Source organism: Acidovorax sp. 106, from assembly GCF_003663825.1.
In the GTDB taxonomy this organism is placed as follows: domain Bacteria; phylum Pseudomonadota; class Gammaproteobacteria; order Burkholderiales; family Burkholderiaceae_C; genus Acidovorax.
This window is the reverse complement of sequence record NZ_RCCC01000001.1, coordinates 398553-440000: the sequence shown is the minus strand read 5'-3', so window position 1 is coordinate 440000 and position 41448 is coordinate 398553. Positions and strand designations below refer to the sequence as shown.

The 41448-nt window shown below is 62.3% G+C and carries 36 protein-coding genes and 2 rRNA genes (1 of these 38 cut by a window edge); 29 read left to right on the top strand and 9 right to left on the bottom strand.

Features of this window, described 5'->3' with window-relative positions; genetic code table 11:
- The 12 genes from C8C98_RS01940 to ntrC form a co-directional block, all read left to right on the top strand.
- Positions 1–2684, top strand: a 23S ribosomal RNA gene (locus C8C98_RS01940) (it extends 195 nt beyond the left edge of the window).
- Positions 2685–2836: 152 nt separating this feature from the next.
- Positions 2837–2949, top strand: a 5S ribosomal RNA gene (gene rrf, locus C8C98_RS01935).
- Between the two features lie 92 nt (positions 2950–3041).
- Positions 3042–3791, top strand: coding sequence for a 16S rRNA pseudouridine(516) synthase (locus C8C98_RS01930; protein WP_121452912.1), 750 nt, complete (start codon positions 3042–3044; stop codon positions 3789–3791).
- Between the two features lie 111 nt (positions 3792–3902).
- The gene (locus tag C8C98_RS01925) at positions 3903–4850 is read left to right on the top strand and encodes a YncE family protein (RefSeq protein ID WP_121452911.1); all 948 of its coding nucleotides are present in this window, start codon (positions 3903–3905) and stop codon (positions 4848–4850) included.
- A gap of 58 nt (positions 4851–4908) precedes the next feature.
- Entirely contained in the window at positions 4909–5655 is a 747-nt protein-coding gene (locus tag C8C98_RS01920; RefSeq protein WP_233574638.1) for a polysaccharide deacetylase family protein, read from the top strand.
- A gap of 45 nt (positions 5656–5700) precedes the next feature.
- Positions 5701–6714, top strand: coding sequence for a sterol desaturase family protein (locus C8C98_RS01915; protein ID WP_121452909.1), 1014 nt, complete (start codon positions 5701–5703; stop codon positions 6712–6714).
- A gap of 41 nt (positions 6715–6755) precedes the next feature.
- Positions 6756–7655: an EI24 domain-containing protein gene (locus C8C98_RS01910; RefSeq protein ID WP_121452908.1), complete on the top strand. Its 900-nt coding sequence runs from the start codon at positions 6756–6758 to the stop codon at positions 7653–7655.
- Positions 7656–7664: 9 nt separating this feature from the next.
- On the top strand, positions 7665–8486 hold the full coding sequence (locus C8C98_RS01905) for a molybdopterin-binding protein (RefSeq protein WP_121452907.1): 822 nt from the start codon (positions 7665–7667) through the stop codon (positions 8484–8486).
- A gap of 170 nt (positions 8487–8656) precedes the next feature.
- A complete protein-coding gene (glnA, locus tag C8C98_RS01900) occupies positions 8657–10072 on the top strand; it encodes a type I glutamate--ammonia ligase (protein ID WP_099656249.1) in 1416 nt (471 codons plus the stop codon).
- Positions 10073–10292: 220 nt separating this feature from the next.
- Entirely contained in the window at positions 10293–10805 is a 513-nt protein-coding gene (locus tag C8C98_RS01895; RefSeq protein WP_099656248.1) for a hypothetical protein, read from the top strand.
- A gap of 73 nt (positions 10806–10878) precedes the next feature.
- Positions 10879–11901 (top strand): nitrogen regulation protein NR(II), encoded by a 1023-nt coding sequence (gene glnL, locus C8C98_RS01890; RefSeq protein ID WP_121455957.1) that lies wholly within the window; start codon positions 10879–10881, stop codon positions 11899–11901.
- Between the two features lie 37 nt (positions 11902–11938).
- Complete coding sequence (ntrC, locus tag C8C98_RS01885; RefSeq protein WP_121452906.1) at positions 11939–13618, top strand: nitrogen regulation protein NR(I); 1680 nt, start codon at positions 11939–11941, stop codon at positions 13616–13618.
- Between the two features lie 127 nt (positions 13619–13745).
- Here ntrC and xth read toward each other — a convergent pair whose 3' ends face one another.
- A complete protein-coding gene (xth, locus tag C8C98_RS01880; RefSeq protein ID WP_121455956.1) occupies positions 13746–14537 on the bottom strand; it encodes an exodeoxyribonuclease III in 792 nt (263 codons plus the stop codon).
- Positions 14538–14843: 306 nt separating this feature from the next.
- On the opposite strand from xth, the gene C8C98_RS01875 reads away from it, so the two are divergent.
- Complete coding sequence (locus C8C98_RS01875; RefSeq protein WP_121452905.1) at positions 14844–16175, top strand: diguanylate cyclase domain-containing protein; 1332 nt, start codon at positions 14844–14846, stop codon at positions 16173–16175.
- 52 nt (positions 16176–16227) lie between these two features.
- Here the strand turns inward: C8C98_RS01875 and C8C98_RS01870 are convergent, their stop codons facing one another.
- The 4 genes from C8C98_RS01870 to C8C98_RS01855 all read right to left on the bottom strand — a co-directional run bounded on the left by C8C98_RS01870 (position 16228) and on the right by C8C98_RS01855 (position 19997).
- Positions 16228–17712, bottom strand: a complete 1485-nt coding sequence (locus C8C98_RS01870; protein WP_121452904.1) for an FAD-binding oxidoreductase — start codon at positions 17710–17712, stop codon at positions 16228–16230.
- Between the two features lie 176 nt (positions 17713–17888).
- Positions 17889–18392 (bottom strand): dihydrofolate reductase, encoded by a 504-nt coding sequence (locus tag C8C98_RS01865; RefSeq protein WP_121452903.1) that lies wholly within the window; start codon positions 18390–18392, stop codon positions 17889–17891.
- A 29-nt stretch (positions 18393–18421) separates the two neighbouring features.
- Complete coding sequence (locus tag C8C98_RS01860; protein ID WP_121452902.1) at positions 18422–19039, bottom strand: DUF4337 domain-containing protein; 618 nt, start codon at positions 19037–19039, stop codon at positions 18422–18424.
- Between the two features lie 103 nt (positions 19040–19142).
- On the bottom strand, positions 19143–19997 hold the full coding sequence (locus C8C98_RS01855) for a thymidylate synthase (protein WP_121452901.1): 855 nt from the start codon (positions 19995–19997) through the stop codon (positions 19143–19145).
- A 320-nt stretch (positions 19998–20317) separates the two neighbouring features.
- On the opposite strand from C8C98_RS01855, the gene C8C98_RS01850 reads away from it, so the two are divergent.
- The 15 genes from C8C98_RS01850 to C8C98_RS01780 all read left to right on the top strand — a co-directional run bounded on the left by C8C98_RS01850 (position 20318) and on the right by C8C98_RS01780 (position 37156).
- Positions 20318–20830 carry a sigma-70 family RNA polymerase sigma factor gene (locus C8C98_RS01850; RefSeq protein WP_121452900.1) on the top strand — a complete coding sequence of 171 codons (513 nt, stop codon included), beginning with the start codon at positions 20318–20320 and terminating at the stop codon, positions 20828–20830.
- On the top strand, positions 20827–21894 hold the full coding sequence (locus tag C8C98_RS01845; RefSeq protein WP_121452899.1) for a FecR domain-containing protein: 1068 nt from the start codon (positions 20827–20829) through the stop codon (positions 21892–21894). Before C8C98_RS01850 ends, C8C98_RS01845 begins: the two co-directional genes overlap by 4 nt.
- A gap of 280 nt (positions 21895–22174) precedes the next feature.
- The gene (locus C8C98_RS01840; RefSeq protein WP_121452898.1) at positions 22175–24661 is read left to right on the top strand and encodes a TonB-dependent siderophore receptor; all 2487 of its coding nucleotides are present in this window, start codon (positions 22175–22177) and stop codon (positions 24659–24661) included.
- A gap of 371 nt (positions 24662–25032) precedes the next feature.
- The gene (locus tag C8C98_RS01835) at positions 25033–26379 is read left to right on the top strand and encodes a sugar ABC transporter substrate-binding protein (protein ID WP_121452897.1); all 1347 of its coding nucleotides are present in this window, start codon (positions 25033–25035) and stop codon (positions 26377–26379) included.
- A 163-nt stretch (positions 26380–26542) separates the two neighbouring features.
- On the top strand, positions 26543–27403 hold the full coding sequence (locus C8C98_RS01830) for a carbohydrate ABC transporter permease (protein ID WP_099656239.1): 861 nt from the start codon (positions 26543–26545) through the stop codon (positions 27401–27403).
- Positions 27404–27413: 10 nt separating this feature from the next.
- Positions 27414–28253 (top strand): carbohydrate ABC transporter permease, encoded by an 840-nt coding sequence (locus C8C98_RS01825; RefSeq protein ID WP_121452896.1) that lies wholly within the window; start codon positions 27414–27416, stop codon positions 28251–28253.
- Between the two features lie 150 nt (positions 28254–28403).
- On the top strand, positions 28404–29459 hold the full coding sequence (locus tag C8C98_RS01820) for an ABC transporter ATP-binding protein (RefSeq protein ID WP_121452895.1): 1056 nt from the start codon (positions 28404–28406) through the stop codon (positions 29457–29459).
- A gap of 55 nt (positions 29460–29514) precedes the next feature.
- On the top strand, positions 29515–30954 hold the full coding sequence (gene dalD / locus C8C98_RS01815) for a D-arabinitol 4-dehydrogenase (protein WP_121452894.1): 1440 nt from the start codon (positions 29515–29517) through the stop codon (positions 30952–30954).
- 42 nt (positions 30955–30996) lie between these two features.
- Positions 30997–31926, top strand: coding sequence for an AraC family transcriptional regulator (locus C8C98_RS01810; RefSeq protein WP_121452893.1), 930 nt, complete (start codon positions 30997–30999; stop codon positions 31924–31926).
- A 157-nt stretch (positions 31927–32083) separates the two neighbouring features.
- The gene (gene xylB, locus C8C98_RS01805) at positions 32084–33601 is read left to right on the top strand and encodes a xylulokinase (RefSeq protein ID WP_121452892.1); all 1518 of its coding nucleotides are present in this window, start codon (positions 32084–32086) and stop codon (positions 33599–33601) included.
- Between the two features lie 263 nt (positions 33602–33864).
- On the top strand, positions 33865–34896 hold the full coding sequence (locus C8C98_RS01800) for a PfkB family carbohydrate kinase (RefSeq protein WP_233574419.1): 1032 nt from the start codon (positions 33865–33867) through the stop codon (positions 34894–34896).
- 102 nt (positions 34897–34998) lie between these two features.
- Entirely contained in the window at positions 34999–35358 is a 360-nt protein-coding gene (locus tag C8C98_RS01795; protein WP_121452891.1) for a hypothetical protein, read from the top strand.
- A gap of 70 nt (positions 35359–35428) precedes the next feature.
- Positions 35429–36130, top strand: a complete 702-nt coding sequence (locus C8C98_RS01790; protein ID WP_121452890.1) for an alpha/beta fold hydrolase — start codon at positions 35429–35431, stop codon at positions 36128–36130.
- Between the two features lie 210 nt (positions 36131–36340).
- A complete protein-coding gene (locus C8C98_RS01785; RefSeq protein ID WP_233574418.1) occupies positions 36341–36544 on the top strand; it encodes a hypothetical protein in 204 nt (67 codons plus the stop codon).
- Positions 36545–36640: 96 nt separating this feature from the next.
- A complete protein-coding gene (locus tag C8C98_RS01780; RefSeq protein WP_121452888.1) occupies positions 36641–37156 on the top strand; it encodes a GNAT family N-acetyltransferase in 516 nt (171 codons plus the stop codon).
- Positions 37157–37221: 65 nt separating this feature from the next.
- On the opposite strand, the gene C8C98_RS01775 is transcribed toward C8C98_RS01780, so the two are convergent.
- Positions 37222–37986: an SDR family oxidoreductase gene (locus C8C98_RS01775; RefSeq protein WP_121452887.1), complete on the bottom strand. Its 765-nt coding sequence runs from the start codon at positions 37984–37986 to the stop codon at positions 37222–37224.
- 181 nt (positions 37987–38167) lie between these two features.
- Here C8C98_RS01775 and C8C98_RS01770 point away from each other — a divergent pair, with 181 nt between their 5' ends.
- Positions 38168–38701, top strand: coding sequence for a GNAT family N-acetyltransferase (locus tag C8C98_RS01770; protein ID WP_233574417.1), 534 nt, complete (start codon positions 38168–38170; stop codon positions 38699–38701).
- A 141-nt stretch (positions 38702–38842) separates the two neighbouring features.
- Here the strand turns inward: C8C98_RS01770 and C8C98_RS01765 are convergent, their stop codons facing one another.
- From C8C98_RS01765 to C8C98_RS01755, 3 genes are read right to left on the bottom strand one after another with little or no spacing between them, the layout of a single operon-like run.
- On the bottom strand, positions 38843–39310 hold the full coding sequence (locus C8C98_RS01765) for a GNAT family N-acetyltransferase (RefSeq protein ID WP_121452885.1): 468 nt from the start codon (positions 39308–39310) through the stop codon (positions 38843–38845).
- 52 nt (positions 39311–39362) lie between these two features.
- On the bottom strand, positions 39363–40781 hold the full coding sequence (locus C8C98_RS01760; RefSeq protein WP_121455954.1) for an FAD-binding oxidoreductase: 1419 nt from the start codon (positions 40779–40781) through the stop codon (positions 39363–39365).
- 17 nt (positions 40782–40798) lie between these two features.
- On the bottom strand, positions 40799–41296 hold the full coding sequence (locus C8C98_RS01755) for a DUF2069 domain-containing protein (protein WP_121452884.1): 498 nt from the start codon (positions 41294–41296) through the stop codon (positions 40799–40801).
- Positions 41297–41448 lie beyond the last annotated feature (152 nt).

The window sequence follows — 41448 nt, the reverse complement described above, 5'->3', positions numbered from 1 at the left end:
TCTCAGTAGCTCGAGGAAAAGACATCAACCGAGATTCCGAAAGTAGTGGCGAGCGAAATCGGAAGAGCCTTCTAGTGATAGCACGACTGTTAGCAAAACGGAATGGAAAGTTCGGCCATAGCAGGTGATAGCCCTGTATGCGAAAACAGACGTGTGGTACTAAGTTAGAGAAAAGTAGGGCGGGACACGAGAAATCCTGTCTGAATATGGGGGGACCATCCTCCAAGGCTAAATACTCGTAATCGACCGATAGTGAACCAGTACCGTGAGGGAAAGGCGAAAAGAACCCCGGGAGGGGAGTGAAATAGATCCTGAAACCGCATGCTTACAAAAAGTAGGAGCCCGCAAGGGTGACTGCGTACCTTTTGTATAATGGGTCAGCGACTTACATTCAGTGGCAAGGTTAACCGAATAGGGAAGCCGTAGAGAAATCGAGTCCGAATAGGGCGAATCAGTCGCTGGGTGTAGACCCGAAACCAAGTGATCTATCCATGGCCAGGATGAAGGTGCCGTAACAGGTACTGGAGGTCCGAACCCACTAGTGTTGCAAAACTAGGGGATGAGCTGTGGATAGGGGTGAAAGGCTAAACAAACTTGGAAATAGCTGGTTCTCTCCGAAAACTATTTAGGTAGTGCCTCAAGTATTACCGTCGGGGGTAGAGCACTGTTTAGGCTAGGGGGTCATGGCGACTTACCAAACCTATGCAAACTCCGAATACCGACGAGTACAGCTTGGGAGACAGAGCACCGGGTGCTAACGTCCGGACTCAAGAGGGAAACAACCCAGACCGCCAGCTAAGGTCCCTAAAATTGGCTAAGTGGGAAACGAAGTGGGAAGGCTAAAACAGTCAGGATGTTGGCTTAGAAGCAGCCATCATTTAAAGAAAGCGTAATAGCTCACTGATCGAGTCGTCCTGCGCGGAAGATGTAACGGGGCTAAGCCAGTTACCGAAGCTGCGGATGTGCAATTTATTGCACGTGGTAGGAGAGCGTTCTGTAGGCCTGTGAAGGTGTCTGGTAACGGATGCTGGAGGTATCAGAAGTGCGAATGCTGACATGAGTAGCGTTAAAGGGGGTGAAAAGCCCCCTCGCCGTAAGCGCAAGGTTTTCTACGCAACGTTCATCGGCGTAGAGTGAGTCGGCCCCTAAGGCGAGGCAGAGATGCGTAGCTGATGGGAAACAGGTCAATATTCCTGTACCGATCAATAGTGCGATGTGGGGACGGAGAAGGTTAGCTCAGCCAACTGTTGGATATGTTGGTTCAAGCCTGTAGTCGTGCCTGGTAGGCAAATCCGCCGGGCTTAGATGAGGGGTGATAACGAGTCTGCTTGCAGACGAAGTGAGTGATACCCTGCTTCCAGGAAAAGCCACTAAGCTTCAGCTATTGACGACCGTACCGCAAACCGACACTGGTGCGCGAGATGAGTATTCTAAGGCGCTTGAGAGAACTCAGGAGAAGGAACTCGGCAAATTGATACCGTAACTTCGGGAGAAGGTATGCCCCAAGTAGGTGAACTCGTACAGAGGGAGCCAAAAGGGGTTGCAAAAAATCGGTGGCTGCGACTGTTTAATAAAAACACAGCACTCTGCAAACACGAAAGTGGACGTATAGGGTGTGACGCCTGCCCGGTGCTGGAAGATTAAATGATGGGGTGCAAGCTCTTGATTGAAGTCCCAGTAAACGGCGGCCGTAACTATAACGGTCCTAAGGTAGCGAAATTCCTTGTCGGGTAAGTTCCGACCTGCACGAATGGCGTAACGATGGCCACACTGTCTCCTCCTGAGACTCAGCGAAGTTGAAATGTTTGTGATGATGCAATCTCCCCGCGGAAAGACGGAAAGACCCCATGAACCTTTACTGTAGCTTTGTATTGGACTTTGAACAGATCTGTGTAGGATAGGTGGGAGGCTTTGAAGTGAGGTCGCTAGATCTCATGGAGCCAACGTTGAAATACCACCCTGGTGTGTTTGAGGTTCTAACCTAGGTCCATTATCTGGATCGGGGACAGTGCATGGTAGGCAGTTTGACTGGGGCGGTCTCCTCCCAAAGCGTAACGGAGGAGTTCGAAGGTACGCTAGTTACGGTCGGACATCGTGACGATAGTGCAATGGCATAAGCGTGCTTAACTGCGAGACTGACAAGTCGAGCAGATGCGAAAGCAGGACATAGTGATCCGGTGGTTCTGTATGGAAGGGCCATCGCTCAACGGATAAAAGGTACTCTGGGGATAACAGGCTGATACCGCCCAAGAGTTCATATCGACGGCGGTGTTTGGCACCTCGATGTCGGCTCATCTCATCCTGGGGCTGTAGCCGGTCCCAAGGGTATGGCTGTTCGCCATTTAAAGAGGTACGTGAGCTGGGTTTAAAACGTCGTGAGACAGTTTGGTCCCTATCTTCCGTGGGCGCTGCAGATTTGAGGAAGCCTGCTCCTAGTACGAGAGGACCGGAGTGGACACACCTCTGGTGTATCGGTTGTCACGCCAGTGGCATTGCCGAGTAGCTAAGTGTGGAAGAGATAACCGCTGAAAGCATCTAAGCGGGAAACTCGTTTCAAGATGAGATCTGCCGGGGCCTTGAGCCCCCTAAAGAGTCGTTCAAGACCAGGACGTTGATAGGTCAGGTGTGGAAGCGCAGTAATGCGTTAAGCTAACTGATACTAATTGCTCGTGAGGCTTGACCCTATAACTTTGATAGCCAGCGCACCCAACTAACGGTTGTGTGCAAAGCTCAAAGATTGTTATGCCAAGTTGACGCAGTCAAAACACATAAAATCTGATTCCAAACTCTATGAATTCGCTAGGCTGTTCCACGAACAGCACAGCACCAAGTTATGCCTGATGACCATAGCAAGTTGGTACCACTCCTTCCCATCCCGAACAGGACAGTGAAACGACTTTGCGCCGATGATAGTGCGGGTTCCCGTGTGAAAGTAGGTCATCGTCAGGCTCTTATAGCCCCAATACCCCCCAGTCCATAAGGATTGGGGGGTTTTGCGTTATGGGTATTGAATTTGCAATAAATGGCAAGTCCGAAGCGCAATGCAGTTACAAGATATTCTTTTTTCTCAGGGATTCGGTACGCGTCGCGTGTGTGCCGGGTTGGTTCAGCAAGGATGGGTGTCGGTTGCCTCTGTTCCTTCCTCTGACAGTTTTGAGTTGATTACCGATTCAACCCGGGATTTCAATCCCAGGGATTTGCGGTTACGTGTACAGGGGGTTGAGTGGCCATGGTGTGAGAAGGCTTACATTCTGTTATACAAGCCCGAGGGTACAGAGTGCTCCCAAAAACCTTCAATGCACCCCAGCGTTTACACGCTCTTGCCTGCCCCGCTAAGGCAGCGACCCAACAAAAATGCGATTCAAGGTGTCCAGGCGGTTGGGCGCCTAGACCAGGACACTACCGGTTTGCTACTGCTCAGTGATGATGGGCAGTTCATCCATCGGATGACCTCGCCTAAAAAGCATGTGCCTAAGGTTTACGAGGTCTCAACAAAGCACCCTCTTGATGAAAATCAGATTGAACGCCTGTTAAGTGGCGTGGTTTTGGATGATGATCCCGTGCCTGTGAGAGCCGCCGCGGCTCAGATGGTAGGTTTGACGCATTTGAAGCTCACTTTGCTCGAAGGCAAGTACCATCAAGTCAAACGAATGCTTGCCGCGGTGGGGAATCGTGTGGAGCGGTTGCACCGGTCGCAGATTGGAGCGCTGATTTTGCCTGAGTCGATGAAGCCCGGCGATTGGATGTGGCTGGATGCAACCCATCTGAAAGAGTTGGGCTTCCACGCGTGATTGGTTTCATGAAGTCTGTGAACATTGCACGTGCTTTGCATGCTCAGAGTGCGTTTATTCAAAAGGTAGCTTGTGGGTTTTTCTGTCTCTTTCCGTTTTGTCCCCGTCTTTTTGGCATCGACACTGCTCTCTGTGTCAGTGTTCGCAGCTCAGTCCCCTCCATTGTTTGTGCTCAACTCGTTGGATGCAAACGTCAGTGTGATCAACCCAGACACCTGGACCGAGACACAGCGGATTGCTACCGGTAAGGAGCCGCATCACCTGTATCTGACGCCCGATGAGCGTTCGCTGATCATTGCGAATGCCCTGAGCGACACCTTGACGTTTATCGATCCTCGTACTGCAGAAGTGCAGCGGACAGTCCGTGACATTGTTGACCCCTACCAGTTGCGTTTTACGCCAGACATGAAGTGGTTGGTTACGGCTGCCAACCGCTTGAATCACGTGGATTTTTATAAATGGGATGGCAAGGATTTGACCTTGGTGAAGCGGGTTGCCACCTCACGCACCCCTAGCCATGTTTGGATTGATAGCAAAAGCACCACGGCTTACGTCACGATGCAGGACAGTGACGAGCTGGTTGCAATGGACATCGCTTCACAGTCCATCAAGTGGCGGATCAAGACCGGACCTATGCCTGCCGATGTATATGGCAGCGCAGATGACAAAAAGCTATTCGTCGGGCTGACTGGCAGTGACAGTGTGGAGGTCTTTGACGTGTCTGCGTTGCAGCCTCAGAGCATCAAGAAGATCAAGACGGGCAGTGGCGCTCATGCTTTTCGCGCGACAGGGGACGGCAAGCACCTGTATGTGAGCAATCGGGTGGCCAATACGATCAGCAAGATTGATATGCAACGCCAGGAGGTGGTTGAGAGCTATTCAGTTCCTGGTGGCCCCGATTGCATGGACGTGTCTGCAGACGGTCGATATATTTATGTGAGTTCCCGCTGGGCGAAGAAGCTGTCGGTCGTAGACACCGTTGAGAAAAAAGTCGTCCGCCAGGTTCCGGTGGGCAAGTCGCCCCATGGCGTCTGGACTTTGCAGCACGCACCGCGTTGACACGCGCAAAGAGTAGTTCAGCATGCGAGCCTTGGTGGTGCCTTTGCTGTCTTGCGGAATGTTGTTTGCTTCTTCAGTCTTTGCAACGTCCGTCGAGCCTTGTCGTCAGCCGCTTTATTTGACATTTGATACGGGCCACATGGGCGTGGCCCCATTGATCGCGGAGGTGTTGGCGAGACACAAGGTGCTGGTCACTTTTTTCGCGGCGAATGAGAAAACCAAGGAAGGCGATGGCAGCCTTGGGGACTATTGGGCTCCTTGGTGGCGTGATCGGGCAAAAGAGGGGCATGCGTTTGCCTCACACACCTTTAACCACGTTTATTGGCAATCGGACGTGAGCGCGTCTGCCTTCAGGGTCAAGCCTTCGGCAGGGCCTCGCCAAGGCGAATCTTTTGTGATGAACACCGCAGCCTATTGCTCTGAACTCACACAAGCTTCACAACGACTTGAAGCTCTCACCGGGCGGGCGACCTTGCCACTGTTCCGGGCGCCTGGTGGAAAGCTCTCCCCGGCATTGGAGCAGGCCGCAAAATCCTGCGGCTACAGCCACGTAGGCTGGGCTAAAGCAGGTTTTTTGGGTGATGAACTGCCCAGCGAAAAGTTTGGTAACGCCAAGTTGCTTGCCCAGGCTCTGCGGGATATACGCAGTGGCGATATTTTGATGGCCCACCTTGGAATCTGGTCACGGCAAGAGCCCTGGGCTCCCGCCGTGTTGGAGCCTTTGATCTTGGGGCTGAAGCAAAAGGGGTTTTGCTTTAAGACATTGAGAGAACACCCCCAGCTTGGTTTTGTTGATCGTCGATGATTCTTTGCGGTCCCTTGCGTTGAAAGAAATTGAGGTCGCTGTTTTATGGAATGGGTTGCCAGTATTTTTGATGCCGCGCAGCAGTGGATTTTTGAAAGCGTCATGCAGCCGCTTTTGTTTGCGATGGGCTTTGGGGGCATCCTTGAGTCAGGTTACGACGCCGCAGGTTGGCTATTGGTTGGCGTGCTTCAAATTGCAGTGATTTGTCTGGTGATTGGGCCCTTGCAGAAATGGCGGCCTGTAGAGCTGGTGGTGGATCGCACTGCGGTGCGTGTGGATGTGCTTTACACCTTGATCCATCGACTAGGGCTGTTCCGCGTCGCGATGTTCTTTCTTTTGGCGCCAGTGATGGACTCGCTGTTTGGCGTGTTGAGACTGGTGGGTTTCAGCCCTTTGCAACTAGATGGCTTGCTGCCAGGTTGGACAGACATTCCTTGGGTCAGCTTGATCATTTACTTGGTGGTATTCGACTTTGTGGACTACTGGATCCACCGAGGTCAACACCATTTTGAATGGTGGTGGAAGCTGCACGCCCTGCATCATTCGCAGCGGCAAATGACCGTGTGGACCGATAACCGCAATCACTTGTTGGATGACGTATTGCGGGATGTCATTTGGGTGGTCGTTGCACAGTGCATTGGCGTTGCGCCTGCCCAGTTCATTGCGATCGTGGCGATTGCCCAGTTGAGCGAGAGCTTTCAGCATGCCAACCTACGGGTGTGGTTTGGAGTGATTGGTGAGCGCCTTTGGGTGAGCCCGCGATTCCACCGCTTGCATCACAGCATCGGTATCGGCCATGAAACTGTGAAGGACGCCCGCCGTGGTGCGGATGGACAGGTTGTATCGGCAAAACATGTCGTGCTGGGTGGCCACAATTTTGGCGTGCTCTTACCCTGGTGGGACATGTTGATGGGGACCGCTAATTTTGAACAGCGCTATGACCCCACTGGAGTCCGCGATCAGATCGAGCCCGACGCCAATGGCAGGGTACGTGACTATGGGCGGGGATTCTGGTCGCAGCAATGGCGTGGTGTGTTGCGTTTGTTGGGACGCGCGTAGGCGTATTCAAGGCTTTTCTGCAGGCGCGTTATGCTCGCGCTATGGGTCTGCTTTTTGATTCCTTTTGGCGTGCTGCCGCATATTGTTTGCGCCCACGCGTCATGCTGCTGTCTGCGGCGCCGCTGGTATTGATGGCGATTTTGGCGTTGGTGTCGCATCACTTTTATTGGGATAGCGCCGTCGCTGCAATGACCCGATTGCTGGATGGCTCCTCCCTCTTGTCCAGTGTTTTGACATGGCTGGAAGCCTGGGGCGTGTCGAGCGTGCTGAACTGGCTGGCGCCGCTGATGCTGGTGCTACTGGTGTCTCCTGTTCTGGTTATGTTGTCACTCCTGGGGGTCGCACTGCTCATGACGCCTGCCTTGGTCAACATGGTGGCTGCCAGGCGATTTCCACAGCTGATGCGTAAGCGAGGGGGGACTTTCCTCTCTGGCCTGCTTTGGTCCATCGCGTCCACGCTGATGGCGCTGGTGGCTTTGGTGGTCTCTATGCCCCTCTGGCTGGTGCCACCTCTTGTGCTGGTGCTGCCGCCATTGATTTGGGGCTGGCTGAGCTACAGGGTCATGGCATTCGATGCCTTGGCAGAGCATGCGACTCAGGAAGAGCGCATGGAGCTGTTTAAACGGCATCGCCCCAGCTTGCTAGGGATCGGCATATTGACGGGATACCTGGGGGCTGCACCGAGCATTGTTTGGGCCTCCGGTGTGGTGTTTGCCGCGGCTTTTGTGGTGCTGCTACCGTTAGCGATCTGGATTTATACCCTGGTCTTTGCGTTTTCCTCCCTCTGGTTTGCCCATTTTTGCCTTCATGCGCTGGAGCGTTTACGAGCGGAGCGTGAACTGCAGGCCCTGCCTGTCGAGGGGAGTCCCTTGGCCCTGGATGTCTTGGCGTCTGATTCCCCCTTGGCGCCTGATGCCAACAACCCTCACAGAGCAACATAGAGCTGCGTCATGACCCCTCACTTTGGTTTGATCATCGTTGGCGATGAAATCCTGTCCGGCAAGCGTGCGGACAAGCACATGCCCAAGGTCATAGAGCTGCTTGCAGCCCGGGGCCTGTCTCTGTCCTACGCTGACTACGTGGGGGACAACCCCGCCCGTCTCACGGCCACGTTGCAGCGAGCCTTTGCTTCAGGTGACATGATCTTCTCCTGCGGTGGGATTGGCGCAACGCCTGACGATCACACCCGGCAATGCGCTGGGGCTGCGTTGGGACGTGAGCTGGCGCTGCACGAAGGTGCCGCGGCGCTGATCCGCGAGCGAATGCAGGATGTGGCGCGGGAGCAAGGCGTTGCGTATGAGCCTGAGCGCGCAGACAATCTGCATCGATTGAACATGGGCGTCTTCCCTCAAGGGGCAGAAATCATTCCTAACCCGTACAACAAAATTCCGGGTTTCAGTTGTCTGGGCGAGGGTGGTGGCAGGGTACATTTCGTACCCGGCTTTCCCGTCATGGCGTGGCCCATGATGGAGTGGGTGTTGGACCGCTACTACCAGGACCACTTTCACTCAGCCCCCCAAGTCGAGCGCTCGGTGATCGTGTTTGGCGCCATGGAATCGTCCTTGACGCCGCTCATGGAGCAGATTGAGCAAAGCCACCATGGGCTGCGTGTTTTCAGCCTGCCCAGTGTGGACCACCCCCAATATGGGCGCCACATTGAGCTCGGGGTGAAGGGGCCCAAAGACCTGGTGCCCGCCGGTTGGAGCAGTTTGCTGCAGGGGTTGCACTCAATTGGTGCAAATTTGGGCCCCGAATTGGTGCGATCTTTATGAGTAGCTTGGTTTTTTGTGACATTTGATTACTTTTGGTGCATTGCTTTGTCCTCGGCACTTCAAATGCGAAGGCTTTGCGCCACGGTAGTGCAGTGGGTGTGGCCAGTTGGCACGCAACCTGCTTAATTTCGTTAAATTTTTTCAACAAGCGCTTTACCCAGGAGAACCTGATGGCCAAGACCGTTGCAGATGTGATGAAGATGGTGAAGGAAAACGAAGTCAAGTTCGTTGACTTCCGTTTCACTGATACCCGTGGCAAGCAGCAGCACACCACGGTGCCTGTCTCTCACTTCGACGAAGACAAGTTCATTTCGGGCCATGCCTTTGACGGCTCTTCGATCGCTGGCTGGAAGGGCATTGAAGCCTCCGACATGCAGCTGATCCCTGATCCCAGCACGGCCAACATCGATCCCTTCTTCGAAGAAACCACGCTGATCCTGACTTGCGACGTGATCGAGCCCAGCGATGGCAAGGCCTATGACCGCGATCCACGCTCCATCGCTAAGCGCGCTGAAGCCTACCTGAAGGCATCCGGCCTGGGCGACACAGCCTACTTCGGTCCTGAGCCAGAATTCTTCATCTTCGACGGCGTTCGCTGGAGCACTGAGCCCAACAACACTTTCTACGAAATCGACGAATACGAAGCCCCCTGGAACACTGGCGCCAAGCTCGAAGGTGGCAACCGCGGCCACCGTCCCACCGTCAAGGGCGGCTACTTCCCCGTGCCTCCAGTTGACAGCACGCAAGACATGCGCGCTGAAATGTCCTTGATCCTCGAGTCCCTGGGCATCCCGGTCGAAGTGTTCCACCACGAAGTGGCGGGCGCTGGCCAGAACGAAATCGGCACCCGTTTCAGCACGCTGGTTGAGCGCGCCGACTGGACCATCCTGCAAAAGTACGTGATCCACAACGTGGCCAACGCCTACGGCAAGACCGCTACGTTCATGCCCAAGCCTTACCACGGTGACAACGGCTCCGGCATGCACGTGCACCAGTCCGTCTGGAAGGATGGCAAGAACCTGTTTGCTGGCGACGGCTATGCAGGCCTGTCGGACTACGCGCTGTACTACATCGGCGGCATCATCAAGCACGCCCGTGCCCTGAACGCCATCACCAACCCTGGTACCAACAGCTACAAGCGCTTGGTGCCTCACTTCGAAGCCCCGGTGAAGCTGGCTTACTCGGCCAAGAACCGTTCTGCCTCGATCCGCATCCCTTACGTTGCTAACCCCAAGGGCCGTCGTGTGGAAGCCCGCTTCCCCGATCCACTGATGAACCCCTACCTGGGCTTCGCTGCCTTGCTGATGGCGGGTCTGGACGGTGTGGAAAACAAGATCCATCCTGGCGAAGCCGCTACGAAGGACCTGTACCATCTGCCCCCAGAAGAAGACAAGCTGGTGCCTACCGTGTGCCACAGCCTGGACCAGGCGCTGGAGCACCTGGACAAGGACCGTGCATTCCTGACCAAGGGTGGCGTGTTCACCGACAGCATGATCGACGCCTATATCGATCTGAAGATGAACGAAGTGACCCGCTTCCGCATGGCCGTGCACCCTGTCGAGTACGACATGTACTACTCGCTCTGATAGCCCGCAACGCGGCTGTCACTTGCCAAAAAGGCGGCTTCGGCCGCCTTTTTTTATGGAACATTGGCGAGCGCGGTTTATCCACCTCGGTGAGGCAGTCGTGTAAAGCGTTGCATCCTTACACAAATCCCTGCCAGCCGTGCCCCTCGCTACATTGGCGATGCGGAGTGATTGGGAGATACTCCACGGCAACCCTGCATGCACTGTGCGAGGAAAATCTATGAACAAAACGCTACTCACCCTGTGGATCTTGGCGGCGCTGCCAGTCGCCGCCCTGGCGCAAGACCGCATCTACCGCTGCGGCAACGAATACACCAACAATGCCACCCAAGCCAAGGAGCGTGGCTGCAAACTCGTTGAGGGGGGCAATGTCACCGTCATCCAGGGTTCGCGGCCTTCGGGTGGCGGTGGGGCCTCGTCTGGTGGCTCATCTGCTTCTTCTTCCGCCTCATCGTCATCGCCTGCAGGGGCGCCGCGTGTCAGCAACAACGACCAGCGTGCGCGCGATTCTGATGCGCGCGCGATCCTGGAGTCCGAGTTGCGCAAGGCCGAGGCCCGGCAGGCGGAACTGGTCAAGGAATACAACGGCGGCGCGCCAGAGCGCAATGCGCTGGATTTGCGCAACCCACAGCGCTACATGGAGCGCACTGCCGAGCTCAAGGCCGCAGTCGCCCGCAGCGAGAGCGATGTCGCAGGCATCAAACGCGAACTGAGCCGTTTACCCGCCAACTGATAACTTCACTGTGACAACAAACCACACGGCTGATGCCACTCAGGGCCTCAGCCGTTTTCATTCGCTGGACCTGCTGTCCACCCTGATCGCCGTGTTGCGCACCGATGGCTCGGTGCAGTTTGCCAATGCGGCACTGGAAAACACGCTGGGGCTGTCGCGCCGCACCCTGGAGGGGGCCGATTTTTCTGCCTTCTTCACCGATCCCGCCTTGCTGCAAACGGCCCTGTCGGGCGCCAAGGTGCAGGACTTTGCCGCGCTGCGCTTTGAAGCCAGCTTGCGACGCCTGACCCAGGACCCGGTGCCTGTGCACGTGAACGTAGCGGCTTCAGAGCGCCTGGGCGAAATGCTGGTGGAGCTGTGGCCGCTGGAGCAGCAAGCCCGGCAGGACCGCGAAGAGCGATTGCGAGAGCAGGCCTTGGCAAACAAGGAGTTGATCCGCAACCTGGCGCACGAGATCAAGAACCCCTTGGGGGGCATTCGCGGCGCGGCCCAGTTGCTGGAGATGGACCTGGAAAGCCGTGAACTCAAGGAGTACACACAGGTCATCATCCACGAAGCCGACCGGCTGCAAAGCCTGGTAGATCGTCTGCTGGCGCCCCACCGCCACCCCCACTTGGTGGGTGATGTGAACATCCACGAGGTGTGTGAGCGTGTGCGCTCGCTGGTGCTGGTGGAATACCCGCAGGGCCTTAAAGTTGCACGCGACTACGACACCTCCATCCCTGAGTTCCGGGGTGACCGGGCCCAGCTGATTCAGGCCCTGCTCAACGTGGTACAGAACGCCGCCCAGGCCTTGACCGAGCGCATTGCGCAAGGCGATGCTGTCATCACCCTGCGCACCCGCGTGGCCCGGCAGGTCACCTTTGGCCGGCAGCGTTATCGCCTGGCATTGGAATTGCATGTCATCGACAACGGACCGGGGGTGCCCGATGCCATCAAAGAGCGGATTTTTTACCCTCTGGTGTCGGGGCGCGATGGCGGGTCGGGCTTGGGTTTGACGCTGGCACAGACGTTTGTGCAGCGCCACCATGGGTTGATCGAGTGCGACAGCGTGGCGGGTCGCACCGACTTCCGAATCCTGATTCCACTCCCCTGAGGTCCGAGGCACACAACCACAGGGAAGGTAGAAACACATGAAGCCGATCTGGTTAGTAGATGATGACCCGTCGATCCGCTTCGTCCTGGAAAAAGCGCTGGCCCGCGAGAACCTGCCCACGCGCAGCTTCACCCACCCCCGCGAAGTGCTGGATGCGCTGGCCGATGTGACAGCGGGCGATCCAGCGCGGCAAGGCCCGCAGGTGCTGGTCAGCGACATCCGCATGCCGGGCGGTTCGGGCCTGCAATTGCTGGAGAAAGTGCGCGAACTGCAGCCTGGGCTACCCGTCATCATCATGACGGCGTACTCCGACCTCGATAGCGCCGTTTCGGCCTTCCAGCGCGGTGCGTTTGAATACCTGCCCAAACCCTTTGACTTGCCTAAGGCGGTCGAGCTGATCCGCCGTGCCGTGGAGGAAAGCCAGCGCGAAGAGGTGACGGAAGAGCGCCAGGCCGAGACGCCTGAGATGCTGGGCCAGGCGCCCGCAATGCAGGACGTGTTCCGCGCCATTGGCCGCCTCTCGCAGAGCCAGGTCACGGTGCTCATCACCGGCGAATCGGGCTCGGGCAAAGAGCTGGTGGCGCGTGCGCTGCACAAGCATTCGCCCGTGGCAGACGGCCCCTTTGTGGCCATCAACACGGCGGCCATTCCGAAGGACTTGTTGGAATCCGAGCTGTTCGGTCACGAGCGGGGTGCCTTCACCGGCGCGCAAACCCAGCGGCGCGGCCGTTTCGAGCAGGCCGAAGGCGGCACGCTGTTTCTCGACGAAATCGGCGACATGCCTTTTGACCTGCAGACCCGCTTGCTGCGCGTGCTGTCGGATGGGCAGTTTTACCGCGTTGGCGGACACGCCGCCGTCAAGTCGCATGTGCGCGTGATCGCTGCAACCCACCAGAACCTGGAGCTGCGCGTCAAAGAGGGCGGGTTTCGCGAAGACTTGTTCCACCGACTGAACGTGATTCGCCTGCGCTTGCCCGCACTGCGCGAGCGCCATGCCGACGTGCCCATGCTCACCCGCCATTTTCTGCAGCAAAGCGCGCGGCAGCTGGGGGTGGAGCCCAAACGCATTGCCGATGCTGCCTTGGCCCGCCTGGAGCAGTTCTCGTTCCCTGGCAACGTACGCCAATTGGAAAACATCTGCCATTGGCTCACGGTGATGGCGCCCGCCCAGGTGATTTCGTTGCAAGACCTGCCCCCTGAGGTGCTTGAAGCCCCGCTGTTGCCGGTGGCCGCAGCCGCGCCAGTCGCAGCACCTGTGGCAACACACGAGCCTGCCCTGGCCGTGCCTGTGGCATTGGCCCCCGTTGCTGCGCCTGCGGCGGCGGTGCCTGCCGATTGGCAACCCGCGGGTGTGAGCCCGGCGGTGCCCCATGCGGCCCCGGCTGCTGCCGTCCCCATGGGCGCTGGCGCGGACCGGTATGACGCGTCGGGTGCGGGCCTGGCCTCCATCGCCCCTTCGGCCCTGGCGTCTCAAGCGCCTGCTGCCGTACTTGGCTGGGAGCATTCGCTGGAGATTGATGCGCAGAAGCTGCTGGCCTCTGGTCAGCCCGATGTGTGGGATGCGCTGACCCGCCGCTTTGAGTCGCGCCTCATTCGCACGGCTTTGGCGGCCACCCATGGCCGCCGCATGGAGGCTGCGCAACGCTTGGGCATTGGCCGCAACACCATCACCCGCAAGATCCAGGAGCTGGGACTGGATGCGCCGGATGAGGGGTAAAAGGCACTCTGGCGCCTGTTGGTAAAGCGCTGGCAGCTACTAAATTTATAGCGATATGTGGGTTTTCAAGGGCAGCGCGCACCATGCTCGCTGCCCTTGGCGCTTCTGCGCGTTGGCCTTGCGGCGGTTATTCGCTGGGTGACTCGCCCAGCGTCACCACCACGGGGGTGTGGTCGCTGGGCTGCGGGTTTTTGCGTGGCGCGCGGTCCACCACGCAGGCTGTCACGGTGGGGCGCAAGGCCTCACTGACCAGGATGTGGTCAATGCGCAGTCCCCGGTTTTTCTGGAACCCCAGCATGCGGTAGTCCCACCAAGAAAAGCTCTTTTCAGGCTGCTCAAACAGGCGAAACGCATCGGTCAGGCCCAGTGCCAGCAGCGCCTTGAAGTGGTTGCGCTCTTCGGTGGTGTGGTGAATCGTCTCGCGCAGGCCCTCAGGGTCGTAAGAGTCGCGGTCTTCCGGGGCCACGTTGAAGTCGCCCACCAGCACCAGGCGTGGGTGGGTGGCCATTTCTGCGGCAATCCAGTCGTGCAGGGCCTGCAGCCAGCGCATTTTGTAGGCAAACTTTTCCGAACCTGGTTCCTGCCCATTCACGAAATAGCCATTGAGCAATCGCAAGGGGCCGTCGGGCGTGTCCAGCGTGGCGGCAATGACGCGAGACTGCTCGTCGGCAAAGCCCGGGATGTTGCGCACCACATCGCGCAGCGGCTGGCGGCTGAGGATGGCCACGCCGTTGTACGTTTTTTGCCCAAAGGCGACAGCGTGGTAGCCCGCCTCTTGCAACGCGGCGTGGGGGAATTTGTCGTCGGTCAGCTTCAGCTCTTGCAGGCACAGTGCATCGACCGGGTTGGCGGCCAGCCAGGCCAGCACTTGGGGCAGGCGAACCGAGAGGGAGTTGACGTTCCAGGTGGCAAGCTTCATGGGGGTTTTGCGTGATGAGGGGCCAAAGATGGGGCGCATTAGAACCCGTTTGGGTGCCCTGGTGGCGCATTCGGGCACTGAGCGAAGCCGCATTGTGGTCGCCACTCCACTTTGGGGGTGACAGATGACAGATTGCCCTGCAATTCGGGGTGTTGTTTTGGGTGGCCTGGGTTATCCTAGTGTTGCTACGTGGTGGCTTCAGCCCTTGGTGGTTTTCAGTGGCTTAGCGCATGGCGTTGGGATGAGGGTCCCAGATAGGCTTGGACCCCGTTCACATCGGAGCCAATTGGTGTCGACCTGCTTTCTATGAACGATCGTTTGTCCTGCTCTACAGCCCTTGGTGAGTCATTGCCGGCACCCCATTTGCTGGAGATCGTCACGCGCCATACGGGTGCGACGATCTGCGTGGTCGACAATGACCTGAGCATTCTGTATGCCAATGAGGCCTATGCCAACTGGTTCAACGCCCGGCCTAAAGAACTGCTGGGCCGCACCCTGACCTCGCTGTACAGCGATGCCGCCCGCGCGCAGTTTCGCCCCCATATCGACCGTGCCTTGGCAGGCCATGAAGTCACCTATCAGCGGCAGATTTGCAACGCCGAAGGGCAAGAGGTTTGGTTCTCCATCAGCCTGCATCCCTGGCTGGACGAGGAGGGGCAGGTCGGTGGTCTGGTCAATTCCGCGCTGGAAGTGCACGAACTCAAGGTCACCACCGAGGCCTTGCGTTCGGCCAACCAAAAGCTTTTTTCACACATGGAAAACAGCCCGCTGGCCGTGGTGGAGTTGGATGCCCAGCTGGGCTTGGTGCATTGCTCCAGCCGCGCCACCGAGTGGTTTGGCTGGCACCACGCCTCGCACCAAGGCGAATCTCTCTTGGGCTTGGTGGGCGAGGACGTCCGGGTCGGTGCGCTGCGCAAGGGGCTCCACCGCTTGCTATCAGGGACCGAGCGCCAAAACCGGGTCGAGGCCTCTTTCATCCGGCCAGATGGCAGTGTTCAGCACTGCATGTGGTTCAACTCGGCGCTCATCAATCTGCGTGGGGAGACCGTCTCCATCATGTGCCAGATTGAAGACATCACCGAGCGTGTCGCTGCAGCTGATCGGCTGCTGCACTTGGCTCAGCATGACTCCTTGACGGGCCTGCTGAACCGGGGGGCATTCATGGTCAAAGCGCAAGACGCCGTCAGTCAATTGGAAGAGGGCGCGGATACATATGATGGCGTTGTCATTCTGTTCATGGACCTGGACGGCTTCAAGGAGGTCAACGACCTGTATGGCCACCATATGGGTGACACCGTGCTGCGCCTGGTGGCCCAGCGTCTGGCCCACGTGGTGCGTGCGGGCGACACGCTGGCCCGGCTCGGGGGCGACGAGTTCACTGTTCTGATGCGTGGCAACCCCAATCCGCGTGACCTCCAGCAGTTCATTGACCGCCTGATGCAGGCCTTTGCCACGCCCTTTGCGCTGCCTGACAATGATGGCGTGCGGGTGACGTTGGGTGTGAGCATTGGGGTGGCCGCCCACCCACCGCTGCCCGCCATGGTGGATGAGTTGCTGACCCGCGCTGACCACGCCATGTACGAAGCCAAGCGGGGTGGCAAGGGCTGCGTGCATTACGCCGTCCCAGCCCCTGTGTAATGGGCCGCGCAGGCAGGCCAGTAAGGCGCGGCGCCCATCGGCGCCGCTCCGCTCACAAAGGCGCAATGCTCTGCTGGTAGCAGAAGAAGTTCGTCGGATCGTACTTGGTCTTGATTTCGCGCAGCCGCAGGTACGCTTCATCGCCCCAATAGGCCTGGGCAAAGTCCTGCAAAGCCCGGTTGGGGTAGTTCTGGTACACATGCCCGTTCATGTAGGGGCGCAGCAGGTCGTACAGCCCGTCGATCCAGGCTTGCACCGTCACGCGCTCTTCCTCATTGCGCCAGCAGCCATCGATCACGATGTCCATGTCCACATGGCGGTGCACGAAGGCGCTGTCCTTCACTGGGTAGCGGGCAATGGCGCCGCCGTAGGGTTCGGTGTAGACCATGCTCCAGGGGTTGACGGCCTTGTGGAACTGATCGATGACCTGCTGCCACACCGCCTGGGGAATGGGCTTGTCGATATACCCGCTGGCCTTGGTCTCGCAAATGCCGTCGGGCAGGTCTTGCGGCAGCGGGTAGGGGTGGTCTTCAAAGTACTCGTTCAGCTCTGGGTACGTGCCCACTTTGTCCACCACCAGCTGCGCACCGGGGATTTGCAGCAGCGGCTCGATGGCTGCATAGCCCTCGTCCCGCGGGCCGCAGTACATGCCCTGCACCATGTACACCACCTGCCCGTTGTAGTAGCCCAGGTTCATCATGTAGCCCAGCTGTTCTGGGGCTCCCCGGCGGGTGTAGTCCTTTTGCAGCAGCTCCAGCACCTGCGCGGCCTGCTCGGCCTGCCAGGTGATGGACCAGCCCCACACCGACGGCAGACGCACCATGTGGTAGCTGACCTGCAGCACCACGCCAAAGTTGCCACCCGTGCCGCCCCGCAAAGCCCAGAACAGGTCGGCATGTTCGCCTTCGGCCTTGGCGGTGACTATCTTGCCACTGGCCAGTGCCACGCGAAACGCCGCCGCCTTGTCGCTTTGGATGCCATAGGTCCGCGAGGTGTAGCCATAGCCCCCGCCTTGCACAAACCCGGCCACGCACACGCTGCCGCAGGCCCCCGTGGGCACATGCCAGCCCGTGCCATTGAGTGCGCCGTTGAACACCTCAAACGGCGTGCCGGGCAGCACATGCACCAGGGCCCGGTCTTCGTCCAGCACCACGCCCTTCATCTCGCTCAGGTCAATCACGATGCCGCCGGTGTTGACGGAATAGCCCGCCGTGCTGTGCCCGCCCGAGCGGACTGAAACTGCCACCCCCAGCACCTGCGTAAACGCGAGGCTGGCCAGCACGTCGGCGTCGCAGGCACAGTAGATGATGGCCAGGGGGTAATCCTGGAAAGCGGGGTTGGTCTCCTGCCGGTCCTGGTCGTAGTCAGGGTCCCACGGGAAGACCACGCGCCCGACGGTGCGGGCTTCCAGGTCGGCCTTTTGTGCCGCCGTCAGCGTGGCGCTTTGGCCAGGGGCCGCCGCTTGCAGGGGCTGCGACAAGAAGTGCGCGATGCGGCGTTGCTTTGCCGTGCGGTTGAGACTTTTCCGATGGGCCATGGACGCTTTTCCTCTGAAGAAAGTCGTCGTTGTAACACGCGTGTTACGTCAAGCCAATGAAAAACAGGCAAGGCAGGTGGGCCTGTGGTTTGGATGACAAAGTCTTCTAGCGCTTGATGAATAAGCGCTAGCAGCTATGAAATCAGGAGTTTTGCTGGGGGTAAGGGGCGTGCCCTTCAACCCCGCACATAGCTCACGAAGTGAAACGGCAGGCCGTTGGTGCTGACGTGCTCAGTGCGCGTGGCCTCTGCCCATTGCGCGTCCAGCGTGGGGGCGTAGGCATCGCCGTCAAAGTCTTGCGCAATCTCGGTCACCTCGACGCGGCTGGCCAGCGGCAGGGCCTGGGCGTAGATCTGGGCGCCGCCTATGACCCACACCGGGCGGCTGGGCTCGGTGCTGGCGGCCTGGGCAAGCTGCAGGGCTTGCTCCAGGCTGTCTGCGCGCAGCGCGCCTTCGGCCTGCCAGTCGCCTTGGCGGGTGACCACGATGTTGGTGCGCCCCGGCAGGGGACGAAAGCGCGGGGGCAGCGAGTCCCACGTCTTGCGCCCCATGATGACCGCGCAACCCTGCGTGAGCTGCTTGAAGTGCGCCATGTCTTCGGGCAGGTGCCAGGGCATGGCGTTGTCTTTGCCGATCACGCCATTGGCAGCGCGGGCGTAGATGAGGTGCAGTGGCGGCATGGTGGATGGGGCTCTGGCAGGCCGTTGTTTCAGATGTGCAGCATGGCGAGCACGCCCACGCCTAGCCCAATGGTCGCCACGCCATACATCCCCCATTCCAGCCACTTCTTGCGGGTCAGCAAAGCAATGGCGGCCAGCGCAATGGCCACCTGCAGTGCCGTGGTGGCCTGGGCCCAGCGGTGGTGCTGGTGCATTTGGGCATCGCTTTGATGGTCAAACGCGCGGGCATCGGCCTCCAGGCCCTCGGCCACTTTCTTGATCTCGTTCTTCTCGGTCTCGTAGCGGTCAATCTTGGCTTGGTACTTGGCCTTCTCCTGCTCGCCCGGCGTCAGGTCGCGGGCCAGCTCGGCCAGGGACTGCTTGGTGCTTTTGGACTGGAAGTAATTCCACTGGTTGGAGGCCTCGGTTTTCTTGATCGCGGCATCGTTTTTCATCAAGCCCGCGTTGGCCTGGGTGGCGCCGCCCATGTAGGCAAAGATGGCGCCCACCGTGGCCACGATGGCTGTGAACATGGCGATCTTGTTGGTGCTGCTGCCGCCGTGCCCTGGCTCGCCGTGGCTGGGGGCGTGGTCGTCCCCATGGCCTTGGGTGGCGTGCTCGATGGCATGGTCGTGGGGGCCGTGTACGTGGAATCCGCCGGAAGACATGGTGGGTGCTCTTTGTGATAGTGGTTGGGTGGATGCCGCAACGGCAATCAGGGCTGCGCTGCGCGAGGAACCGCTGCAGCGCAAAGCGAACGGGGGGCTGGTGTCACACCGCCACAGGCGCCTTGATGGCGGGGTGGCATTGGTAGTCCAGCACCTCAAAATCTTCGTAGGCGTATTCGAAGATGCTGGCGGGCTTGCGCTTGATATGCAGCGTGGGGTAGGCGTAGGGTGCGCGCGCCAGTTGCGTGGTGACCTGCTCGTAGTGGTTGCTGTAAATGTGGCAGTCCCCACCCGTCCAGATGAAGTCGCCCACATCCAGGTCGCACTGCTGCGCCACCATGTGGGTCAGCAGCGCATAGCTGGCAATGTTGAAGGGCACGCCCAAAAAGATGTCGGCACTGCGCTGGTAGAGCTGGCAGCTCAGGGTGCCGCGCCCGCCGGGCTCTTGCGCCGGGGCCACGTAGAACTGGAAGAACGCGTGGCAGGGCATCAGCGCCATCTTGTCCAGATCGGCCACGTTCCAGGCGCTCACGATGATGCGGCGTGAGTCAGGGTTGGTCTTGAGCGTTTTGATGACTTCGCTGATCTGGTCGATGTGCCCGCGGGGATTGTCCGGGGTGGGCGCGGGCCAGCTGCGCCACTGCACGCCATACACGGGACCCAGGTCACCGTCCTCGCGCGCCCATTCGTCCCAGATGGTGACGCCGCGCTCCTTGAGCCAGTTGTTGTTGCTCGACCCCGTGAGGAACCACAGCAGCTCCTGGATGATGGAGCGCAGGTGCACTTTCTTGGTCGTGACCAGCGGAAAGCCTTCCTTCAGGTCAAACCGCATCTGGTGGCCGAAGACGCTCTTGGTGCCGGTACCAGTGCGGTCGGCCTTTTCCACCCCTTGGGTGAACACATGGCGCATCAAGTCTTCATATTGCGAGCGGATGGGGCGGGCGTGTTCTGCTGTCATGGCGGTGGGAAGGCGAAAAAGGCAATTTTAGGCGTGCCAGCTGTCAGACCAAGCTTGCGGGCCTTCTTGCCCAAAGCCCATTCAGAAGTAGAAGTGCGATGAGAAGTGCGATGCCACCACAGATGCCCTGTGCGTGTAGCTGTTGACGGACGGCGAGGAGTGGGATGTGCAGGGACCAGTGCGCGCCCAAGACGGTACCTGCCGATGTGGCCACAGTGATGGAAAACGCTCAGCGCTGAGCTTGCGCCTCTCGGCAGGGCGGATGACGGTGCGGATGTATTTTTTATAATCAAGAATCATTCGCAAAAAATACCCATCCCATGCCCGCCGCCCACCCACTGCATACGCTCTACAGCGACCACCATGGGTGGCTGCAGTCTTGGCTGCGCAGGCGGCTGGGTTGTGTTGACGACGCTGCCGATCTGGCGCAAGACACCTTCGTGCGCCTGCTGGCGCGCCCGGCCCCGATGGCTCCGGAGGCGCTGCGCGAGCCCCGCGCCTACCTGACCACCGTGGCGCGGGGCTTGTTGGTGGATTTCTGGCGCCGTGGCGAGCTGGAGCGCGCCTACCTCGCAGACCTGGCGCAGCAACCCGAGCCGCAGCAACCTTCTCCCGAAGAGCGCATGGCCGCCTTGCAGATGCTACAGGCGCTCGATGCGCTGTTGCAGCGGCTGACGCCCAAGACCCGTGCAGCCTGGCTCATGAGTCGGCTGGACGGCCTGACCCATGCAGAGATTGCCGAGCGCCTGCACGTCTCGGTGCCGCGCGTGCGCCAATACCTGGCCAGCGCCCTGCGCCACGCCTACCACCTGCGGTTTGGCAGCGCAGCATGAGCGCCGCCCGGCCCTGCATCGGACCCACTGGCGCTGCGGCGGATAGCCGCCCTGTACCGCCAGCGGTGCTGGATGCCGCCATCGACTGGCAACTGCGGATGGCGCCCACGGGTGACGGCCGAGCCAAGCCGCCGGGCAGCCAAGCGCTGGCCGACTGGCTTGCCGCACACCCCGACCACGCCCGCGCTTGGCGCCAGTTGGGTGAGATCGACGCACAGCTTTCCCGCGCCGAGGATGCCGCCATGGGCCCCGCCACCCGCGCTGCGCTGCTGCGCCGCCAGCGCCCGGTGCGCGTGGCAGGTGCGGTGCTGGGGCTCGTGCTGGCCGTGGCGTGCGGCCTGGTGGTGCTCGACCGCTTCCAGCCCGTGGGCCAGTTGCTGGCCGACCACCGCACCGCCACCGGCGAGCGCCGCACCATTGTGCTGCCCGACCAGACCGTGCTGCACCTGAACACCCGCAGCGCCGTGGATGTGGCGTTCAGCGCAAATCAGCGTGCCATCCGCGTGCGTGCGGGTGAGGTGGCCGTGGAAACCAGCCATGCCGACCCGGCCGAACAGCGCCCCTTCGTCGTGCTGTTCGAAGAGGGCAGTCTGCGTGCGCTGGGCACGCGCTTCACCGTGCGCCGCTGGCCGCAGGTGAGCGGTGCTGCCCAGGCTGGCACCGAAGTCAGCGTCTCTCAGTCGGCCGTCGCGGCCCGCCCGTCAAGTTGTGGCGTGGCGGCGTCCGCGCCGTGCGCCGCCGAGCGCATCGTCCCGGCAGGGCGGGGTGCGCGGCTGGTGGGTGGGCGGGTGGAACCTTTGGCCACTGCGCCCGACGCAGACGCCTGGAAAGACGGCATGCTCGTCGTGGACAACCAGCCCCTGGGCGATGTGGTGGCCACGCTGGCGCGCTACCGCGCCGGGCACCTCGGCGTCGCCCCCCAGGTGGCCAGCCTGCGCGTGACGGGCACGCTGCCGCTGGCCGACACCGACCAGGCCCTGCTGGCGCTGACCGCTGCGGTGCCGGTGGATGTGGTCTCGGCCACACGCTGGTGGGTCACGTTGGAACCACGTTCTGCGCGTTGAGCCCCAAGATTTGAATGAAAAGACGCTGTAACGCTTGATGGATAAGCGCTGGCAGCTATCAATAATGGAGCGTTTTGGCGTTTGCTGCGCGTGCATTGCGTAGCTAGACCCGCTCCAGGCGCTGCCAGCGCCCCGCCCGGCACGTTTTCACATCTGCCCAAAGTTTTTTTTCGCGCGCCCCTCTCACTTTGCAGCGCTCGTTCGGCAACCAGACAGAGACCGTGCATCCGTGCGGTTGTTGTTTTCCCTTTTCTGATACGACCGTTACGGAGCCTGACCCATGCCCTCTGCCTTTCTTCCTTTTCCCCTCAACCCATGCGCGGCGGCGCTGCTGCTCGTGCTGGCGGCCTCTGCGGTAGCCGCGCAGCCAGCCGTGGCACAGGCCCCTACGGCCCCGGTCAGCGCTGCTGCGGTGCGCGACTACGACCTGCCTGCAGGCCCGCTGAGTGCCGCCCTGAACCGCATTGCACGTGAGGCCGGTCTGGCACTCACTGCCGATGCGCAGCTGGTGGCTGGTCGCAGCGCTGCGCCGGTGCGAGGCCGCTTCGGCGCCGCTGAGGCGTTGCGCCGTGCGCTGGCGGGCTCGGGGCTGGAGCTGCGAGAGACCACGGGCGGCACCTTCACGCTGCGCGAGGCACAGCCGCCTGCGGCGCAGCAGGTGCCCCGGCTCAGCGACGCCGCGACCCTGGGTGCAGTCACCGTGACCGCCAGTGCTGAAGCGCAGCCCGGTGACCTGCCGCCTGTGTATGCCGGCGGCCAGGTCGCCACGGGCAGCCGGGCTGGCCTGCTGGGCAATCAGCGGCTGATGGACACGCCGTTCCACATCACGAGCTACACGGCCGAACTCATGCAGGACCAGCAGGCGATCACGGTGGCCGACGTGCTGGCCAACGATCCGTCTGTTCGCACGGTGTCCTACAGCCTGACGAACGCCGCTGCGGGGGGTGACATCTTTCTGATCCGCGGCTTCTCGGTGCAGGACTCGGTGCTGTTCGACGGCATCGGCGGCATCGCCACCAACCGTGCCGTGGCGGTCGAAGCGGCCGAGCGTGTGGAGGTGCTCAAGGGCCCCAACGCGCTGCTCAACGGCATGGCGCCCGGGGCGGGCGGCGCAGTGGGCGGTGCGATCAACCTGGTGCCCAAGCGGGCGGGCGATGTGCCGCTGACCCGCCTGACCACCACCTACCTCTCCAAAGGCAATCTAGGCGGCCATCTGGATGTAGGCCACCGGTATGGCGACGAGCACCAATGGGGGGTGCGCTTCAACGGCATCTACCGCGACGGAAAGACCGCTACCCAGGGCCAGTCCGTCAAGTTGGGCGCGGCAGCGCTCGCTGTGGACTACCGGGGCAGCCAGCTGAGGGCCTCAGTAGATGCCGGCCACCAGACGATGAACAACGAAGCGCCGCAAGGCGCCGCGGGCTTTGGCATCGACGACGGCATTGCCATCCCCAGGCCGCCCCAGGCCAGCCATCGCATCGCGCAGGACTGGGAATTCGCCAGGTCGCAGAGCAATTACCTCCTGGCCAAAGCCGAGTACTGCCTGACCCCGGACTGGACGCTTTCTGTGGCGGCAGGTGGCAGCCAAACGCGGTCCCGCTACCTCGCCACCGACGTGTTCGTGACCAGCGTGCAGGGCGATGCACAGGCCACTACGTACTTCTGGCCCAACTGGACGAACTACCGCACCGTGCAAGGTGGCCTGCAAGGCACGGTGCGTACCGGCGAAGCCACGCACCGCATCAACCTCCATGCCTCGTACCTGAAGAAAGACAGCGGCTTCACGGCGCAGTACTACGGCTTCGACAGCTTCGCAACCAACATGTACGCCCCCGCAGCCACCGCGCGTCCGTCCATCGATGGGTTTTCATCGCGTCCACCCAAAACCGATTCCTTGCAGCTGCCATCCGTGGCTTTGTCCGACACGGTCTCGCTGTGGCAAGAGCGCCTGGCCGTCACGCTCGGGGCCCGGTACCAGGGCGTGAAGGTCGTCAAGTACGACCCCACCACCGGGGCCGGCAGCACCGCGTACGACGAGCATGCGGTGACGCCTGCGCTGGCGGCGGTGTTCAAGCTCCAGCCGCACCTGTCGCTCTACGGCAACTACATCGAAGGGCTGGTCCAGGGCGATTCAGCGCCACTGGGCACCACCAATGCCGGACAGGTGTTTCCGCCGGTCAGGACGAAACAACGGGAAGTGGGCGTGAAGGCCGACTTTGGCCGCTTCAGCACCACGGCGAGCGTCTTCCACATCCAGAAGCCGAGTGGGCTGGTGGCGTCCAACGGCGATGGCACTTTCACTTACCAGGTCGGTGCAGAGCAGCGCAACCGCGGGGTCGAGCTCAATGTCTTCGGCGAGGTGGCCCGCGGCACGCGCCTGCTGGGCGGCATGACCTTCAACGATGCCCGGCTGACCCAAACCGAAGGCGGTATCTACAACGGCAACGCCGCGCCGAACGTGTCGCGCTGGCAGCTCAACCTGGGCAGCGACCACGACGTGGCCGCCATTGCGGGGCTGACGCTGTCGGCCCGCATGATCTCCAGCAGCCCGCAGCATGTGGATGCCGCCAACCTGCGGCGCATTCCGGGCTGGACGCGCTGGGACATCGGAGCCCGCTACAAGACCCAGGCCTGGGGCGGGCCGCTGGTGCTGCGCGCGAGCGTGGACAACCTTTTCAACCGCAACTACTGGTCCAGCGGGTCCGGAAGCTGGCTGTATGTGGGCAGCCCTCGCACGGTGACTCTGTCTGCCACCGTGGATTTTTGATCGGGCAGGGGGTGCGGCCGAGGACGGGGGCGGGGCGTCACCCCACGGAGCTGCTGCGCTTGGAATTTGTATGAAATCAGCCTCTAGTACTTGGTATGCAAGCGTGAGATGCTATGAATTTGATAGTTCCTCGGAGCGGCCGCTGTCTGAGCCCTGCAGGGGCGCCATCCCTCTTTTGCGGTGAGTTAGATACCCTGTTGATGCAACTAGGTATAAATCCTGAGTATTTAGTGCAAATTAGTATTTGTAAGGGGCATCTGGAGTACCAATCTGGCATCGCAGCATCGGTATCGTTCAGTCCGTCAATGCCTGCATGCCTTGCGCCGGTGTTGAGCGGCAGATTCCATACCAACTAACGAGGAGACATTCCGATGCCACATTCCCCCCGTGCTGCCACCCGCGCCGCTGCGCCCAGGCGCCTTGCCTTGGCCGTTGCGCTGGCTTTGACTTCGCTGTGCGGCGCCGCCCACGCGCAGACCGAGCTGGTGATCGCCACCGTGAACAACGGCCACATGATCGAGATGCAAAAGCTCAGCAAGAACTTCGAGCAGGCCAACCCCGACATCAAGCTCAAGTGGGTGACGCTGGAAGAGGGCGTGTTGCGCCAGCGCGTGACGACCGACATCGCCACCAAGGGCGGCCAGTTCGACGTGATGACCATAGGCCTGTACGAGGCGCCCATCTGGGGCAAGAAGGGCTGGCTGCAAGAGCTCAAGACCGACGCCGCCTACGATGCAGACGACCTGCTGCCCGCCGTGCGCAGTGGCCTGTCGGTGGACGGCAAGCTGTTTGCCGCGCCGTTCTATGCCGAAAGCTCCATGCTCATGTACCGCAAGGACCTGGCCGACAAGGCGGGCGTGCAGGTGCCCGAGCGCCCCACCTGGCCGCAGATCAAGGACCTGGCCGCCAAGATGCACGACCCCAAGAACGGCGTGTATGGCATCTGCCTGCGCGGCAAACCGGGTTGGGGCGACAACATGGCCTTCATCACAACCCTGGTCAACACGTTTGGCGGCCAGTGGTTTGACATGCAGTGGAAGCCGCAGCTCGAATCCAAGCCCTGGAAGGACGCGATCACCTTCTACGTGGATCTGCTCAAGAACTACGGCCCCCCCGGCTCGTCGTCCAACAGCTTCAATGAAATCCTGGCACTCACCAACTCGGGCAAGTGCGGCATGTGGATCGACGCGACCATTGCGGCCTCGTTCGTGAGCGATCCCAAGCAGTCCAAGGTGGCCGAGCACATGGCCTTTGCGCAGGCCCCCACCATGAACACGCCCAAGGGCGCCAACTGGCTGTGGTCGTGGAATCTGGCCATCCCCGCAGGCTCCAAGAAGGTCGATGCCGCGCAGAAGTTCATCACCTGGTCGACCAGCAAGGACTACATCCAGCTGGTGGCCAAGACCAATGGCTGGGCCAACGTGCCCACCGGCACGCGCAAGAGCACCTACGCGTCGCCAGAGTTCCAGAAAGCCGCCCGTTTTGCCGCCGCTGAAAAGACGGCCATCGACTCGGCCAACCCCACCGATTCCACCCTGCCCAAGAGCCCGTATGTGGGCGTGCAGTTTGCGGCCATCCCAGAGTTCCAGGCCATTGGCATCGCCGTAGGCCAGCAGATGAGCGCTGCCCTGGCAGGCAAGACAACGGTGGACGCGGCCCTCAAGGCCAGCCAGGTGACCGCCGAGCGCGAGATGAAAAAGGGCGGTTATTACAAGTAAGCATTCATCTGGCGACTGCGTGGGCTGATCTGTCGGTGGTGTTCCTCGCCGTACGAAAGTAGGGCGAGGAACACCACCGCTACCTCGGCCTTCGCCGTGTCGACTGAATGCCTATTTCGGCTGGATGAATACCCATTTCGGCTGGACTTTTCCTGAGATTCCCATGAACCGCCTGCTCCCCCGCCTGCTGCTCACGCCAGCCATGGCCACGCTCTTCCTGTGGATGATCGTGCCGCTGGTGATGACGATCTACTTCTCGCTCATCCGCTACAACCTCATGCAGCCCGACCAGTCGGGCTTTGCGGGGCTGGAGAATTTCGAGTACTTCGTCACCGACCCGTCGTTTGGCACAGCGGTGCTCAACACCGTGTGGCTGCTGGGCAGTGTCATCCTGATCACGGTGGTGGTGGGCATTGCGATAGCGTTGCTCATCAACGACCCGTTTCCGGGGCGCGGCATTGTGCGGGTGTTGCTGATTTCGCCGTTCTTCGTCATGCCCACCGTGAACGCTCTGATGTGGAAGAACATGATGATGAACCCCATCTACGGCGTGCTGGCGCAGGTGTGGATGTTCTTTGGCGCGCAGCCGGTGGATTGGCTCACCGACTTTCCGCTGTTCTCCGTCATCGTCATGGTGTCGTGGCAATGGCTGCCGTTTGCCACGCTCATCTTCATGACTGCGCTGCAAAGCATGAACCACGAGCAGCTCGAAGCCGCCCGCATGGACGGCGCCACCTACCTGCAGCAGCTGCGCTATCTGTACCTGCCGCACCTGGGCCGCTCGGTGGCGGTGGTCGTGATGATTGAGCTGATTTTTCTGCTCAGCATCTTTGCCGAGATCTACACCACCACAGGCGGTGGCCCGGGTGATGCGAGCACCAACGTCACCTTCCTCATCTTCAAGCAGGCACTGCTCAACTTTGATGCGGGCGTGGCCTCGGCCGGGGCGCTGTTTGCGGTGGTGCTGGCCAACATCGCGGCGGTGTTTTTGATCCGCATGGTCGGTAAAAACCTCGACAAGTAAGGCGCACACCATGACTACCCGACGCCGTTCCAAATTCCCTCTAGGCCTCTTGGCCCTGCGCACTGCCGTGGCATGGGCCGTGGCCCTGCTGCTGGTGTTTCCGCTGGCCTGGCTGTTCCTCACCGCCTTCAAGACCGAGCTGCAGGCCATTGCAGTGCCCCCGCAAATCCTGTTCACGCCCACGCTCGAAAACTTCCACGAAGTGCAAGAGCGCAGCGACTACCTGCTATACGCCAAGAACTCTGTCATCACCAGCGTGCTGTCCACCGTGCTGGGGCTCATGCTCGCTGCACCTGCTGCGTATGCCATGGCCTTCTTCAAAGGCAAGTACACCAAAGACATTTTGATGTGGATGCTCTCCACCAAGATGATGCCCGCCGTGGGCGCGCTGGTGCCCATCTACGTGCTGGCGCAGAAGAGCCACCTGCTCGATACGCAGCTTGCGCTCATCATCGTGTTCGCACTGTCCAACCTGCCCATCATGGTCTGGATGCTGTATTCGCACTTCAAGGACATCCCACGCGAAATTCTGGAAGCCGCGCGCATGGACGGCGCCACGCTGTGGCAAGAGGTGCGGCTGGTGCTGCTGCCGCTGGGCATGGGCGGCCTCGCATCCACCGGCCTGTTGTGCCTGGTGCTGTCGTGGAACGAAGCCTTCTGGAGCCTGAACCTCAGCGCCGCCAAGGCAGGCACGCTGGCCACGCTCATCGCCTCGTACTCCAGCCCCGAAGGCCTGTTCTGGGCCAAGTTGTCTGCCGCGTCGCTCATGGCGATTGCGCCCATCGTGGTGTTTGGCTGGTTCAGCCAGAAGCAGCTTGTGCAGGGCCTGACCTTCGGCGCCGTGAAATGACTCCCCCCCGAAGCGCCTTCGGCGCCTCCCCCTGCAGGGGGCGCAGCCAGCGGCCCGGCAAAGCCGGTTGCGCGGCTACCGCGCCTTGCGCCCCTGTTCAAACCACCGCTGCTGGCGGATCGGAATCAACCTGTTATTCGGAGCACTAGAGTGGCCTACCTTCAACTGCGCGGCATCGAAAAATTCTTTGGCGAACACCGTGCCATCAAGGGCATCGACCTCACCATCAACCAGGGCGAGTTCATCGTCTTCGTCGGCCCTTCGGGCTGCGGCAAGTCCACGCTGTTGCGGCTGATCGCGGGGCTCGAAGCCATCGACGGTGGCACGCTCATGCTCGACGGCCGCGACATCACCGACCAGCCATCGAGCAAGCGCGACCTGGCCATGGTGTTCCAGAGCTACGCGCTGTACCCGCACATGAGCGTGTACGAGAACATGAGCTTCGCGCTCAAGCTCGCCAAGGTGGACAAGCAGGTCATTGACGAGAAGGTGCAGAACGCCGCGCGCATTCTCAACCTCACGCAGTACCTGCAGCGCACGCCCAAAGAGCTGTCGGGCGGCCAGCGCCAGCGCGTGGCCATTGGCCGCGCCATCGTGCGCGCACCCAAGGTGTTTTTGTTTGACGAGCCCTTGTCCAACCTCGACGCCGCCCTGCGCGGCCAGACCCGTGTGGAGATCGCCAAGCTGCACCGCGACCTGGGCGCCACCACCATCTACGTCACGCACGACCAGGTCGAAGCCATGACGCTGGCCGACAAAGTGGTGGTGCTGCGCGACGGCCAAATTGAACAAGTGGGCACGCCGCTGGAACTGTACGACCGCCCCGCCAACCAGTTTGTGGCGCAATTCATCGGCACCCCGCAGATGAACGTGGTGCCCCTGGCGCAGCTGCCGGTAGCGGTGCAGCAACTCGCGCCAGCCAAGGCTGCGGGGGGCTCCATCGGCCTGCGGCCCGAGGCCGTGACGGTGCAGCCCAAAGGGCAGGGCGCCATCAACGGCCAGGTGGAGCTGGTGGAAGCCCTGGGGGCCGAAACGCTTCTGTATGTGCGCACCGCCGAAGGGGCGCAGCTGGTGGCCCGCCTGAACGAGCGCACGCTGCTGCTGCCGGGCGATGCGGTCGCGCTCAACGCCGCCACCGAGCAGGCCCACTGGTTTGACAACGCGGGCCTCGTGGTGCTGGCCCCGGCCCATGCCAACGCGCGTTGATTGCGCATTGATGGCCCGCTGATTTCTCGTCGATTTGATTTTTGAGACGCATTCCATGACCACCGCACAAGACACGCTCACCATCCTGCACCTCGGGCTGGGCTCCTTCCACCGCGCGCACCAGGCGCTGTACCTGCACCAGTTGCACCAGCTGGGCGACACCCGCTGGGTGCTGGCCGGTGGCAACCTGCGCCCTGACATGCAAGACACCATTGCCGCCCTGCAAGCCCAGGGCGGCGCCTACACACTGGAGACGGTGACTGCCCAGGGCGAGCGCAGCTACACCCGCGTGGAATCCATCCGCACCGTGGTGCCCTACACGCCCGATCTGGCGGGGCTCATTGCCATTGCCGCGCAGCCCGGTACGCGCATCATTTCCTTCACTGTGACCGAGGCGGGCTACTACCTCGACAGCCGCCACCAGCTCGACTGGGCCAGCGCACCCGATCTGCAGGCCGACCTGCAAGCCCTGCGCGAAAGCCGCGCGGGAAGCACCATCTACGGCGCCCTCACCACCTTGCTGCGCGCGCGCAGGCAGGCCGGGGCAGGGGCCGTGACGCTGCTGAACTGCGACAACCTGCGCCACAACGGCGACCGCTCGCGCAGCGGCCTGCTGCAGTTTGTGCAGGCGCTGGGCGATGCCGATCTGGTCGCCTGGATCGAAGCCCACACCACCAGCCCCAACGCCATGGTGGACCGCATCACCCCCCGCCCCACGGCCGAGGTGGTGCAGCGCGTGCAGGCCGCCACCGGCCGCACCGACCCTGCGGCGCTGATGGGCGAGAGCTTTATCCAGTGGGTCATTGAAGACCGCTTTGCCAATGGCCGCCCCGCATGGGAGCGAGTGGGCGTGGAGCTGGTCGAATCTGTCGCGCCATACGAAGAGGCCAAGATCCGCCTGCTCAACGCCACGCACAGCTGCATTGCCTGGGCGGGCACCTTGGTGGGCTACCGCTTCATCCACGAAGGCACGCACGACGCCGCCATCCACCAGCTGGCGTTTGACTACGTGACGCAAGACACCATCCCCGTGCTGCAACCCAGCCCCATTGATCTGGCCGTTTACCGAGACGTGGTGCTGGAGCGCTTTGGCAACCCCGCCATTGAGGACACCAACCAGCGCGTGGCCATGGACGGCTACAGCAAGATCCCTGGCTTCATCGCGCCCACCATCCGCGAGCGCCTGGCACGCGGCGAGGGCATTGCTGCGGTGGCCGTGCTGCCTGCGCTGTTCCTGGCTTACCTGCAGCGCTGGCACGCCGGGCGCATCCCCTACACCTACCAGGACCAAGCCATGGACCCGGCTGCAGCTCATGCCATCTGCGAGGCCGCTGACCCCGTGGCCGCGTTTGCTGCCGACAAGGTGCTGTGGGGCGAGCTGGCGGGCGATGCCCGCCTGGTGCAGGCCCTGCGCACGGCCAGCGCCCAGGTGGCCGCGTTTGTGGCCCGGCACCCGCGCACGGCGGGGCTGGGCAGCAGCACCGCCGCACAATAAGCCGCAACGCCGTCACACCACTTCATTCACACGGTGCACGCCATGTCCACGCTTCATGCATTGCCGCGCCAGACCAAGCCCGAGCTGGAGCATGCCTACTCCCGCTCGCCTGAGCTTGGCTACGAGCCGCCGGAGACGGCGGGCTTTATCCGCTGCCTGTCGCACGGCTTTCCCACGCCGCTGGCGCGCTGGCATTACCACGACGAGTACGAGCTGCACCTCATCACGGCCTCGTCGGGCAAATTGTTTGTGGGCGATTGGATTGGCCAGTTTGCCCCCGGCCAGCTGGTGCTGACAGGGCCCCGCCTGCCACACAACTGGATCAGCATGGACGTGCCCGAGGCGGGCTACCCCGAGCGCGACCTGGTGGTGCAGTTCCCACACCAGCCGCTGGTCGATGCCAGCGAGGGCATTCCTGAGTTGCGCGAAGTGCTGCCTTTGCTCGAACGTGCCCGCCACGGCATCGAGTTTTTCGGAATGCAGGCGCAGGCCACCGAGCACTGGCGGCGCATCAAGTCCACGCAAGGGCTGGCGCGCTTTGCCGCGTTTTGCGAATGGATGGGCGAGTTGGCCCGCTGCACGGACTATCGCCTGCTCTCCAGCGCCCAGCTGCAAAGCGAAGACAGCGACACCCAGCTCGCGCAGATCAACGCCATCGTCAGCCGCATCACCGACCACCTGGCCGAGCCGCTGTCGGCTGCCGATCTGGCGCAAGAGCTGGACATGACCGAGAGCCGCTTCTCCCGCTTCTTTCGCCGTGCCACGGGCAACACCTTCACCGACTTTGTGAACTTGGTGCGCGTGAACCGCGCCTGCCAGCTGCTGATGGAGACCGACCGCTACATCACCCACATTGCTTATGACGTGGGCTTCAACAACATGGCCAACTTCAACCGCCGCTTTCTGGACATCAAGGGCATGACGCCCAGCGAGTATCGCAAGCAGGGCGTGGGGCGGTTTGGCAAGGTGTGATGTCTATCTGGCACCGGGGCTTCATTGCGTCCTGCGTTCAAACCTGTGCTCCCAGCTTTCCCCCTACCGTTCGGGCTGAGCTTGTCGAAGCCGCCCCGCCGCATTCGCTTTCAAACCGCCTCGGCCCTCTTGGGCTGACCCATTGCATAACCACCCCATGTACCTCGGAATCGACCTAGGCACCTCCGGCGTCAAGCTCTTGCTGCTGGACGAAGCGCACACCGTCATCGCCACGGCCGATGCCGCCGTGCGTCAGTACCGTCCCCAGCCCACCTGGAGCGAGCAGCACCCCGCCGACTGGCTCGTTGCCGTCGAGACCGCCGTCGCCCAGTTGCGCGCGCAGATGCCCATCGCCTGGGCCCAGGTGTGTGGCATCGGCCTGTCGGGCCACATGCATGGTGCGGTGGTGCTGGGCGCGCAGGGCCAGGTGCTGCGCCCCGCCATCTTGTGGAATGACGGCCGCGCCAGTGCGGAATGTGCGCTGCTGGAGCAGGCCGTGCCCACTTCGCGCCAGATCACCGGCAACCTCGCCATGCCCGGCTTCACCGCCCCCAAGCTGCTGTGGCTGCGCACGCATGAGCCCGCAGTCTTCACCCAAATCCGCACCGTGCTGCTGCCCAAAGACTGGCTGCGGCTGCAGCTCACCGGCACGGCGGTGAGCGATATGTCCGATGCATCCGGCACCTTGTGGCTGGACGTGCAGGCCCGCGCCTGGAGCCCGGCCATGCTGCAGGCCTGCGGGCTGGACGCCTCGCACATGCCCGCCCTGGCCGAAGGCAATGCACCCACCGGCACGCTGCTGGGTGACGTAGCCCGCCGCTGGGGGCTGGGCGAAGGCGTGGTCGTGGCCGCAGGCGCGGGCGACAACGCCGCCAGCGCTGTGGGCGTGGGCGCGCGCACCGCCGGGCAGGGCTTTGTGTCGCTGGGTACCTCGGGCGTGGTGTTTCGGGTGACCGATGCCTTTGCCCCCGCCACCGAGCGCGCCGTGCACGCCTTTGCCCACGCGCTACCCCAGCGCTGGCACCACATGTCCGTCATGCTCAGCGCGGCCAGCGCCTTTGGCTGGGTCACCCGCCTGACTGGCCGGGGCGACGAGGCCCAGCTGTCTGCCGCAGTCGGCGTATTGCCCACCGCGCGTCAGGCCCAGGCACCGCTGTTTCTGCCCTACCTGAGTGGTGAACGCACCCCGCACAACAACGCCGCTGCCACCGGCGTCTTCATGGGCTTGCGGGCCGAGCACGACGCCGCTGACCTGGCCTATGCCGTGATGGAAGGCGTGGGCTTTGGTTTGCTCGATGGCCTTAACGCCATGCGCTCTGCGGGTTCCACCCCAGCCGTTCAGGCTGAGCGTGTCGAAGCCCGTCCCCGTTCCACCACTGAAATCCACTCCAGCCCCTTGGCCCTGGTCGGCGGTGGCGCCCGTAGCAACCCCTGGGCCCAGCTGCTGGCCAGCGCCCTGGGCACTCCACTGCAGCGCCCCGAGGGCGCCCACGCTGCCGCCGCGCTGGGCGCAGCCCGCCTGGCCGCCATGGCCTGCGGTGGCGACGAAGCCCATTGGTGCCAACCCCTGGCGGCCGATGCCACCTTCCATCCGCAGCCCGCCCAGCAAGCCCTGCTGGCCGAGCGCTATGCCCGCTATGTGGCGCTGTACCCGGCGCTGCAAGCGCAGTTCTGACGGCCGTAGCGCATTGCTGCTAATGCACCTCTGCCGTGAATTTCTCCCACCGTTTGGGCTGAGCCTGTCGAAGCCTGGGCACAGAATCATCAAAAACCATAGCTGCCAGCGCTTGATTTGTCTGGTCTGCAGGCCGTTTTGTATCCAAGCTACCGCCACCGTTCAGGCTGAGCCTGTCGAAGCCAGGGCGTGTGCCATGCAGGCCCTTCGACAAGCTCAGGGCGCACGGGATGTGTGCCTGAACCACCCCACCTCCGATTCCCTTGAACGCTATTGACCCCTCTCCAACGCCTGCCGCAACCTCCATCCAGGCCGCCATCGCGGGCGAAGCCCTCATCGACCTGATCCGCCGCCCCGATGGCAGCTACCTGCCTTGCCTGGGCGGTGCGCTCTACAACCTGTGCCGCGCACTGGCCCGCCAGGGCGTGGGCACGCAGTACCTCAACCCCTTGTCGCGCGACCGCTTTGGCCGTGAACTGGAGGCCCAGTTGGTGGCCGATGGCGTGCACCTGGCGCAGCCCGATCCGGTGCAGCAAGTCACCTCGCTGGCCGTCGTCAACCTCAACGCCCACGGCCACCCCGACTACGCCTTCTACCGCGAAGGCGTGGCCGACCGCGCCGTGTCAGCGCAAGGCCTGGCCCATGCCTGCACCACCTTGCCCGCTTTGCAGGTGGTCTGCACCGGCGCCCTGGCGCTCGATGCCCGCGACGCCGCCACCTACCTGCCCTGGCTGGCCGCCCAGCGCACCGCAGGCTACTGCGTGGTGGTCGATGCCAACCTGCGCCCCTCCGTCATGCCCGACCTGGCCGCCTACCGCAGCACCGTGCACGCCGCCCTGGCGCACGCCCACCTCATCAAAGCCAGCGACGAAGACCTGGACCACCTCGCCGTACCCGGCGCCAGCGCGCTGGAGCGCGCCCGCCACCTGCTGGCCGCCAACCCCCAGGCCCACCTGCTGGCCCTCACGCTCGGCGCCAACGGCGCATGGCTGCTGCACCGCAACGGCACCCAGTGCTTTGCCCAAGAGGCCCAACCCTTGCCCGTGGCCGACACCGTGGGCGCGGGCGACTGCTTTCTGGCGGGCCTGCTGGCCCACCTGCTGCGCCAAGCTGCGCAAGCCGGGGCTGGGTCATTCGTGCCGTTTGTGGAGGTCCTGTCAGACACCGCCTGCCAACAGGCCCTGCGCCACGCCCTGGCCAGCGCCAGCCTGTGCGTGATGGAGCAGGGGTGTGTTCCGCCGGGGTGGGAGGCTGCGGCGAATTGGGCGCAAGAGCATCCGGCGCAGACGGCGTGACTGAGTAAGCCAAACGATGCGGCATGACGCTCGCTTGGGGTCACTGCAAAATGGGAATGTCACTTGGCTACAGTGGCTCCAAGTAGCTCTCATATCCCATTCATGCGCACGACCAAGATCCACCAATTCCTCGCAGGTTCGGAAATTTCCAACGTGTCGTACGACCTACAGAATCTGCGCATACATGTCGGTCACTCCGTAGTTCTGTTCACCGATGCCGTTGGTTTTCGTGTGCTGGATGAGGGGGATTTGCTGGAGTTCTGGCCGGCCTGCTCCACTGCTCCGGGGGGCGTTATTTTTGAAATACATGACGGAGGCTGGTTAGAGCAGGAGTCGAGACGCAAGGGATTCATGTCATCCAGCACTCGCCCAGCCCTGCGGGAGTTTTTGGTCACAGGCCTGGACGACTGCGTGGGTGTTTTTGCGTTCAGTGCGCCTGAGCTGACGGTGGGGCTCGAATGAGACGCGGCGACGCACTTTCGTCCCCTCCCTGTTCGGGTGCCGATACGGCGTCCACGCATCCCCTGTTCCCATGACTGCCATCGTTTTACTCCCTGGTCTGGACGGCACGGGCGAGCTGTTCGCTCCGCTGGTTGCCGCTTGGGGTGATCGGTTCCGAACGCAGGTGGTGTCGTATCCGCGCGTAGAGCGCCTGGGCTACGCAGCGTTGGCGGATCGGGTGCGTGCGCTGTTGCCGCTGCATGAAGACTATGTGCTGTTGGCCGAGTCGTTCTCGGGGCCGCTGGGCGTGATGCTGGCGGCAGAGCGGCCGCAGCGCTTGCGGGGGCTTGTGCTGTGTGCCACGTTTGCCCGCTCGCCTCTTCCGTTGTTGCGGTGGATGGCGCCATTGGCTCAGGCCGTTTCTCCGGCTGTGCTTCCAGATCGTGCACTGGCGTGGGGGCTTCTGGGGCGCTACGCGACGCCCTCGTTGGTGGTGGCGATTCGGCAAGCCGTATCTTCGGTCAGTCCCTCCGTTTTGGCAGAGCGCATCGGCGCCGTAGCTGAAGTGGATGTAGCGGACTTGTTGTCTGAAGTACGGGTGCCAGTTTTGTATCTCCAGGCTCGCAACGACAGGGTGGTGTCGCAGCGTGCCGTGAAGCCTTTTATGGTGTTGGGTGAGCGTCTTCGGGTGGTTTCCTGCGCTGGGCCCCACTGCTTGCTTCAAGCAAGCCCTGGCGACGCGGCTGCGGTGATATCTACATTCATCAGCAGCCTGCCAAAGACCTCTGAATAAACTCCGTGAGGACCCTGTTTTCGCTATGCCTCATAGCTCAAGGACCCGCAGTCCTCTGCCAAGCCGTATGTTGATCGGACTTGTGACTGGCCTTGCGACGAGGCTGCGTGTATCGTGCGTTGCGTGTAGCGCCTGGAGAATGAAATGCTTGAAGCCCTTGCGATGCTTTTGTGGTGTGCGGTTGAGCTTGCTCTTGTCCTCACCGGAAAGTTGTTCGTTTCCACCCTCAGTCTGGGCCGTTGGCGCGGCGAGTCGCTGGGCGGCTCAGAGGGCCGCATGCATGGGCCTGCGGGTGCGCTTTCGTTCAAGCGTGATGGCCAGCGGGTGTTGACTTCGAGCGGTCTTCTTTTTGCGGGGCTGGCGTTTTACGTGCTGTTGGGCCTGGCTGCCGCTGGGGTTGCATCGTTGGCCTGACGCGGGTGAACGGGCTCCTTGAATGCGTGCCCCGTTGCTCATTCACTGGTAATTTGCCTCGCTGCCCCTGCTTGCGGCTGATCTCTGCTCCATTCCATGAAACCTCGCATTGACCTCCGCTCACCTGCTGCTGCGGACGAGCCCGCCTTTCTTCAATCCGTACGGCAGAGCAGGCCACTCCATCGCCCTTGGGTCTCGCCACCCAGCACGCCCGATGCGTTTGGGCAGTATCTCGATGCCATGGCGCTTCCAGCCAACCAGGGGTATCTGGTTTGTCTGCGCGCTACGGACGAGATGGTGGGCGTCGTCAACGTCACCAACATCGTTCGAGGTTGCTTTCAGAGTGCGTACTTGGGGTACTACGCATTTGCGGGCTATGAGCGCCAAGGGTTGATGCGCGAGGGGCTGCAGGCGGTGGTCAAGCAGGCGTTTGGCGTTCTCAAACTGCATCGGCTGGAGGCAAACATCCAGCCCGTAAACCTGGCCTCGCTGGCATTGGTAAAGGCTTGCGGGTTTCGAAAGGAAGGGTTCTCAGCCCATTACCTCAAGATTGGCGGACGTTGGCGCGATCATGAGCGTTGGGCTGGCAATGCCACCGCCGCGCGCTGCTAGCCAGGCCTGCGAACAGCCCCGGTACGTGCCTCGCCTGCGTTGTGCAGATGTTTCCTGCACGCCTCTCACGTCCTGTTGATCGACACCCCTCCATCCACCAGCATGGCCGTGCCGGTCATGAAGGACGATGCATCTGACGCCAGGTACAGCGCGGCTTGGGCGAGTTCTTCGGGCTGGGCCAGGCGCTTCAAGGCGTGCAGGCTGGCGACTTGGGCCAAGGCCTCGGGGGTGCCGTTCATGGCGTGTGCCATGGGGGTGAGGGTGCCGCCGGGCAGCAGGGCGTTCACGCGCACGCCGTGGGGACCGCACTCTGCGGCCAGGGCCTGGGTCAGGCCGATCAGGCCTGCCTTGCTGGCGGCGTAGGCCGCTACGCCAGGAAAGCCCACGGTGTGCCCCACAAAGGTGGATGTGAAAAGGATGGAGCCACCGCCCCGCGCCAGCATGGCGGGGATCTGGTGCTTGGCGCCGTAGAAAGCACTGGTCAGGTTGGTGTCGATGGCCTCTTGCCAGCCTGCGGCCGAGATGCCGGGCGTTGGGCCGCTCTCGCCGATGATGCCCGCGTTGTTGAACGCCACGTCCAGCCCACCAAAGTGCTCTACCGCTCGCTGTACCAGGCGCTGTGCAAAGGCCTCATCGCGCACGTCACCCGCCACGCTGTGTGCCTCTCCGCCTGCTGCGTGTATCTGTGCGACCAAGCTGTCCAGTTCGGCCTGGCGCCGCGCGCCCACCACGACGCGTGCGCCGTTTTGTGCAAACAGCAGGGCCGCTGCGCGCCCAATGCCTGAGCTGGCGCCCGTCACGATGGCCACTTTGCCGATCAATGCATTCATAGGTTGTCCTTCTCAATCGTTGCTTTGCGGTTGCGTTGAAATCAGGCGCCCAGTTTGTGCAAAGCGGACGCTGCCGTCGCGCTGGAAACGGACATGCAATGCCGTGCGATGAGGTGTTAGGGCGCACTGAGCGCCGGTCTGCTGTGCAGGGGCCGCGGGCGGGCGTGTTGAAATGCGGGCCATGCCAGACACGCCTTTTCTGCCCCCCACAGCGGTGCGCCGCGCTCAAGCCACGGAGGCCGTACAGGCCTGCGAAGTGGTTCGCCAGTCCATCACCCACTGCTGTGCTCTGGACCATCGCCACGACCCGACCGTGCTGGCCGCTTGGCTGGCCAACAAAACGGCAGATCACCTTGCCGCATGGATGGCTGCGCCGCACGCGATGGCCTGGGGAGGCTATTGGGGCGTTGGCTTGGGTGCTGACCGTGGTGCTTGCCAGGGCGCAGAGGCGGGCTCAACGATGGTGGGCTTTGCGCTGCTTACGCAAGACAAACTGGCCCTGTGCTATGTGGTGCCGCAGGCATTGCACCAGGGCGTAGGCCGGGCTTTGCTGCTGGCGGCAGAAGCGGGGGCGCGGCATGCGGGCATCGCCGCGTTGGCGCTCGAGAGCACGCGCACGGCAGAGGCTTTTTACCGGCGCCATGGCTACGAGCCTGCGGGCGCTGTGCAGGCCTGGGCGGGGTTGCAGGCGCAGCCTATGTGCAAGCGGCTTTGAACGGCGCCCGCGCCCACAACGCGGCGATGCGGTATGCGTGTGCAATGCCTGCCTGCACACAGGGAGATTTCAAATAAAAAATGCCTCTAGCGCTTTATCTATAAGCGCTAGCAGCTATTGTTTTGGTAGCGTTTGGTGCGCTCAAAGCTCGTGCGCATATACGATGAAGCCTTGGTGCTTGGCCAGCTTGTCGTACAGCTGGCGCCCAGCGGCGTTGGTGGCTTGGGTTTGCCAGTACACCCGCTGCGACCGGGCTGCGCGGGCGGCGGCATACACCCCTTCGATGAGCGCCCGCCCCACCCCCCGGCCCCGGGCGGCTTCGCGGGTGAACAGGTCGCTGAGGTAGCACACAGGCTCGATGCGCGTCATGCTGCGGTGGAACACGCAGTGCGCCAGGCCCAGCAGCTCGCCGCTGGCATCGTCCTGCGCCACCAGGCACAGCATGGGCTCGGCCGCGTCATGCAAGCGTTGCCAGGTGGTCTGTGTGATGTGCTCGGGCAGCGCGGTAGCACCAAAGCGGCCGTAGAAGGCGTTGTAGCCGTCCCAAAGCGGTCGCCAAGCCGCGTAGTCGTGTGGCTGGGCGGGGCGCACTGAAACGGGTGCGGTCATGGGCAAGCTTGGGATGTGGGTGTCATTGCCAGCGCTGCATTGCGGTGGCCGTTCAGGCCTTCAGCACCCGCCCCGGGTTCATGATGCCCTGCGGGTCCAGCGCGTTCTTGATGGCGCGCATCATGCCCAGCGCCACGGGCGACTGGTACTTCTCCAGCTTGTCGGCCTTCAGCGCGCCGATGCCGTGCTCGGCAGAGAACGAGCCGCCGAACTCGGCCACGGCTTCGTAGACCAGGTGGTTGACCTGCGTCTCGTAATCGCGCAGGAAGGCCTTGGCATCGCCCTCGGCCGGGGCCTGCACGTTGTAGTGCAGGTTGCCGTCGCCCAGGTGGCCAAAGTTGACCAGGCGCACGCCAGGAATCTGGCTTTGCAGCAGCGCATCGGTGTGGGCCACAAACGCGGGGATGCGCGAGATGGGGATGGAGATGTCGTTCTTGATGTTCAGGCCTTCTTCGGCCTGGGCCAGCGGAATGCTCTCGCGGATGTGCCAGAGCTGGTGTGCCTGGGTGAGGTTCTCGGCCACCACGGCGTCGGTCACGCAGCCGGCTTCAAAGGCGGATTCCAGCAGCGATTCAAACCGCCCGCGGGCGTGTTCTTCAGATTCGCTGTCAGAGTTTTCGAGCAGCACGCACCAGGGGGCATCGTCTTGACCGAGGAAGGGCACGCGCAGCTGCGGCATGTGCTTGCCCACCAGGCTCAGTGCAAACTGGCCCATCACCTCAAAGCCCGTCAGGCCCGCGCCCAGCTGCTTGTGGGCCATGCCCAGCAGCTGCACGGCGTGCTCGATGGAGGGCACGGCGGCCCAGGCGGTGAGCTTGGCGGCAGGCTGGGGGTAGAGCTTCATGCTGGCGGCGGTGATGATGCCCAGCGTGCCTTCGCTGCCGATGAACAGGTCGCGCAGGTCGTAGCCGGTGTTGTCCTTGCGCAGACCCTTGAGGCCGCTCCACACCTCGCCCTGCGCGGTGACCACTTCCAGCCCCAGGCACAGGTCGCGCGTGTTGCCATAGCGCACCACCTGCGTGCCGCCCGCGTTGGTGCCCAGGTTGCCGCCAATGGTGCAGCTGCCCTCGGCCGCCAGCGACAGGGGGAACAGCAGGCCCGCATTGCGCGCCACCTCTTGCAGGTTTTGCAGGATGCAGCCCGCCTCCACCGTCATGGTGAGGTTGGCGGTGTCGACATTGCGCACGGCGTTCATGCGCGTCAGGCTCAGCACGATCTGCGTGCCCGATTCATCGGGCGTGGAGCCCACGGCCAGCCCGGTGTTGCCGCCTTGTGGAACGATGGCGGTGCCTGCCGCAGCGCAGGCCTTGACCACGGCTGCTACTTCAGGCGTGTTGGCAGGGCGCACCACGGCCAGGGCCTTGCCGCGCACGCGGCGGCGCCAGTCTTGTTCCCAGGCGGTGAGGTCGCCCTCGGTCAGCACATGGGCATCGCCCACGATGGAGCGCAGGGTATCGAGCAGCGGGGTCATCAGGTTCGGCATGGCATTCAGTCCTTTCGCGCGAGAGGTTCGGTAGGTGCAGTGGATGCGCTGGCGGAATCGGCTTGCGCGGTGTGAGGGTCGGTGTGGCTGTCGGATTCTTGCGTGGCGGCCAGCGCACGCGCATTGCGCTGGCGCAGCCGCACATGCAGCGTGCAGGCGGTAAACAGCACCAGGCACAGCGCCACTTCGGCCAGCGCCAGCCAGTTGCTGGGGGCCTTGTCGCTCCAGGCGCGCACCACGCCTTCGGTGAAGTACAGCCAGATCACCAGGCTGACCCAGCGGTAGGTGTACATGCGGTTTTTGAGAATGCCTGCCAGCGGGATGCACAGCGGCAGCGCCTTGATGGCCAGCCAGGTGCCGCCCGGGCGCAGCGGTGCCAGCACCAGCTCCCAGGCCACGCACAGCGCAATCAGAGCGATGAGGCTGGCGGTGGCCACCCAGCGGGTGGCCGCCACTTCGGGGGGGGCGGCTTGGAGCGGGGCGGGGTGGGCGGTGTCGGTCATGGGCAAACGTTGGGTGCAGGGGGATGGGCGCCATGGGCAGGCGGCCGGGCGGGGCAGGGGGCGGCAAGCGGTCACAATGCGCGCTGTTGCCCTGGCAGCTGCAGGCCATGGGTCTGCAGCTGCCAGGCGCCCGTTTAACCCTTGGGGCCCAT

What these genes read in the sequence shown, in the direction of transcription:
- C8C98_RS01775 (WP_121452887.1), bottom strand. Translation starts at nt 37,986, where the DNA reads ATGAATGCATTGATCGGCAAAGTGGCCATCGTGACGGGCGCCAGCTCA.
- ntrC (WP_121452906.1), top strand. Translation starts at nt 11,939, where the DNA reads ATGAAGCCGATCTGGTTAGTAGATGATGACCCGTCGATCCGCTTCGTC.
- C8C98_RS01845 (WP_121452899.1), top strand. Translation starts at nt 20,827, where the DNA reads ATGAGCGCCGCCCGGCCCTGCATCGGACCCACTGGCGCTGCGGCGGAT.
- C8C98_RS01930 (WP_121452912.1), top strand. Translation starts at nt 3,042, where the DNA reads ATGCAGTTACAAGATATTCTTTTTTCTCAGGGATTCGGTACGCGTCGC.
- C8C98_RS01840 (WP_121452898.1), top strand. Translation starts at nt 22,175, where the DNA reads ATGCCCTCTGCCTTTCTTCCTTTTCCCCTCAACCCATGCGCGGCGGCG.
- xth (WP_121455956.1), bottom strand. Translation starts at nt 14,537, where the DNA reads ATGAAGCTTGCCACCTGGAACGTCAACTCCCTCTCGGTTCGCCTGCCC.
- C8C98_RS01905 (WP_121452907.1), top strand. Translation starts at nt 7,665, where the DNA reads ATGACCCCTCACTTTGGTTTGATCATCGTTGGCGATGAAATCCTGTCC.
- C8C98_RS01850 (WP_121452900.1), top strand. Translation starts at nt 20,318, where the DNA reads ATGCCCGCCGCCCACCCACTGCATACGCTCTACAGCGACCACCATGGG.
- C8C98_RS01870 (WP_121452904.1), bottom strand. Translation starts at nt 17,712, where the DNA reads ATGGCCCATCGGAAAAGTCTCAACCGCACGGCAAAGCAACGCCGCATC.
- C8C98_RS01755 (WP_121452884.1), bottom strand. Translation starts at nt 41,296, where the DNA reads ATGACCGACACCGCCCACCCCGCCCCGCTCCAAGCCGCCCCCCCCGAA.
- xylB (WP_121452892.1), top strand. Translation starts at nt 32,084, where the DNA reads ATGTACCTCGGAATCGACCTAGGCACCTCCGGCGTCAAGCTCTTGCTG.
- C8C98_RS01855 (WP_121452901.1), bottom strand. Translation starts at nt 19,997, where the DNA reads ATGACAGCAGAACACGCCCGCCCCATCCGCTCGCAATATGAAGACTTG.
- glnA (WP_099656249.1), top strand. Translation starts at nt 8,657, where the DNA reads ATGGCCAAGACCGTTGCAGATGTGATGAAGATGGTGAAGGAAAACGAA.
- C8C98_RS01920 (WP_233574638.1), top strand. Translation starts at nt 4,909, where the DNA reads ATGTTGTTTGCTTCTTCAGTCTTTGCAACGTCCGTCGAGCCTTGTCGT.
- dalD (WP_121452894.1), top strand. Translation starts at nt 29,515, where the DNA reads ATGACCACCGCACAAGACACGCTCACCATCCTGCACCTCGGGCTGGGC.
- C8C98_RS01765 (WP_121452885.1), bottom strand. Translation starts at nt 39,310, where the DNA reads ATGACCGCACCCGTTTCAGTGCGCCCCGCCCAGCCACACGACTACGCG.
- C8C98_RS01810 (WP_121452893.1), top strand. Translation starts at nt 30,997, where the DNA reads ATGTCCACGCTTCATGCATTGCCGCGCCAGACCAAGCCCGAGCTGGAG.
- C8C98_RS01895 (WP_099656248.1), top strand. Translation starts at nt 10,293, where the DNA reads ATGAACAAAACGCTACTCACCCTGTGGATCTTGGCGGCGCTGCCAGTC.
- C8C98_RS01875 (WP_121452905.1), top strand. Translation starts at nt 14,844, where the DNA reads ATGAACGATCGTTTGTCCTGCTCTACAGCCCTTGGTGAGTCATTGCCG.
- C8C98_RS01795 (WP_121452891.1), top strand. Translation starts at nt 34,999, where the DNA reads ATGCGCACGACCAAGATCCACCAATTCCTCGCAGGTTCGGAAATTTCC.
- C8C98_RS01760 (WP_121455954.1), bottom strand. Translation starts at nt 40,781, where the DNA reads ATGACCCCGCTGCTCGATACCCTGCGCTCCATCGTGGGCGATGCCCAT.
- C8C98_RS01865 (WP_121452903.1), bottom strand. Translation starts at nt 18,392, where the DNA reads ATGCCGCCACTGCACCTCATCTACGCCCGCGCTGCCAATGGCGTGATC.
- C8C98_RS01915 (WP_121452909.1), top strand. Translation starts at nt 5,701, where the DNA reads ATGGAATGGGTTGCCAGTATTTTTGATGCCGCGCAGCAGTGGATTTTT.
- C8C98_RS01790 (WP_121452890.1), top strand. Translation starts at nt 35,429, where the DNA reads ATGACTGCCATCGTTTTACTCCCTGGTCTGGACGGCACGGGCGAGCTG.
- C8C98_RS01835 (WP_121452897.1), top strand. Translation starts at nt 25,033, where the DNA reads ATGCCACATTCCCCCCGTGCTGCCACCCGCGCCGCTGCGCCCAGGCGC.
- C8C98_RS01770 (WP_233574417.1), top strand. Translation starts at nt 38,168, where the DNA reads ATGCCAGACACGCCTTTTCTGCCCCCCACAGCGGTGCGCCGCGCTCAA.
- C8C98_RS01830 (WP_099656239.1), top strand. Translation starts at nt 26,543, where the DNA reads ATGAACCGCCTGCTCCCCCGCCTGCTGCTCACGCCAGCCATGGCCACG.
- C8C98_RS01910 (WP_121452908.1), top strand. Translation starts at nt 6,756, where the DNA reads ATGGGTCTGCTTTTTGATTCCTTTTGGCGTGCTGCCGCATATTGTTTG.
- C8C98_RS01825 (WP_121452896.1), top strand. Translation starts at nt 27,414, where the DNA reads ATGACTACCCGACGCCGTTCCAAATTCCCTCTAGGCCTCTTGGCCCTG.
- C8C98_RS01780 (WP_121452888.1), top strand. Translation starts at nt 36,641, where the DNA reads ATGAAACCTCGCATTGACCTCCGCTCACCTGCTGCTGCGGACGAGCCC.
- C8C98_RS01860 (WP_121452902.1), bottom strand. Translation starts at nt 19,039, where the DNA reads ATGTCTTCCGGCGGATTCCACGTACACGGCCCCCACGACCATGCCATC.